General features: G+C 71.0%; 56 protein-coding genes and 2 pseudogenes. 30 read left to right on the plus strand and 28 right to left on the minus strand.

The window, feature by feature from the left end:
- Positions 1-128, minus strand: a pseudogene (locus ACIG5F_RS46600) (inositol-3-phosphate synthase); the annotation flags it as partial.
- Positions 129-485: 357 nt separating this feature from the next.
- On the opposite strand from ACIG5F_RS46600, the gene ACIG5F_RS46605 reads away from it, so the two are divergent.
- The 4 genes from ACIG5F_RS46605 to asnB are packed head-to-tail and all read left to right on the plus strand — an operon-like array spanning position 486 to position 3,438.
- Complete coding sequence (locus ACIG5F_RS46605) at positions 486-638, plus strand: hypothetical protein (RefSeq protein WP_396526736.1); 153 nt, start codon at positions 486-488, stop codon at positions 636-638.
- Positions 635-1,411: an SDR family NAD(P)-dependent oxidoreductase gene (locus ACIG5F_RS46610; protein ID WP_396526738.1), complete on the plus strand. Its 777-nt coding sequence runs from the start codon at positions 635-637 to the stop codon at positions 1,409-1,411. Before ACIG5F_RS46605 ends, ACIG5F_RS46610 begins: the two co-directional genes overlap by 4 nt.
- A gap of 9 nt (positions 1,412-1,420) precedes the next feature.
- Positions 1,421-1,717, plus strand: a complete 297-nt coding sequence (locus tag ACIG5F_RS46615; RefSeq protein WP_396526739.1) for a hypothetical protein — start codon at positions 1,421-1,423, stop codon at positions 1,715-1,717.
- Positions 1,717-3,438 (plus strand): asparagine synthase (glutamine-hydrolyzing), encoded by a 1,722-nt coding sequence (asnB, locus tag ACIG5F_RS46620; RefSeq protein WP_396526741.1) that lies wholly within the window; start codon positions 1,717-1,719, stop codon positions 3,436-3,438. Before ACIG5F_RS46615 ends, asnB begins: the two co-directional genes overlap by 1 nt.
- Before the next feature lie 313 nt (positions 3,439-3,751).
- Here asnB and ACIG5F_RS46625 read toward each other — a convergent pair whose 3' ends face one another.
- From ACIG5F_RS46625 to ACIG5F_RS46635, 3 genes are read right to left on the minus strand one after another with little or no spacing between them, the layout of a single operon-like run.
- On the minus strand, positions 3,752-4,294 hold the full coding sequence (locus tag ACIG5F_RS46625) for a hypothetical protein (protein WP_396526743.1): 543 nt from the start codon (positions 4,292-4,294) through the stop codon (positions 3,752-3,754).
- A gap of 11 nt (positions 4,295-4,305) precedes the next feature.
- The gene (locus ACIG5F_RS46630) at positions 4,306-5,343 is read right to left on the minus strand and encodes a hypothetical protein (protein WP_396526745.1); all 1,038 of its coding nucleotides are present in this window, start codon (positions 5,341-5,343) and stop codon (positions 4,306-4,308) included.
- Entirely contained in the window at positions 5,340-6,569 is a 1,230-nt protein-coding gene (locus ACIG5F_RS46635) for a methionine adenosyltransferase (protein WP_396526746.1), read from the minus strand. Before ACIG5F_RS46635 ends, ACIG5F_RS46630 begins: the two co-directional genes overlap by 4 nt.
- Before the next feature lie 14 nt (positions 6,570-6,583).
- Between ACIG5F_RS46635 and ACIG5F_RS46640 the strand changes: the two are divergent.
- Positions 6,584-6,835 (plus strand): annotated as a pseudogene (locus ACIG5F_RS46640) (LuxR C-terminal-related transcriptional regulator); the annotation flags it as partial.
- Between the two features lie 66 nt (positions 6,836-6,901).
- Here ACIG5F_RS46640 and ACIG5F_RS46645 read toward each other — a convergent pair.
- Positions 6,902-7,696, minus strand: a complete 795-nt coding sequence (locus ACIG5F_RS46645) for a histidinol-phosphatase (RefSeq protein ID WP_396526826.1) — start codon at positions 7,694-7,696, stop codon at positions 6,902-6,904.
- Positions 7,697-7,794: 98 nt separating this feature from the next.
- Here ACIG5F_RS46645 and ACIG5F_RS46650 point away from each other — a divergent pair, with 98 nt between their 5' ends.
- Entirely contained in the window at positions 7,795-8,517 is a 723-nt protein-coding gene (locus tag ACIG5F_RS46650; RefSeq protein WP_396526747.1) for an SDR family NAD(P)-dependent oxidoreductase, read from the plus strand.
- Here ACIG5F_RS46650 and ACIG5F_RS46655 read toward each other — a convergent pair.
- The 3 genes from ACIG5F_RS46655 to ACIG5F_RS46665 form a co-directional block, all read right to left on the minus strand.
- Positions 8,502-9,266: an FkbM family methyltransferase gene (locus ACIG5F_RS46655; RefSeq protein ID WP_396526749.1), complete on the minus strand. Its 765-nt coding sequence runs from the start codon at positions 9,264-9,266 to the stop codon at positions 8,502-8,504. The genes ACIG5F_RS46650 and ACIG5F_RS46655 overlap by 16 nt on opposite strands.
- Positions 9,267-9,438: 172 nt before the next feature.
- Complete coding sequence (locus ACIG5F_RS46660) at positions 9,439-10,353, minus strand: hypothetical protein (RefSeq protein ID WP_396526751.1); 915 nt, start codon at positions 10,351-10,353, stop codon at positions 9,439-9,441.
- A gap of 73 nt (positions 10,354-10,426) precedes the next feature.
- Positions 10,427-10,987 carry a TetR/AcrR family transcriptional regulator gene (locus ACIG5F_RS46665; RefSeq protein WP_396526753.1) on the minus strand — a complete coding sequence of 187 codons (561 nt, stop codon included), beginning with the start codon at positions 10,985-10,987 and terminating at the stop codon, positions 10,427-10,429.
- A gap of 81 nt (positions 10,988-11,068) precedes the next feature.
- Between ACIG5F_RS46665 and ACIG5F_RS46670 the strand changes: the two genes are divergently transcribed.
- Positions 11,069-11,803, plus strand: coding sequence for a dienelactone hydrolase family protein (locus tag ACIG5F_RS46670; protein WP_396526755.1), 735 nt, complete (start codon positions 11,069-11,071; stop codon positions 11,801-11,803).
- Entirely contained in the window at positions 11,793-12,572 is a 780-nt protein-coding gene (locus ACIG5F_RS46675) for an aldo/keto reductase (protein ID WP_396526756.1), read from the plus strand. The genes ACIG5F_RS46670 and ACIG5F_RS46675 overlap by 11 nt, the downstream gene beginning before the upstream one ends.
- Here ACIG5F_RS46675 and ACIG5F_RS46680 read toward each other — a convergent pair.
- Entirely contained in the window at positions 12,569-13,396 is an 828-nt protein-coding gene (locus ACIG5F_RS46680; RefSeq protein ID WP_396526757.1) for a GNAT family N-acetyltransferase, read from the minus strand. The genes ACIG5F_RS46675 and ACIG5F_RS46680 overlap by 4 nt on opposite strands.
- A 76-nt stretch (positions 13,397-13,472) precedes the next feature.
- Here ACIG5F_RS46680 and ACIG5F_RS46685 point away from each other — a divergent pair, with 76 nt between their 5' ends.
- Together ACIG5F_RS46685 and ACIG5F_RS46690 are read left to right on the plus strand one after the other, a co-directional pair.
- A complete protein-coding gene (locus ACIG5F_RS46685; protein WP_396526759.1) occupies positions 13,473-14,042 on the plus strand; it encodes a superoxide dismutase family protein in 570 nt (189 codons plus the stop codon).
- A gap of 205 nt (positions 14,043-14,247) precedes the next feature.
- Complete coding sequence (locus ACIG5F_RS46690; protein ID WP_396526760.1) at positions 14,248-15,264, plus strand: alcohol dehydrogenase catalytic domain-containing protein; 1,017 nt, start codon at positions 14,248-14,250, stop codon at positions 15,262-15,264.
- Between the two features lie 5 nt (positions 15,265-15,269).
- Here ACIG5F_RS46690 and ACIG5F_RS46695 read toward each other — a convergent pair whose 3' ends face one another.
- From ACIG5F_RS46695 to ACIG5F_RS46705, 3 genes are all read right to left on the minus strand, one after another.
- On the minus strand, positions 15,270-16,160 hold the full coding sequence (locus ACIG5F_RS46695; protein WP_396526762.1) for an SGNH/GDSL hydrolase family protein: 891 nt from the start codon (positions 16,158-16,160) through the stop codon (positions 15,270-15,272).
- Positions 16,161-16,245: 85 nt separating this feature from the next.
- Positions 16,246-16,995 carry a class I SAM-dependent methyltransferase gene (locus ACIG5F_RS46700; RefSeq protein ID WP_396526764.1) on the minus strand — a complete coding sequence of 250 codons (750 nt, stop codon included), beginning with the start codon at positions 16,993-16,995 and terminating at the stop codon, positions 16,246-16,248.
- Positions 16,985-17,902, minus strand: coding sequence for an LLM class flavin-dependent oxidoreductase (locus tag ACIG5F_RS46705; RefSeq protein ID WP_396526765.1), 918 nt, complete (start codon positions 17,900-17,902; stop codon positions 16,985-16,987). The genes ACIG5F_RS46700 and ACIG5F_RS46705 overlap by 11 nt, the downstream gene beginning before the upstream one ends.
- Before the next feature lie 361 nt (positions 17,903-18,263).
- On the opposite strand from ACIG5F_RS46705, the gene ACIG5F_RS46710 reads away from it, so the two are divergent.
- Positions 18,264-19,508, plus strand: a complete 1,245-nt coding sequence (locus ACIG5F_RS46710; RefSeq protein WP_396526767.1) for a LuxR C-terminal-related transcriptional regulator — start codon at positions 18,264-18,266, stop codon at positions 19,506-19,508.
- Here ACIG5F_RS46710 and ACIG5F_RS46715 read toward each other — a convergent pair.
- Both ACIG5F_RS46715 and ACIG5F_RS46720 read right to left on the minus strand, forming a co-directional pair.
- Positions 19,505-20,098, minus strand: a complete 594-nt coding sequence (locus tag ACIG5F_RS46715) for a hypothetical protein (RefSeq protein WP_396526769.1) — start codon at positions 20,096-20,098, stop codon at positions 19,505-19,507. The two genes, ACIG5F_RS46710 and ACIG5F_RS46715, sit on opposite strands and share 4 nt — an antisense overlap.
- A 35-nt stretch (positions 20,099-20,133) precedes the next feature.
- A complete protein-coding gene (locus ACIG5F_RS46720; RefSeq protein ID WP_396526770.1) occupies positions 20,134-21,063 on the minus strand; it encodes a GlxA family transcriptional regulator in 930 nt (309 codons plus the stop codon).
- A 70-nt stretch (positions 21,064-21,133) separates the two neighbouring features.
- On the opposite strand from ACIG5F_RS46720, the gene ACIG5F_RS46725 reads away from it, so the two are divergent.
- The 6 genes from ACIG5F_RS46725 (at position 21,134) to ACIG5F_RS46750 (ending at position 27,224) form a co-directional block, all read left to right on the plus strand.
- Positions 21,134-21,808 (plus strand): DJ-1/PfpI family protein, encoded by a 675-nt coding sequence (locus tag ACIG5F_RS46725; RefSeq protein WP_396526771.1) that lies wholly within the window; start codon positions 21,134-21,136, stop codon positions 21,806-21,808.
- Positions 21,795-22,736 (plus strand): pyridoxal-phosphate dependent enzyme, encoded by a 942-nt coding sequence (locus ACIG5F_RS46730; protein WP_396526772.1) that lies wholly within the window; start codon positions 21,795-21,797, stop codon positions 22,734-22,736. Before ACIG5F_RS46725 ends, ACIG5F_RS46730 begins: the two co-directional genes overlap by 14 nt.
- A 349-nt stretch (positions 22,737-23,085) precedes the next feature.
- A complete protein-coding gene (locus ACIG5F_RS46735; RefSeq protein ID WP_396526774.1) occupies positions 23,086-25,437 on the plus strand; it encodes a glycosyl hydrolase family 95 catalytic domain-containing protein in 2,352 nt (783 codons plus the stop codon).
- Positions 25,438-25,676: 239 nt separating this feature from the next.
- Positions 25,677-25,919, plus strand: coding sequence for a helix-turn-helix domain-containing protein (locus ACIG5F_RS46740; protein WP_396526776.1), 243 nt, complete (start codon positions 25,677-25,679; stop codon positions 25,917-25,919).
- A 1-nt stretch (position 25,920) separates the two neighbouring features.
- Positions 25,921-26,457, plus strand: coding sequence for a Clp protease N-terminal domain-containing protein (locus tag ACIG5F_RS46745; RefSeq protein ID WP_396526778.1), 537 nt, complete (start codon positions 25,921-25,923; stop codon positions 26,455-26,457).
- 53 nt (positions 26,458-26,510) lie between these two features.
- Positions 26,511-27,224, plus strand: coding sequence for a DsbA family protein (locus ACIG5F_RS46750; protein WP_396526780.1), 714 nt, complete (start codon positions 26,511-26,513; stop codon positions 27,222-27,224).
- A 66-nt stretch (positions 27,225-27,290) separates the two neighbouring features.
- On the opposite strand, the gene ACIG5F_RS46755 is transcribed toward ACIG5F_RS46750, so the two are convergent.
- Both ACIG5F_RS46755 and ACIG5F_RS46760 read right to left on the minus strand, forming a co-directional pair.
- Positions 27,291-29,402, minus strand: a complete 2,112-nt coding sequence (locus tag ACIG5F_RS46755; RefSeq protein WP_396526782.1) for a LuxR C-terminal-related transcriptional regulator — start codon at positions 29,400-29,402, stop codon at positions 27,291-27,293.
- A 175-nt stretch (positions 29,403-29,577) separates the two neighbouring features.
- Positions 29,578-31,416, minus strand: a complete 1,839-nt coding sequence (locus tag ACIG5F_RS46760) for a glycoside hydrolase family 9 protein (RefSeq protein ID WP_396526783.1) — start codon at positions 31,414-31,416, stop codon at positions 29,578-29,580.
- A gap of 137 nt (positions 31,417-31,553) precedes the next feature.
- Between ACIG5F_RS46760 and ACIG5F_RS46765 the strand changes: the two genes are divergently transcribed.
- The 5 genes from ACIG5F_RS46765 to ACIG5F_RS46785 are packed head-to-tail and all read left to right on the plus strand — an operon-like array spanning position 31,554 to position 34,408.
- The gene (locus ACIG5F_RS46765; RefSeq protein WP_396526785.1) at positions 31,554-31,742 is read left to right on the plus strand and encodes a hypothetical protein; all 189 of its coding nucleotides are present in this window, start codon (positions 31,554-31,556) and stop codon (positions 31,740-31,742) included.
- Positions 31,739-32,623 carry an FAD:protein FMN transferase gene (locus tag ACIG5F_RS46770; protein ID WP_396526787.1) on the plus strand — a complete coding sequence of 295 codons (885 nt, stop codon included), beginning with the start codon at positions 31,739-31,741 and terminating at the stop codon, positions 32,621-32,623. Before ACIG5F_RS46765 ends, ACIG5F_RS46770 begins: the two co-directional genes overlap by 4 nt.
- Positions 32,620-33,126 (plus strand): ferric reductase-like transmembrane domain-containing protein, encoded by a 507-nt coding sequence (locus tag ACIG5F_RS46775; RefSeq protein WP_396526788.1) that lies wholly within the window; start codon positions 32,620-32,622, stop codon positions 33,124-33,126. The genes ACIG5F_RS46770 and ACIG5F_RS46775 overlap by 4 nt, the downstream gene beginning before the upstream one ends.
- Positions 33,123-34,136 (plus strand): NADH-ubiquinone oxidoreductase-F iron-sulfur binding region domain-containing protein, encoded by a 1,014-nt coding sequence (locus ACIG5F_RS46780; RefSeq protein WP_396526789.1) that lies wholly within the window; start codon positions 33,123-33,125, stop codon positions 34,134-34,136. Before ACIG5F_RS46775 ends, ACIG5F_RS46780 begins: the two co-directional genes overlap by 4 nt.
- On the plus strand, positions 34,133-34,408 hold the full coding sequence (locus ACIG5F_RS46785; protein ID WP_396526790.1) for a ferredoxin: 276 nt from the start codon (positions 34,133-34,135) through the stop codon (positions 34,406-34,408). The genes ACIG5F_RS46780 and ACIG5F_RS46785 overlap by 4 nt, the downstream gene beginning before the upstream one ends.
- Here ACIG5F_RS46785 and ACIG5F_RS46790 read toward each other — a convergent pair.
- Positions 34,332-35,615 carry a cytochrome P450 gene (locus tag ACIG5F_RS46790; protein WP_396526792.1) on the minus strand — a complete coding sequence of 428 codons (1,284 nt, stop codon included), beginning with the start codon at positions 35,613-35,615 and terminating at the stop codon, positions 34,332-34,334. The genes ACIG5F_RS46785 and ACIG5F_RS46790 overlap by 77 nt on opposite strands.
- A 75-nt stretch (positions 35,616-35,690) precedes the next feature.
- Complete coding sequence (locus ACIG5F_RS46795) at positions 35,691-37,184, minus strand: alpha/beta fold hydrolase (protein WP_396526793.1); 1,494 nt, start codon at positions 37,182-37,184, stop codon at positions 35,691-35,693.
- A 229-nt stretch (positions 37,185-37,413) separates the two neighbouring features.
- On the opposite strand from ACIG5F_RS46795, the gene ACIG5F_RS46800 reads away from it, so the two are divergent.
- The 3 genes from ACIG5F_RS46800 (at position 37,414) to ACIG5F_RS46810 (ending at position 40,269) form a co-directional block, all read left to right on the plus strand.
- Positions 37,414-37,929 (plus strand): hypothetical protein, encoded by a 516-nt coding sequence (locus tag ACIG5F_RS46800; protein ID WP_396526795.1) that lies wholly within the window; start codon positions 37,414-37,416, stop codon positions 37,927-37,929.
- A gap of 366 nt (positions 37,930-38,295) precedes the next feature.
- Positions 38,296-39,105 (plus strand): M48 family metalloprotease, encoded by an 810-nt coding sequence (locus ACIG5F_RS46805; protein ID WP_396526797.1) that lies wholly within the window; start codon positions 38,296-38,298, stop codon positions 39,103-39,105.
- A gap of 129 nt (positions 39,106-39,234) precedes the next feature.
- Complete coding sequence (locus ACIG5F_RS46810; protein ID WP_396526798.1) at positions 39,235-40,269, plus strand: saccharopine dehydrogenase family protein; 1,035 nt, start codon at positions 39,235-39,237, stop codon at positions 40,267-40,269.
- Between the two features lie 75 nt (positions 40,270-40,344).
- Here ACIG5F_RS46810 and lipA read toward each other — a convergent pair whose 3' ends face one another.
- The gene (gene lipA / locus ACIG5F_RS46815; protein ID WP_396526828.1) at positions 40,345-41,343 is read right to left on the minus strand and encodes a lipoyl synthase; all 999 of its coding nucleotides are present in this window, start codon (positions 41,341-41,343) and stop codon (positions 40,345-40,347) included.
- 45 nt (positions 41,344-41,388) lie between these two features.
- Positions 41,389-41,829: a hypothetical protein gene (locus ACIG5F_RS46820; RefSeq protein WP_396526800.1), complete on the minus strand. Its 441-nt coding sequence runs from the start codon at positions 41,827-41,829 to the stop codon at positions 41,389-41,391.
- Positions 41,830-41,933: 104 nt separating this feature from the next.
- Here ACIG5F_RS46820 and ACIG5F_RS46825 point away from each other — a divergent pair, with 104 nt between their 5' ends.
- The gene (locus tag ACIG5F_RS46825) at positions 41,934-42,587 is read left to right on the plus strand and encodes a TetR/AcrR family transcriptional regulator (protein WP_396526830.1); all 654 of its coding nucleotides are present in this window, start codon (positions 41,934-41,936) and stop codon (positions 42,585-42,587) included.
- On the opposite strand, the gene ACIG5F_RS46830 is transcribed toward ACIG5F_RS46825, so the two are convergent.
- Positions 42,502-43,431, minus strand: a complete 930-nt coding sequence (locus ACIG5F_RS46830) for a LysR family transcriptional regulator (RefSeq protein ID WP_396526802.1) — start codon at positions 43,429-43,431, stop codon at positions 42,502-42,504. The genes ACIG5F_RS46825 and ACIG5F_RS46830 overlap by 86 nt on opposite strands.
- A 152-nt stretch (positions 43,432-43,583) precedes the next feature.
- On the opposite strand from ACIG5F_RS46830, the gene ACIG5F_RS46835 reads away from it, so the two are divergent.
- Together ACIG5F_RS46835 and ACIG5F_RS46840 are read left to right on the plus strand one after the other, a co-directional pair.
- Entirely contained in the window at positions 43,584-44,522 is a 939-nt protein-coding gene (locus tag ACIG5F_RS46835; RefSeq protein WP_396526804.1) for an LLM class F420-dependent oxidoreductase, read from the plus strand.
- Positions 44,519-45,304, plus strand: coding sequence for an alpha/beta fold hydrolase (locus ACIG5F_RS46840; protein WP_396526806.1), 786 nt, complete (start codon positions 44,519-44,521; stop codon positions 45,302-45,304). Before ACIG5F_RS46835 ends, ACIG5F_RS46840 begins: the two co-directional genes overlap by 4 nt.
- A 1-nt stretch (position 45,305) precedes the next feature.
- Here the strand turns inward: ACIG5F_RS46840 and ACIG5F_RS46845 are convergent, their stop codons facing one another.
- From ACIG5F_RS46845 to lpdA, 6 genes are all read right to left on the minus strand, one after another.
- The gene (locus ACIG5F_RS46845; RefSeq protein ID WP_396526808.1) at positions 45,306-45,764 is read right to left on the minus strand and encodes an ArsR/SmtB family transcription factor; all 459 of its coding nucleotides are present in this window, start codon (positions 45,762-45,764) and stop codon (positions 45,306-45,308) included.
- Between the two features lie 5 nt (positions 45,765-45,769).
- Complete coding sequence (locus tag ACIG5F_RS46850) at positions 45,770-46,807, minus strand: serine hydrolase (RefSeq protein ID WP_396526810.1); 1,038 nt, start codon at positions 46,805-46,807, stop codon at positions 45,770-45,772.
- A gap of 58 nt (positions 46,808-46,865) precedes the next feature.
- Positions 46,866-47,597, minus strand: coding sequence for a lipoyl(octanoyl) transferase LipB (gene lipB / locus ACIG5F_RS46855; protein ID WP_396526812.1), 732 nt, complete (start codon positions 47,595-47,597; stop codon positions 46,866-46,868).
- A 9-nt stretch (positions 47,598-47,606) separates the two neighbouring features.
- Positions 47,607-48,503: a TIGR01777 family oxidoreductase gene (locus ACIG5F_RS46860; RefSeq protein WP_396526814.1), complete on the minus strand. Its 897-nt coding sequence runs from the start codon at positions 48,501-48,503 to the stop codon at positions 47,607-47,609.
- Positions 48,504-48,653: 150 nt separating this feature from the next.
- Positions 48,654-50,390 carry a 2-oxoglutarate dehydrogenase, E2 component, dihydrolipoamide succinyltransferase gene (sucB, locus tag ACIG5F_RS46865; RefSeq protein ID WP_396526816.1) on the minus strand — a complete coding sequence of 579 codons (1,737 nt, stop codon included), beginning with the start codon at positions 50,388-50,390 and terminating at the stop codon, positions 48,654-48,656.
- 54 nt (positions 50,391-50,444) lie between these two features.
- A complete protein-coding gene (gene lpdA / locus ACIG5F_RS46870; RefSeq protein WP_396526818.1) occupies positions 50,445-51,815 on the minus strand; it encodes a dihydrolipoyl dehydrogenase in 1,371 nt (456 codons plus the stop codon).
- 200 nt (positions 51,816-52,015) lie between these two features.
- On the opposite strand from lpdA, the gene ACIG5F_RS46875 reads away from it, so the two are divergent.
- On the plus strand, positions 52,016-52,354 hold the full coding sequence (locus ACIG5F_RS46875; RefSeq protein WP_396526820.1) for an oxidoreductase: 339 nt from the start codon (positions 52,016-52,018) through the stop codon (positions 52,352-52,354).
- Here the strand turns inward: ACIG5F_RS46875 and ACIG5F_RS46880 are convergent.
- Positions 52,339-52,788 carry an OsmC family protein gene (locus tag ACIG5F_RS46880; protein ID WP_396526822.1) on the minus strand — a complete coding sequence of 150 codons (450 nt, stop codon included), beginning with the start codon at positions 52,786-52,788 and terminating at the stop codon, positions 52,339-52,341. The genes ACIG5F_RS46875 and ACIG5F_RS46880 overlap by 16 nt on opposite strands.
- Before the next feature lie 66 nt (positions 52,789-52,854).
- Between ACIG5F_RS46880 and ACIG5F_RS46885 the strand changes: the two genes are divergently transcribed.
- Positions 52,855-53,403, plus strand: coding sequence for a GNAT family N-acetyltransferase (locus ACIG5F_RS46885; RefSeq protein WP_396526824.1), 549 nt, complete (start codon positions 52,855-52,857; stop codon positions 53,401-53,403).
- The last annotated feature ends 130 nt before the right edge of the window (positions 53,404-53,533 follow it).

Consider the following 53,533-nt stretch of genomic DNA (forward strand, 5'->3'; position numbering starts at 1 on the left):
TGCATCAGGCCGGGCACCCGGGTCCCCGGTTCGGCGTCCCGGTAGTAGTGCACCCCCTGCACCAGGGACGCCGCGCAGTTGCCGACACCCACGATCGCCACCCGCACCTTGCGACCAGGTCCGCTCATCACAACTCCTCGTTTCGACCGGAAATGCCGTGCGCGCAAGGAAAACGCGCCTGTAGCGTCCGGACGCTACGGACGGCGGCGCGGCGCCGGCAACGGTGGTTTCGTCCCGCGGAACAAGGCAGATTATGGTTCGCAGGGCGAGACCCGGCCGGACAGCTGGGCGCCGCCGCCGCAGACTCTCGTCATGACGGACGTGAGGAACCCTCCCGCGCGGCCCTCCGTGCCTCAACGACAGGAGGACGCCACGCCATGAACAGGTCTCTTCGAGTCGCCATCGCAGCGGCGCGCGCTGTCCGCCGCCGGCATCGACGCCAGCACGGTCGCCGCCGGTCCCAACGGCTACGTGCTGAGGTAGGCGTGCCGAACGCGGCGTTCGCCGCCGATCACAACATCGTGGACGAGTCGGGGGACCTGGTGTCCCCGCACGGCCCGACCGAGGACCTCGGTCGGGACGAGGTTGTCGACCTGCTGCGGCGGTGGACGGCCGTGAAGGAAGGCGGTGACGCGTGACCGGGCTGCTGGGCCGGACCGCCGTGGTGACCGGCGGCGCCCAAGGCATCGGCGCGGCGGTGGTCGAGCGGCTGTGCGCCGACGGCTGCCGAGTGCTGATCTTCGACAAGAGCGCCGAGCACGGTCGGGCCACGCTCGATCTGTTGCACAGCAAGGGGTTTGCCGTCACTCTGGCGGTAGGCGACGTGATCGACCCGGCGGCGGTGCGCGCCGCGTTCGCCTCGGTGCCCTCGGACTGGCCGACGCCGACGCTGCTGGTCAACTGCGCCGCCGGCTTCGTCTTCGAGGGACTGGCCGCGACACCGGAGCAGTGGCACGCCGTCCTTGAGCCGACCGTTGTCGGCCTCTCCCTTGTCACGCAGGCGTTCGCGGGCGGGCTGCCGGCGCGCGACGCTGACGCCGCCGTCGTCAACATCGCCTCGATCTCCGCGCACATCGCGCAGGACGGCTACCTGACGTACAACACGAGCAAGGCGGCCGTGCTCGGGTTCACCCGCTGCGTGGCCCAGGAGTTGGCGCCACGCGGCGTCCGCGTGAACTCGGTCAGCCCCGGCACGGTGTGGAACGCCAACAACGAGCGCTACCACCGCGAGGTGCTCGGCGTGGACCGGGCGACCGCCGAGGCTGATCCGGACAACGGCGGCAAGTTCCTGCTCAAGCGCTTCGCCGAGCCGGCCGAGGTGGCGGGACCGGTGGCGTTCCTGCTCTCACCCGACGCGAGCTTCATCACCGGTGCGGACCTCCCGGTGGACGGCGGCTACCTAGCAGTCTGAGGAGAACCGATGGACATCAACCAGTTCACCGTGTCGAACGGCGTCACGACGCGTCGGCTGCGGCTGCGCGACCTATCGGTCGAGGTCGTCCCCGCCTCGGCCGGCGCCGCGGCGCTGCTCGACGAGACCTTCTACCCGCCGGGCATGCTCAACGTGCGGACTGGGACCAGGGCCACGGCGAGGACAAGCTCAAGCTCAGCTCGCGGGAGGTCAACCGCCACCTGGAGGTCGACGTGGTGGCGGAGTCGGACCGCGCAGGCCGTCAAGGACGTGCTGGCCGCCGTCGAGAACGACAAGTCCGCCTGATGTGCCGGATCTACGGGTACGCGGGCCGCGCGTTCGACGTGGCGCTGCTGGAGGCCGCCCGGGACGCGCAGCTTCCCGGCGGTCCGGACCGCCAGAGCCACGTCGTCGGGGACGACTGGGGCCTCGGCTGCAACCGACTGTCCATTCAGGACCCGACCAGCGGGTCCCAGCCGTTCGCCAGTGCCGACGGCTCGGTGCACCTGGTGTTCAACGGTGAGATCTACAACTTCCGGGCGATCCGGCAGGAGCTGGCACGGCACGGCGTGCCCGTGGACGGCGACTCCGACGGCTCGGTGCTGCTCCCGTACTACCAGCTGCACGGGGACAGCTTCGTCGACCGGCTGGAGGGCATGTACGCCATCGCCGTGATGGACCGCCGCCGGCTGAAACTGTGGTGCGATCCGTTGGCGGTCAAGAGCCTCTACTACGCCGTCACCGATGGCGGCCTGGCCTTTGCCTCCGAGCCGCGCGGCCTGGCGGCGCTGGTGAAACGGCCGCTGGACGTGGACCCGCTGGCCGTGGACCACTACTTCAACTGGCAGTGCATGCCGACCGGAAGCTCGCTGCACCAAGGGGTTCGCTCGCTTCGGGCCGGCGAGCGGCTGGTCTACGACGGCACGACCGTGGTCGTACGGGGACCGGCGGCGGACGTCCACTCGCCGGATCCGCACACGCCTGGTCGACTGCGGGCGTTGCTGCGGCACGAGGTGGGGCAGATGTCCCTGCCGTCGACGCCGATCGCCGTGCAGGTGTCGGGCGGACTCGATTCCGCCATTCTCGCCACGCTGCTGCGCGAACGCCGGGACGACGTCACCGGGTTCCACGTCCGCCACGAGGGCGACTACCCCAGCGACGAGGTCGAGTACGCCCGTGCCGCCGCCGAGCACGCCGGCATTCCGCTGCGGGTGGTGGAGGTTCGCACGCGCGAGCTGCCAGAGCTGGTGCCGGCCATGGTGACCGCCCTGGGCGCGCCGAACGCGACGCCGCATGCCCTCAGCGCATACCTGCTGTTCCGGGAGATCTCGGCCAGCGGCTTCCGGGTGTGCTTCATCGGCGACGGCGCGGACGAGCAGTTCGGCGGTTATCGCCGCTACAGCACCGCGCTGGCCGCCGGCGACGACTGGCCGCGGCGGTACCTCGACCGGCTGTCGCTGGTGCCGGAGCAGGAGTACCGGCAGCTCTACACCGCGGAGTACCGCGACTTGGTCGACGCCGGCGGCAGCAGCCGTGAGCAGCAGTTGGCGGTGTTGCGCCGGCCGGCGCGGTCCCGGCTGGAGCAGATCCTCGACTTCGACCGGCTGCACAAGCTGCCCAGCCTGAACCTGCGCAAGCTCGACCACCTGTCCATGGCCAACTCGGTGGAGGGTCGGGTGCCCTACTGCCAGCCGGCCGTCACCCGCTTCGCCCGGCAGACCGACGACGCGCTCAAGGTCGCCGGCTCGGCCCGCAAGCAGATCCTCTGGGACGCCGGCGCCGACCTGATTCCGCCGGCGGTGCGGTCGAGGGCCAAGCAGCCGTTCACCTTCCCGGTCGGCGCGTACCTCGCCGCCGGCGGGCCGCTGTGGGACTTCGTCCGTGACGTGCTCGCCCGGCCGCGCCTGGTGACCTCGGGTTATCTGGCCGGGCCGGCGGTGCGGCGGCTGATCGCCGAGCACGCCAAGGGCCATGACCACGCCCGGCTGCTGTGGGGGTTGATGGTCCTCGAGCTGTCCCTACCCTGAGTCCGCTTCGGCGAGCACGTCGAGGTTCGCGGGCAGTCGGGACCAGAACCGGGACACCCACCCGAGGTACCACGCCACCAGGGGCACGTCCCGCTGCGCCAGCAGCGTGACGTGCCCCTGGTGGCGGCACGAACCACAGCGCCGCGTCGACGAGCCGGATCCGAGTGGCCGTGAGCGCCGTCGACGTGGCCGGATGACGGACCTTCACCGAGACCCGGCCGACGGGGTAGGAGGAGTTCACGCCGCGCCCGTCGAACATCTCGGCGTCGCCGCGCGAGATGGCGGCCACAACGCCGGCCACGGAGGTCATGACTCAGCGGAGCCAGTCCTGGACGGCGGCGAGCAGCGAAGACACCAGTGTGGCGCTGTCCAGCCGCAGCACCGGGCAGGACAGCCCGGCCAGCCACCGCTCGTGCTCGACCAGGCTGCGGCCGGTGAAGTCGGCCTCGTCGTAGCCGCGGGCCCAGTCCATGAACTCCTGGTGGGCCTGCTCGTTGAACCCGCCCACTTTGATGGTGTCGCCGTACCTGAGTTCCTCTCGGTTGTGCAGCCGACCCATTCGCACGCCCGGGTCGACGGTCAGGAACACGACGCCGTCGAACGTCTCGATCAGGCTGTCGCCCCAGCCCATCACCGAACCGGACAGCACCCAGGCGTCCCGCGGCAGGAACAGCTCGCCCATCAGGGCCAGTCGGGCCGCCGGGTCCCGCTTGCGCAGGTACGGCGGCGAGGTCGGCACCCAGAAGTAGTCGTCGGCGTCGGCGTGCGGGATCGCCAGCGACGTGGCCAGCTCGCGGCCGAGGGTGGTGGTCCCGGACCCGCTGGCCCCGGTGATCAGCAGTCGGCACGTGCGCACAGCGATATCCCTCATCCGGTCGACAGCGACGCGGCCGGCCGGAGCCGGGCCGACAGGTAGTCCGCGAGCCCGTCGACATGGCGGCGGACGTCCCGGAAATCGTATCGGAGCCGGAAGGCCGGCAGTGCCGCCAATGCCGCGCGGGTGCGGTCCGGCGCGCCGGCGGCCGGTTCATGCCCGAAGATGTTCAGGTGCTTGTTCGCCTCGGCGAGCATCCGCGCGGCCAGCAACTCCTCGTTGGCCGGCGGCGCGACGGGGGAGAGGTCCACTTCGGACGGATCGTCGGCCAGGCTGAGATGCACCACCGCGTCCACCCGCGCCGACCGGCCGATCGTGGTGCCGAGCAGATCGGCGTACTCCTCCGGGTAGAGCAGCGCCGTGCCGTGCGGCTCCGCGCCGGATTCCTTGAGGCTCAACAGGGTCTGGTTGGCCGGATGCGACAGCGACGCCCGGATCCGGGTCGCCGCGCCGGCGCCGAACAGCAGGTCGAAGGTGTCCAGCCGGACGGAGATGGACCGCGGCCAGCCGATGCCGACGACTTCGTCGTGCTCGGCCAGCAGGCTCACGTCGTCGTTGCAGACCATCACGCCCGCTCCGGACAGCGCGGTCGCCATGATGAACGAGGTTTTGCCGGCCCGGCTCCCGCCCACCAGCGCCACTCCGATGCCACCCAGGTCCACCACGCCGGCGTGCAGGAACACCGCGCCCTGGCGGCTCGCCGCCGAACGGTGGATCGCGCGAGTGGCCCGCAGCACGGACTGCGTCACCCACGCCGGCCCGCGCGGTGCGAGGTGGAACAGCATCTTGGCGTCGTGGTCGACTGCGTAGTCGACGGACACTTCGCCTTGCGCTGTCACGGATTCTGGCACCGCGGCCGACGTCGGCTGGCCGTCGGCGACGACCTGCCACTCACCGCGCTCGGCAGCGCCCGGGGTGATGGACAGGTACGGCGCGGTGAGGCGGCCGATCTGCTCGGCCACCTCCGCCACGCAGACCAGGCCGGTCCGGGCGAACCGGGAGCCGACCACGTACTGGCGGACCTCGGTCACCACATCACGATCCCGGTGCTGACCAACTCCTTGGTGATGCCCGAGACATCGGCCAGCGACCGGGCCACGATCTCGTGGATGCGCTCCTGCGTCTCAGGCGCGGGCTCGCCGCCGGCCACCCGCACGATGACCTCGTCGGGCGCGCCCAGCGGGGCCTCCTTCGAGGTGAACACGTGCGTCTCCACCGCCAGCCCGGTCTCCCGGCTGATCTCGGCGGCCAGGTCGCGGGCCAGCACGCCGTACAGCTTGCCGGTGTGGTCCAACGGGTTCTTGCCGGCCGGCGCCTCGATGCTCATCGAGCGCATCGGCGTGATCAGGCCGTTGATCCGGTTGCCCCGGCCGACCACGCCCACGTCGCCGGTGTCGGCGACCGAGCCCAGCGCGGTCAGGTACGGCTTGCCGTTGCGGTCGGTCGGGTTGACCAGCAGCTCCGGCCGCGCGCCCAGCAGCTGCTGGCAGAACGCGGCGATCTGCTGCTCGCACTCCCGTTTGCGCTCGAAGTACTGCTCCAGCGAGTAGATCCGGGAGGCCAGGAACGGCATGTTCACGATCAGCTTGAACCGGTCCTCGCTGCGGCTGCCGAACACCTTGACGTCCCAGCCGGTGTCCGGGTTGACCCGCTTGAACTCGGGGCCGTTGATGTGCTGCTCCACGCCGAGCACCAGCCGCTCCAGCCGGCTCAGCGGCGCGTAGCCGTGCAACAGGTTGCAGTCGTTGGAGACCAGCCGCGGGTCGCCGATCTCGATCAGGTCGTCCAGCACCTTGGGCTGGTAGCGGGAGTGGCCCCGGCCGGCGCCCTGGTGGTCCACGACCGCGCACTCCACCACCAGGTGGCGCTTCGGGTCGAAGCCGGTGGTCACCTCGGCCAGCACCTCGGCGGCCGCGTCGAACAGGATCCGCCGCAGCGGGATCTCCCGGTCGCCGAAGCGGTACGCGCCCTTGCCGGCGAACAGCACCGTGTAGGGCTTGGTCATCTCGCCGCGCCCGTAGTCGATGTCGGCCTCGCCACCGTAGATCATCACCTTGTCGAACCAGTGGTGCGCGACGCGCCCGAACTCGGTGAGGCAGTACTCCGAGTAGCGTCGGGACGCCCGCTCGGCGATGGCGTCGCACATGGTGTCCGGATGTCCGACACCCTTGCGCTCGACCAGCTCGTAGGGCAGCTCCTCGATATCGGCGGTGCTGCCGGGCAGAACACGGATGGTGCTGGCGTGTACGGCGGTCATGCCGTCCTCACTTCTTGTCGGGCGCCGGGCGGAGAAAGGCGATTTCGACCGACACTACGACCGCCGGAATTGGCCCGTCATCGAGAGAATCGCACCATGGAACAGGTGTTGCCCGCCTGCGCGGCCGGTGGGTACGTTCCCGACGTCATCGCAACGATCGGCTCACCCACCGGCAGATCGGCACGCGCATGGGGCTGACCGAGCAGGCCGTGAACACCTACCTCAAGCGGATCCGGGCCAAGCTCGGCGTGCACGACAGGGCCTTGCTCACCCGCCGCGCGATCGAGCGGGGCCACCTGGCCTGGCAAGCGAAAGGAAGTCCGTCGGTGTGTCTACAGTGGACGTTGCTCGCGATTGCGCGCGCGGAACAGGTGCCAGTGCCGGTAGCCGAGATCACGCAGGTGCCGGCGGACCGCCTCGAAGTCCTCGCCGACCCGGTCCGGCCGGTGCGCGTCCGAGCCGAAGGTCACCTTCACCCCGTAGAAGGCCGCCCGCGCCAACACATCCGGCGACGGGTACCAGCCGCCGACCGGCTTCGTGCCGCCCGAGGTGTTGACCTCCATCACGACATCGGCCTGCGCGATGTCGCGCAGCATCCGGTCCACCGCCGGCGTGGCGATGTCCGCGATCTCCGGGCGGTTGCCCTTGATGGCGTCCACGTGGCCGAGGATGTCGAACGCCCCGCAGCGGGCCGACCGACCCACCGCGGCGCAGTACTTCTCCTTCTCCGCCACCAGGTCCGCGCCCTCCCAGCGGGCGGGGTCGAAGATGTCGGTGTCGCCGAGCACGTGCACCGAGCCGATGATGTAGTCCAGCGGGTAGTCCCGGAAGATCCGGCGGTACAGCTCCACGTGCTCGTCGAAGAAGTCGGACTCCACACCCACCAGCACGGTGATCCGGTCGCGGAACTCCTCCCGCAACGCGAGCGCCTCGGCGATGTAGTTCGGGAACTCCGACTTGGCCATCGCCACCCACGGCTTGAAGTGGTCGACCGGCTCGGCGAAGAACGGGGAGTGGTCAGAAACGCCGATGGTGTCCAGGCCGGCGTCGACCGCCGCCTCGATCATCTGCCGCAGACTGCCGACGGCATGGCCGCACCGGTCGTGATGGGTGTGCAGGTCGAACATGTGCACCGCCTTTCCCTTCCACCACAAGGATCCGGTGTCGCGGGCGCGGCGTCGACGTCCCAGTTCCGGGACGGGCTCACGTCTTGCGGTGAGCGTCGATGACGCTCACCGCGGTGGTGACTGGCGTGTCGCGCGGGCTCGGCCGCTGCATCTGCCGGTCCCTCAAGGACTCCGGCTATCAGGTGCTGGGTGTGGGCGCGGCAGCCACGCCGGGGCACGACGCGCTGGACGACTACCGGTCGGTGGACCTGAGCGCGCCGCTGCCACCGGATCTGTTCGCCGGCAAGGAAATCGACGTGCTGGTCAACAACGCCGGCCTGTACCTGGACGATCCGCGCCGCGGCTACGGCGACCTGTTCGGGTTGAGCCTGGACGACCTTCGTAGCACGTTCGAGGTCAACCTGTTCGGGGCGGTGCAGATGGCCCAGCGTTATGTGCCGGACATGATCGCGCGGGGCCGGGGTCGGCTGGTGTGCGTGTCGTCCGGCATGGGCCGGCTGCAGGATGCCGACGGGGCGTCGTTCGCGTACCGGTCGTCCAAGCTCGCTGTCAATTCGCTGGCTTTGGCCGTGTCACGCCATTTCACCCCGCCGGGCGTGGACCTGTCCGCGTTCTCCTACTGTCCCGGGTGGATCCGCACCGGGATGGGCACCCCGTCCGCGCCACACGAGCCCGCCCTCGCGGCCGCGGACCTGGCGCGCCTGCTCGGCGCACCCGCCACGGTGACCAACGGACGGTTCTTCCGCGGCCGCGACGAGTTGGGCTGGGACACGCACGACCCGTTCGGCGCCCGGGTCGTCACACCTCAGCGGTGGGCGTAGACCAGGTGCAGGTCCAGCGCCGCCGGCACCATCGACGGTCGGCCGACCGTGGTGGTGTACCCCTTGGCCCGCAACAGTTCGACGATGTCGTCCAGCCGGGTTCCGACCTGCTGCACCTCGACCACCAGTTGCGCGATGCGCGTCCAGTCCGTCTCGGCGATGCCGTTGAGCACCTCGAGTTCCGCGCCCTCGACGTCGATCTTGACCAGGTCGATCCGCTCGACCAGCGGCCAGTGCGCGAGCACGTCGGACAGCCGGCGCACGGTCACCTCCTCGACGTGCGAGCGCATCGTGACCTCGGTGACCTCGGCGCCGCGGTCGTCCCGCATCAGTTCCCGCAGGGACTGCTTTTCCTCCGGGTAACGCGTCGAATTCGCCGGCAGTCCCGGGAAGTGGTGGAACGTGGCCGTTTCCGCCACCGAACCGAGGGCGCACCCGTAGACGTGGCAGTCGGCCAGCTCGTGCAGCTCGATGTTGCGGGTCAGCACCTCCCGGGTGTCGGCCATCGGCTCCACCGCCAGCACCGTGGCATCCGGCGCCTGGGTCTTGACGAACAGCGAGAACAGCCCGATGTTCGCCCCCGCGTCCACCACGAAGGCGTTGCGCGGCAGCGTGATGCCGTGCCGCAGGTACTCGTGCCGCTCGAAGATCTCCCGGTAGAGGAACCTCGCGTCGTCCGCCGCGTCCGTGCTGGCCGCCGCGTAGCACTCCAGCGTCGGATTCAACCTGACCAGGGACAGCTTTCCCATGCTTTCCTCCTGCGCGCCATGAGGCTGGTGATGGGCTTCGGACGCTACCCACGGCGTTCGGCAGGAGCCACGGCTGTTTCACAGCGCGAAACCGCGTGGTGTCGGGCTACTGCCCAGTCCGCCACACGATCCCTGACCGCTCACGACCACTGACCAGTCGGGACCAACTCGTCTAGCGCCAGGTGACCTTGCCGTTCACCTCCCGCAGCACGTCGGCGATCCGTTCCGATGCCTTGCGCAGTTGGCGCTTGCTCCGGGCGCGGACGTCCGCAAGGTCATCCCGGCCGGTCAGGGTCGCGGCGAGAGCCCGCAGGAAGGCGAAGGCCCAGGTGGTCGGATCGTGCGGGTCGGCCAGCTGATCGCGCGGGTCGGCCAGCCGGATGTCCACGGACATCTGTGGCTCGCAGTTCGGCGGGTCCACCGGCCACCACGAGGCCTGCCGCATCTCGTCCGTGCCGTCCGCGCGGATGTAGGCCAGCAACTCCTCCGGGCTCTGGAACAGCACCACCTCGCCGGAGTCGCCGAGGAACGCCTGAGACTCAGGTTCGCGGTACCCGGGCGCGATCGGCACGCACAGCGTGACACCGGCGCCGGACGGCAGCGTCAGCCTCACCGGCTTCGCGATCTGGTAGATCCAGTAGTCGGCGTCCGCGTAGGCCGGCTGCTCGAAGTCGTCGCGCAGCTTCGCCAGCGCGGCCACCTGCACCGCCGCCGCCTCGACCGTCGCCGGCTCGGCGATGCCGCAGGCGTCCACGATCAGCAGGCAGACCATCCATATGGCGGCGGCCATCTCCTCGTTCATGTCGTCCGTGTCGCGCAGAAGCACGAAGTTCGCCCCGAACCTCAGATCCGCGGTCACGGCGTCGAAGCCGTCCAGGCGCCCCTGGAGGCTGTGCCACTCGCCCGACGCCAGGAAGTCCGCCATGCCCCGCCGGGTCGGGAACAGGTAGACGCCGCGGCCGGGTCCGAGCGCCCGCACCGAGTTGTCCTCCCCGACCTCCACGACGGTGAGGCCGGCCATGTCGTCCAGCTTCACGCGCACCAACCACAGTCCGGGCTTCAGGCCCGGATCCCCCTCGACCGCCATGACGTGATGCTATGCCCCGGAGAGCGGTCACCTATGACCATTGCAGCGCCATGTCCCCAATGTCACCGCGCCGTCACTGGAGGACGAGCTCGCGCAGGTTGTGCAGGGCCTCGGTGAGCAGGGCGTCGAAGTCGGCGTCGGGGTCGGTCATCCAGCGTTGCAGGACCTGGCCGAAGGCGGCCATGCCGACCTGGGCGGCGAGCACGGCCTGGCGGGGCGGGATTCCCCGGGCGGCCAATGACTCGGCGGCGATCTGCTGGAACGAGGCGAACTTGGCGAGTTCCCGTTCGCGCAGGCCGGGATTGGACGCGATGATCTCGGCGCGGGGCTGCGCGAAGGGGCGGTTGAGGGCCAGCACGGGCTGCATGGCGCGGAAGGCCTGCACGAGCACGGCCAGCGGTGCGGTCGATTCGGGCGCCTCGGCGATGGCGCGGGCCAGCGCCGCGCGGTTGCCGTCCTGCCCGGCGAACAGCACCTCGCGCTTGTCCGGGAAGTGCCGGAAGAAGGTGCGCTCGGTGACGCCGGCCTCGGCGGCGATCTCCGCGGCGGTGACGGCCTCGTAGCCGTGCGCGCGGAACAGGACCAGCGCCGCCTCCTGTAGGCGTCGGCGCACGTCTTCTCCGCTTCGGGGCATCCACCCAGTCTACCGGGGGAAACGTCAGTGGCTGACGCTTCGTGGTAGTGTCAGTGACTGACGCAACGGGTGGAGGCGCTGATGGCCGAGGTGACGATCGAGACCGACCGCGGCGGCATGCCGGGCTATCTGGCGGTGCCGGACACGCCGGGGCCGTGGCCGGCGGTGGTGGTGATCCACGACGTGCTCGGGTTCAGCTCGGACGTCAAGGCGCAGGCCGACTGGCTGGCCGGCGCCGGATTCCTGGCCCTGGCGCCCGACCTCATGCACTGGGGCGGCCGGGTGGCCTGCATGCGGTCGATCTTCCGCGACCTGCGGGGCCGGCGCGGCCGTTCGTTCGACGAGGTGGAGTCGGCCCGGCAGTGGCTGGCCGCCCGCGAGGACTGCACGGGCCGGATCGGCGTGATCGGCTACTGCATGGGCGGGGCCTTCTCGCTGTTGTTGGCTCCGGGACACGGTTTCGAGGCGGCGAGCGTCAACTACGGCACCGTGCCCAAGGACGCCGAGAGCTTCCTCGACGGGGCCTGCCCGATCGTGGGCAGCTTCGGCGGCAAGGACCGCCAGCTCCGCGGGGCGGCGGCCAGGCTGGACTCGGCACTGGCCCGCAACGGCGTCGCCCGCGACGTGCGGGAGTATCCCGAGGCCGGGCACGGGTTCCTGAACAACCACGAGCCCAGCGAGACGCCGCGGATCTTCGTGGTGGTGAGCAAGCTGATGGGCGTCGGCTACCACGAGGAGTCCGCGAGGCACGCCCGTGAGCGCATCGTCGGTTTCTTCGACGAGCACCTGAAGGTGGCGGCACAGCATGGCAACTGACGCGACAGCCGCGGGAACGATCTCCATCGCCGGCCGGACCGTGCCGCGCATGGGTTTCGGCGCGATGCGGCTGCCCGGCTCGAAGGACCCCGCGGCGGTGCTGCGGCGGTCGGTCGAGCTCGGTGTCCGGGTGATCGACACGGCGTGGTTCTACGGCGGCGGTGTCGTCAACCAGTACATCGCCGAGGCCCTGCGGCCCTATCCGGCCGATCTCGTGCTGGCGACCAAGACCGGCGCCAGCACGACCCACGTCGGCCAAGGGATCAAGCCGGACTACAGCGCCGAGCAGCTCCGGGCCGGCATCGACCGCGACCGCAGCGTGCTGGGCCTGGACACCGTCCCGCTCACCCACCTGCGCTGGATGGGCGACGGGGACGAGGTCGACGGCGTCACGTTCGACCAGGCCTTCGAGACGATGCTGGAAATACAGGCTGAGGGCCGGATCGAGCACATCGGACTGTCCAACGTCACGTTCGATCAGCTCCGCCGGGCGCATGCGCGCGGCCCGGTGGCCAGCGTGTCGAACCTGTTCGGCTACGGCGCCCAGGACGACGCCCCGACGCTGGATTTCTGCACGGAGAACGGGATTCCCTACCTGGCGTTCGGACCGCACGGCTACGGCGTGACCGACACCCCACCCCTCGAGCCGGGGCAGACCGCCGCCCAGGCGCGGCTCAAGTGGCTGCTGGCCCGCTCGCCGGTGACGGTCGTGATCGCCGGCACCGGCAGCGTCGAGCACCTGGAGGAGAACATCGCGGCCGCGGGTTAGGCGGCGCGCCAGACCCAGGAAGTCCGGGTGTAGAGCGGACGGAACCCTTGGCGCTGCATGTTGTGCAGCGACGTGTTGTGGGCGCCGGGGGACTCGGCGCCGGTCTCGGCCACGAGGTAGCGGCAGCCGGCGGCCTTGGCGGCGCGGGCCCGGGCCACCAGCAGCGCGGACTGGGCGCCGAGGCGGCGGAAGTCGGGATGGGTGGCGCCGCCGAACATGTTGGCGTACTCGCCGTTGACGAAGAGGCTGCCGGTGGCGATCACACGGTCGCCCGACCACGCGCCGAAGGTGCGCCACGGCGGCCGGCCGACGAAGTCGGCGGCCACGGGGATCATGGCTTCGGGCAGCTCGAAGGTTGTGATCATGGTGGTGGCCCAGTCGACGGCCTGGGCGGCGTCGACCGGGCCGACCCGCACCGAATCGTCGGTCGGCGCGTCGGCGACGACGTCGTCGACGGCGCAGCCCAGCTTCACGTAGCGAGCGCCCTCGGTGAGCGCCAGCTCGGCGGCGATCTCGGGCCACGAGTCGGGCAGCTCGGACGGGGCGATCATGATCGAGCCGACGGCGACCCCGGCGGCGCGGAAGAAGTCGCAGACGGCGGCCACCCGGTCCTGGGTGACGGGCGTGTCGCCGCCGAAACCGCCGGCCCGGTTGAGGAATCCGCTCGAATCGGCGTCGACGGCCAGGGCCCGGGCCGAGCCGACGGTCAGCTCGCGGACCCCCAGCCGGTCGCGCAGGTCGGCGGGCGCGCCGCCGGCGAAGTCGGCGTAGGCGCCGATCTCGGTTCGTTCGGCCAGCACGGTGGACAGCTCCATGGCTGCCATCTAACCCCACCGGCCAGGGCACTCGACCTGGTGAAAATGCTGGCGTGCGGAAGTGGGGTGCGTTAAGGAAGACCACATGGGACGTCGAATCGCGGTGGTGGCGCTGGGCATGGCCATGGTGATGTCGGGGACGGCGGGCAACGCGTCGGCCGCCCCGGAGAAGAGCATCCGCGGCGAAGGGGTGTTCGCGGCGTACACGCCCGGGGCTGTGGCCGTGGACTACGACAGCACCCACGTTCCGGTCGGCGCGTGGGCCCAGATGCGGGGCTGGACCTACGGGCCCCAACCCAAGGCCACCACGATGGTGCTGACGGTGCGAGGACTGCTGCCCAACCACGCGTACGGGGCGCACGTCCACATGAAACCCTGCGGCGCCACCGCGGACACCTCCGGCTCGCACTACCAGAACGTGCCGGATCCCAAGCAGCCCTCGGTCGATCCGCAGTATGCCAACCCGCGCAACGAGATGTGGCTCGACTTCACGACCGACCGCAACGGCGTCGCCTACGCCGAGACCACTGTGGACTGGGTCCCGCGGGCCGGGCAGGCCAACGCGGTGGTCATCCACGCCAACCACACCAGCATGGAGCCCGGCCAGTCCGGCACGGCCGGCGCCCGACTGGCCTGCCTCACCGTCGCGTTCTGACCTGGCGTGGGTGAGCCGGCAGTCCTCCGTGATCTCGCCGGCGCCGCGGCCAAGGCCGGACTTCGTGGCCGCCCGCGACGTCACCCCGCTGGACTGACCGCCGCGCCGCCAACCGTGACCGCGGTCACGGTTGGCGGACGGGTGCGGGATGGTGCATAGTCGATGGTGAGACGACCGGTCATTTTCAACCGAGGAGGAGCTGGCCGTGAGCGCGTATCGGGCGTACGAGGTGACCGGGGTGCGGGATTTCCGGTTGGTGGAGCGGGAACTGGTGGCCCCGGCGGCGGGGCAGGTGCGGATCAGGGTGGAGGCCAACGGCGTCTGCCACTCGGACGCGGTGACGGCCGAGGGTCAGCGGCCGAACCCCGACGTGCCGGTGGTGCCGGGCCACGAGCTGGTCGGCGTGATCGACGCCATCGGTGACGGCGTCCAGGTGTGGCAGGTCGGCGACCGCGTCGGCGTCGGCTTCCTCGGCGGGCACTGCGGGGTGTGCGACTTCTGCCGCCGCGGCGACTTCGTGAACTGCGCCGACCAGCCGTGGACCGGGTACAGCACCGACGGTGGCTACGCGGAAGTGGCCTACGCCAAGGCCAGCGGCCTGGTCCGGGTGCCGGACGGGCTGAGCGCGGTGGAGGCGGCGCCGCTGGTGTGCGCCGGCATCACCGTCTTCACGGCCATCCGCGAGATCAACGCCCGGCCCGGCGCGCTGGTCGCGATCCAGGGCATCGGCGGCCTCGGGCACCTGGGCATCCAACAGGCCAACAAGCTGGGCTACCAGGTGGCGGCGATCGCCCGGGGCACGGACAAGGCGGAGCTGGCCAAGCGGCTCGGCGCGCACCACTACATCGACAGCACCAGCGAGGACCCGGCGGCCGCGCTGAAGCGGCTCGGCGGCGCCGCCGGCATCGTGGCCACGGCGTCGAACGTGGCCTCGATGTCCCCGCTGGTGGCCGGTCTCGCCCCGCGCGGCCAGCTGCTGGTCGTCGGCGCGTCGCCGGACCCGCTGTCGGTGCAGGGCCTGGACCTGGTGTTCGGCACGCGCACGGTCAAGGGCAGCCTCACCGGCACGTCCATCGAGAACGAGGACAACCTGAACTTCGCGGCGGCGCAGGGCATTCGGCCCATGGTCGAGGTGCTGCCGCTGTCGCAGGCCCCGAAGGCCTACGAGCACATGATGTCCGGGGCGGCCCGGTTCCGGGTGGTGCTCGACACCACCCGGTGACCCGGTCAGACCTGGCTCAGCACCAGGTCGGCCAGCGCGGCGTGGCCGTCCTTGTTCAGGTGCAGCACGGCGTCCGGCCCCTCTTGGCCCGGGGCCAGCGCGTCGAAGCCGCGGTAGAACGGCGTGCCGGCCTGGCACAGCGAATGCCCGGCGAACACGGCGTTGAGATGCGTCGAGTCGGCGGTGTACTCGCTGACGAACGCGGTGTCGATGCCGGCGTAGCGGGCCTGGGAAGTGGTGTCCCGCAACGTCTTGTCCAGCTGGCTGGCCAGGGCGTTGCCCTGGGTCCGCTCCTGCGGGCTGAACACGCCGTCGTCGCAGATCGGATCCAGCTTGCCGTCGGCGTTCGCGCCGGCGGTGAGCTGGCTGCCGTAGGCCGACAGCACGATCCGGGCGTGTGGGCTGCGGGCGTGGATGTCCTTGAACAGCTGGGCCAGGTTCTTGGCCATGTCCGGCAGTTTGGCCGCGACGGCCTGGGTCGGCGCGCCCGAGCAGTCGGCCTGCACGCACAGCCCGCCGTAGGCCGCGTAGCCGATGTCGTTGGTGCCGATGGTCAGCAGCACGATGTTGGTGTCCACCTGGAGCGCGTCCAGCTGCGAGGCCTCGCCCAGGAACTCCTTGTACAGATCGGAAGTCGCCGCGCCGCTGCACGAGACGTTGGTGAACTGCACGCTCGTGCCCCGGGCCCGCACCCGCGCCACGATCTGCTCCGAGTAGGAGTTGACGCTGCGCCAACAATTTCCCTCGGTGCCAGGCTCGTAGTCGCCGGCGCCGGTGCCCGAGGCGTACGAGTCGCCCATGGCGACCACGTGCAGCGGGCCGATGGTGGCGTTGGCCGCCGGCGCCGTGGCCAGGACGGCAAATGTGGCGGTGACTGCGACAAGAAGTCTCTTCAACTTCACTCCCCGTGTTCGTGCGTGATCGTCACCGTACCCGGGGAAACCGGGCGGCACCGGCGAAATGGGCGAAATCGCCCCCGGGTCAGCCGCGGCGGGCCCACACCAGCCGGCTCGGCCCGCGCGCCGAACCGGCCAGTGCGGCCGTGCCGAGGAGCCGGAAGCCGCTGATCGCCAACAGCAGCTCCAGTTCCCGGCGCAGGAAGAAGCGCACCTGATGGCGCTCCTCCGCGTGCTCGACCACGCTGCCGCCGCGCAGCAGCCACAGCCGCACCCGGCAGTCGACGGCCTGCTCCCCGGCGAGCAGGCTGCAGGTGCTGGCCCGCAGCAGCTGGTGGTCGAGATCGTCCACGATGCCCACATCGTCTCGTGAATGCCTGCGCAGCAACGCGATCGCGTCGAGCACGTCGAACAGGAACAGCCCGCCCGGCCGCAGCGCGCGGTGCACCAGCGCCAGCGCGGCCAGCAGGGAGCCGTTGTCCACCTGGTAGCCGAGCACCGAGAACATCATCAGCGCCGCGTCGAACGGGGCGTCCAGCTCGATGTCGTGCAGGTCGGCCTCGATGATCGCGGCCCGCTCGCGATAGCGGGCCAGCCGGGCCCGGGCCTGTTCGGCCATGCCCGGCGAGCGGTCCACGCCGAGCACCGTGTGGCCGGCCTCGGCCAGCAGCTCCAGGTGCTGCCCGGTGCCGCAGCCCAGGTCCAGCAGGCGGTGCGCCGGGCCCTCCAGCGTCAAAATCTGGCGCAGCTGGGCGACTTCCGCCGGATAGTCCTTGTCGGCGTGCCACCGGTCGTACCAGCTGGCGTGCAGCCGGCCGTACTGCTCATTGTCCACTGTGGTCAACCACCCGGGGCAGAACCTCCTGGCAGAACACGGTCATCCCGTCGCCGTGGAACACGAACTGGGTGACGCCGACGTCCCGGTAGTCCCGGATCGCGGCGGCCAGCTCGCGGGGCGTGCCGACCAGGGCCACGGAAAGCGGCCCCAGAAAAGGGGTTGCGCCGGTCCACAGGTACGGCCGCGGCCAGTGGTCGGCGTTCTCGTCGGGCAGCGGGCACCAGCCGCCGGCGAAGGCCACCGACTCGGCGGTCAGCAGCCGGAAGCGTTCCCGCACCGCGTAGGCGTTCTCGCCGGCGATCTCGGTCAGCGCGAGCGCGGCGTCCACCGCCTCGGCCCGGGTTTGCCGGCATACCAAGGAGAACAGCAGTCCGATCTCACGGCCGGCGGCCCGCACCCGCCGCGCGCAGGCGTCCACCGACGCGGGCGCGGCGCCGAGCAGCACCAGCGCGTCGCCGTGCCGTATCGCGAGATCGGAGGCAGAGCCCGGGCTTCCGCTGAAGTAGAGCTCGGGTCGGTCGTGGCCCAGCTGTCCCCACAACGCGTCGCACACCGTCCAGAACTCGTCGTGGGCCCGGAAATCGCAGTCGTACGGGCAGGCCCCGAGCACACTCACCCGGCCGCCGGTCACCGCCGACACCGTGTTCACCTGGCGCACCAGATGGTTCGGCGACTGCATGTCGGTGCGCGGGCACACCATGAACCCGATCTCCTTGGTGGCGGCGGCCAGATGCGGGGCCAGCGCGACCGGATCGGGCCGGTGGAACGCCGCCGGCAGCAGCACCTGGTCGATGCCGCCCTCCTCGGCCGTTCGGCAGAACTCCACGTGATCGGCCTCGGCGGGCGGGATCCAGTGGAACCGCATGCGCATCGGCACCCCCGGCAGGAGTTCGGGTGTGCGCATGCTAGATCGACCCCGGCCGGCGCCGGTATGGCGTGTTTTTCCTAGGTGTTCGCGTCCGTGATTTACCTAGGTATTCGGCCGCCGATTTGTTGCCGGTGGCACGCATCGCTGCGATAATCCGGCTGTCGAGTGGGTTCTCGTTGACCGCCAACCAACGTGCCACATGATGAGCTTTCGTCTTGGCGAATGCGGTTGGGTCATGGCCGAGGGGTCGATGCAATCGATTTCATCACATGACTCGGGATGTTGTTGCTGGTCTGGACGTCAGCGTCGCGTGGTGCTTTTGGTCGTATTGACCGGCCGGGCACCGGGGTGTTTTCTGCGGATACCTCGTCCGGGGGCGGCGGAGGGAGAATCGACAATGCTCGCACAGCCTCGGCTCAACGTCGTCCTCCAGCACCAGAACCGGCTGGTGCGGGAACTCATGGCGACGCACCTGACGAGGGAGCCCGGCATCACGCTGGCCGGCACCGTGGCCTCGGCCCCGGAGCTGGTGCAGCTGTGCCGGCTGTGCCGGCCCGAGGTGGCCGTCTTCCAGGCCGACACGCCCCGATGGAGCAACGACCGGCTGGTGTCGCTGCTGCTGGAGCCGGGTCGGCGGCTGCGTATGGTCGGCGTGCACGAGGTGCTGCCCGCCGCCTACGTGATCCGCGCCTACGAGGCCGGCATCAGCGCGCTGGTGTCGTCCAACCGCGGCCTGGACGCGCTGGTGGAAGCGATCAAGGTGCCGTCGGCGGCGGTCGAGATCACGCGGCTGGACAAGGGAAGACGGCAGGCGCTGACCACTCGCGAGCTGGAGGTGCTGTACCTGATCAGCGCCGGCTACGCGCCGCGCCAGGTCGCCACCGAGCTCGGCATCAGCCTGCACACCGTGGAACACCACAAGCAGCGCATCTTCGCCAAGCTGGACGTGCACAACCAGGCCCACGCCGCGGCGAGCGCCACTCGGCTGGGCCTGATGGCCTCAGTGATCGAGCTGCCCCGCCAGGACCGCGGCCAGGACCTGCTGCGGGTGTGCGTGCTCAGCCGCAACGAGGGCTGCCTGCTGGCCGACCGGCTGCGGCGAATACTGGCCGAGCACGACATTCCCCTGGTCGCGGCGGACGAGCCGGGCGTGGCCGTGGTGCTGGTCGACCCGGAACCCGAGGACTGGCAAGCGGTTTCCCAGGGCCGCTCGACGCCGGTCGTGGTGGCCAGCCGGCAACTTCCGTTGCAGCACGGGCTGGAGGCGTTGGCCGCGGGCATCACCGTGCTGCCGGCGGCCGGCGTGGACGGGCTGATCGTGCCGGCACTGCAGGCGGCCGGCCGAGGTTACCTGATGGTCAACGCGGTGAACTCCCGGGCCATGCTGGGCACCGCCCGCGGCGCGGACCGAACCTGGTGGCGCTGGCAGCTTTCGTTGACGCGGCGGGAACAGGAGATCATCGCCTCCATCGGCCGCGGCCACTCGGCCAAGCAGACGGCCCGGCTGCTCGGGATCTCCGTGCGCACCGTGGAAAACCTCCAGAGCAGCCTGTTCCGCAAACTCGGCGTGCACAGCAAGGCGGCGGCGCTGGCCGCGGCCCAGGACCTCGGGCTGCTGGAGGAATCCGACGGCGTCAGCTAGCCCATCCTGAACGAGGCCAGCTGGCAGTCGTGGTCGACCTGTTGCTGCTGCTGTTCGCTGAGCCGCTGGGTCACACCGTCGTCGTAGGTCCAGCCGGAACCGAACGGATCGATCGCGTGCACCGCGACGCCGCGACCGGTCAGGCAGGTCAGGTAGGCGTGATACTGGTCCAGGTAGTGAGGATTCCTCGACTGATCCAACTCCGGCGGCTGTAGCGGGAGTTTGTCGCGGCAGGCCTTCTTGGCGTTGACCGACGCCGGGCTCTCGTCCTGCATGTCCGGGGTGTTGCCGTCGGTGCCGCCGCCGGGACTGGCCGGCCCGGCGTGCCGGTCGGTGCCGTCGCCGCGCAACATCACGTGCCCGTTGGTCTTCAGGCAAGCGTAGTAGCCGGCCCAGGCCGCGTTGATGTCCTCTTTGGAGCTGTCCATGCGCAGCTGCGGCCGGCTCGAATCGTCCGGAGTGGACGGTGTGCTGGTGGCGGCGCCGTCGGCGGTGGTCAACGACGCGACCTGCGGCGGCTGGGCCTGAGCGCCGCAGGCGGCGAGTGTCAGGGCCGAGAGCGCCGCGCCGGCGTGGAGCGTGAACCTCATGCCGGCCACGATGACAGGCGATTGTGAGGAACCTGTCAGCGAATTGTGCTGCCGCGGAAAGCGGTCCGGTACGCCGACGGTGTGGTCGCCGCCTCCCGGGCCAGGTGCAGCCGGAGATTGGCGGCGGTGCCCAGGCCGCAGCGGCGGGCGATCTCGTCGATGCTGTGCTCGGTCGCCTCCAGCAGCCGGCGGGCCTCCAGCAGCCGCTGCGCGGTCAGCCAGCGCAGCGGCGTCATGCCGGTCTCGGCCCGGAAGTGACGGGCGAAAGTCCTTGGCGCGTAACCGGAATGCCGGGACATGTCGTCCACGGTCAGCGGCTCGGCCAGCCGTCGCACCGCCCAGGCGCAGGTGTCGGCCAGCCGGGTGGCCTCGGGCAGCGGCCGGTCCACGAACTGGGCCTGGCCGCCCGCGCGGTGCGGGGCGACGACCATGCGGCGGGCGACCGTGGCCGCCCGCTCGGCCCCGTGATCGGCGCGGTAGACGTAGAGGCAGAGGTCGAGGGCGGCGGCGATGCCGGCGCTGGTCAGGACCGAACCCTCGTCGACGTACAGCACATCGGGGCGGACTTCGATCTTCGGGAACCGGGCGGCCAGGTCGTCGGTGTGCTTCCAGTGCGTGGTGGCGGCTCGGCCGTCCAACCGGCCCGCCGCCGCGAGCGCGAACGCGCCCGTGCAGACCGAGATCAGCCGGGCCTTGGTGTCGCGCAGCGCCGCCAGCACCGGCTCGGGCGGAGCGTCCAGCGGATAGAAGCCCGGCACGACCACGGTGTCCGCGCCGGCCAGGGCCTCCAGGCCGGCGGTGGCCTCGATGGCGAAGCCGGTGGTCGTCGGCACCCGGCCGGGCCGCTGCGCGCACACCGTGAACTCGTAGCGGCTCCGCTCGTCGCGGTGCCCGAAGATCTGGGCCGGCGCCGACAGGTCGAAGGCGACCACGTCGGGCAGGGCCAGGGCGACGATCCGATGCATGGCAGGATCCTAGCGAAGTGGGGCAGTCCTGCCACTCGTTTCGGGGTGGTCTCGGGGCCAGGATCGGGGCATGGAAATCGGCTCGCTCGTCTTCGACGGCATGGACCAGCTCGACTTCACCGGCCCGTTCGAGGTGCTCGTCCGCCTGCCCGGCTCGACATATCGCAGCTACAGCCCCACCGGCGCGGCGGTCCGGGACGCTCGCGGCCTGACCATCGTGCCGGACGCGGCCATCGCCGACGCGCCCGCGCTGGACGTGCTGCACGTGCCCGGCGGCGGTGGCGTGGACGCGCTGATGGAGAACCCGGAAGTCCTTGCCTGGCTTCGAAAGCAGTCCGGCGGCTTCGTGCTTTCGGTCTGCACCGGCGCTTTGCTGCTCGGCGCCGCCGGGTTGCTTCGCGGCCGCCGCGCGACCACGCACTGGGCGTCCGTGCACCTGCTTCCGGAGTTCGGCGCGGAGTTCGTCGACGAGCGGGTTGTCGTGGACGGGGACTGGTTCTTCGCCGCCGGCGTGACCTCCGGCATCGACGGCGCCCTGCTGCTGGTCGCTCGCCTGCACGGAGACGCTGTGGCACAACGGATCCAGCTCTACATGCAGTACGCGCCCGAGCCGCCGTTCAACGCCGGCACCCCGGCCACCGCGCCGGCCGCCGTGCTGGCCGCCGCCCGGGCCGATATGGCGGAGGTCACGCGCCGCCGGCTGGAGACCGTTCGCCGGATAGTGTCGGCCCATGCTCACTCTTGACGACGTCCAGGACGCGGCCGCTCGGTTGAAGGGAGTCGCGTTCCGCACGCCGGTGCTGCGCTCCCGCACGGTGGACGGGCGGGCCGGGGCCGAGGTCTTTCTCAAGGCTGAGAACTTCCAGCGCGTCGGGGCGTTCAAGTTCCGGGGCGCGTACAACGCCGTGTCCCGGCTGACGCCGGAGCAGCTCGAGCGCGGCATCGCCGCGTACTCCTCGGGCAATCACGCCCAGGCCGTCGCGCTGGCCGCCCGGGAATTCGGCAGCAGCGCGGTGATCCTGATGCCCGAGGACACTCCTCAGTCCAAAGTGGACGCCACGCGCGGCTACGGGGCCGAGGTCGTCACCTACGACCGTTACACCGGCGACCGGGTGGCCATCGGCAACGCACTGGCTTCGGACCGGGGTTTGACGCTGATCCCGCCGTACGAGCACCTGCATGTGATGGCCGGGCAGGGGACTTCCGCACTGGAGTTGGTTGAGGAGGTCGGTCCGCTCGGCACCCTGGTCGTGCCCATCGGCGGGGGCGGGCTCATCGCCGGCAGCGCCACCGCGGCCAAGGGGCTCGACCGCCGGATCCGCGTTGTCGGTGTGGAACCCGAGCTCGGCAACGACACCAAGCTCTCCCTGGCCGCCGGGCGCAGGGTCTCGATTCCCGTGCCCCGCACCATCGCCGACGGCCAGGCCGCCGACATTCCCGGCGAGCTCACCTTTTCCGTCAACCAGCGGCTGGTCGACGAGGTCGTCCTGGTCACCGACGACCAGATCCGCGCCGCCATGCGCTTCGCCTTCGAGCGCCTCAAGATCGTCCTCGAGCCCAGCGGCGCGACCTCCCTGGCCGCAGTGCTTCAGGGCGGCTTTTCCGGACGGGTCGGCGTGATCCTCTCCGGCGGCAACGTCAGCCCCGACCGCTTCGCCGAGCTGCTGGCCTAGATCGTCCACAGTGGACTCCGGCGGCCGGCACCCGACCGGGCGCGGTGGCCGGGTGCCGCCGCGCCCGACGCTACGCCGAACGCGCCGCCCCTGCGCCCGAACGCCGACCGCCCGACACCCCGCCCCTGCCTGAACAGCCGCCCCTTCCCTCACCTAAGCCACTCACGTGCCCCTGGGGGCCACCTGAGTGGCTCAGGTGGCCCCTGGAGCCAATTGAGCCACTCACGTGCCGACCGCCGCACGCGCTCGCCTCTGCTCCTAAATTACGAAATTTCCAACCGCCGTATTGACATTCATCGGATGTTTGACCAGGGTGCGGGCTAAACCGGTTCGCTTCAGGAGGTCGACGATGACCGAATTGGCTGGTCGTTCCCGGCGGGACGCGCTGCGGCTGGGCGGCGCGTTGGGGATGGCGGCGGCGATGACGGGCCTGCGGCCGTTCGCGGCGCAGGCCGATCCGGCCCGGCCGGCCGACACGGCGGCGGTGGTGTCTGACGCGGCGGCGACGGCCCTGTGGTATCCGGCGCCGGCCGAGGAAGGTCGGATCATCGAGCAGGGCCTGCCAGTCGGCAACGGCCGCCTCGGCGGCCTGGTCGGCGGCGACCCGGGCAGCGACTTCGTCTACGTCAACGACATCACGCTCTGGGCCGGCGACGTCAACGACGTGATCCAGGACGACGGCCAGCTCAACTACGACTCGGTGCACTTCGGCAGCTACAACCAGCTGGCCAGAGTCGGGGTCGACGTGCCGGCGCACGCCCTGGCCGGCGTGCGGGACTACCAGCGGCGCCTCGATCTCAGCAACGGCGTCGTGACCGCGAGCTACACGTACAAGGGCGTGCACTACCGGCGCGAGGTCTACACCAGCCATCCCGACGACGTGCTGGTGATCCGGCTGACCCAGTCCGGCGGCGGCAGCTACACCGGCTCGGTGTCGCTGGCCGGCACCCACGGCGAGACCATCGCCGGCGACTCGGGGGCCATCTCCTTCGCTGGCACGCTCGGCAACGGTCTCAAGTACGCCACCGCCGTCACCGCGAAGTCCAAGGGCGGCAACGTTTCCGTGCAGGGCGGCAAGGTCGTCTTCGCCGGCTGCGGCGAGGTGGTGATCGTCGTGTGCGGCGGCACCAACTACACCGCCGACCCGGCGGCCGCCTTCAAGGCCGCCTCGGTCGACCCGCTGGCCGTCGCCCGGCAGAAGGCCGTGAAGGCCGCCGGCGTGGCCGGTGACGTCCTGCTGGCCACGCATGTCGCCGACTACCAGAAGCTCTACAACCGGATGACTGTTGACTTAGGACGGTCGTCGGCCAGGCAGCGGTCCATGGACACCTGGGCGCGGCTGTGGGAACGGGCCGCCCCGCACGCCGATCCCGACCCGGAACTGGAGGCCTCGTACCTCCAGTTCGGACGGTACCTGGTGATCTGCGGCTCCCGTGACAGCCTGCCGCTGAACCTGCAGGGCCTGTGGGTGTCGAACAACAACCCGGACTGGTACGCCGACTACCACACCGACATCAACGTGCAGATGAACTACTGGCTGCCCGACCGGGCCGGGCTTTCCCAGTGCTTCAACGCCTTCGCCGACTACTGCGTGTCCCAGCTGTCCTCGTGGACCGCCACCACGCTGAAGGGCTTCAACGACCCCCGCAACCGTTTCCGCAACACCAGCGGCAAGATCGCCGGCTGGGCCGTGGCCTTCTCCACCAACCCCTACGGCGGCAGCGGCTGGTGGTGGCACCCGTCCGGCAACGCCTGGCTGTGCAACAACCTGTGGCAGCACTACGAGTTCACGCAGGACAAGGCGTACCTGAGCAAGATCTACCCGCTGCTCAAGGGGGCCGTGCAGTTCTGGGAGGCGCGGCTGGTCGAGCGGGACGGCAAGCTCTACGACGACCACGACTGGTCGCCCGAGCACGGGCCGCAGGACGGGATCGGCAACACCTACTCGCAGGAGCTGGCGTGGGACCTGTTCACCCACTACCGGTCCGCGTGTGATGTCCTTGGCCAGGACCAGGACTACGCCAAGACGATCACCGCCATGCGGGACAGGCTGTACCTGCCCGTGGTCAGCCCCAAGACCGGCTGGCTGGAGGAGTGGATGTCGCCCGACAACCTCGGCGAGACCACCCACCGCCACCTGTCGCCGCTGATCGGCTTCTTCCCCGGCGACCGCATCCGCGTCGACAGCAGTCCCCAGGAGCTCATAGACGGCGTGCGGAACCTGTTGACCGCACGGGGAACCCAGAGCTTCGGCTGGGCCTGCGCGTGGCGATCCGCCTGCTGGGCCCACCTTCGCGACGCCGACAAGGCCTACCGGATGCTGCTCACCGTCATGACGCCGTCGGTCAACTTCGGCAACGGCAGCGCCGCCAACCTGTTCGACATGTACAGCTTCGGCGAGCGCACCATCTTCCAGATCGACGCCAACTTCGGCGCCCCCACCGCCACGCTGGAGATGATCGTCCAGTCCCGCCCCGGCCAGGTCGACCTGCTGCCCGCCCTGCCCGCCGCGTGGTCCCGCTCCGGCCGCGTCACCGGCATCGGCGTCCGCGGCGGCTTCACCCTCGACCTGGAATGGCGTGACGGCAAGGTTTCCGCCCTCACCCTGCACAGCGTCGGCGGCGCCACCACCGTCCTGAAGTCCGCCACCTGGCAGAAGACCGTCACCATGGCCGCCAACACCACCCAGAAGATCATCTGATCCTCGGCGGCAGGTCGGAGCGAGTGGGCTCGGCTCCGACCTGCCCGCTCAGGCCAGCCGGCCGCCGCCGTCCACGTGCGGGGTGGCGCCGGTGACGAAGGGGTTGGCCAGGGCGGTGATGGCCGCCGCCGAGACGTCGGAGGGGTGGCCGATGCGGCGGGCGGGGTTCTTGGCGGCGGCCCTGAGCCGCGATGTCAGGGTACCTTGACAACGGTCGGTGTCAGGCTAGCCTGACAACCATGAGCGAGCCGAGCACGCCGGCCGAGCTGGCCGGCCAGATCACCGACAAGGACCCGGCCGTCGGGCTACGGGCGGTCGTGGCCCTGCGCCGGCTGCTGGAGGAACTGGAGCGGCTGCACGTGGACAGCGCCCGCGACCAGGGCTGGTCCTGGCAGGAGATCGCCGCGGCGCTGGCGGTCAGCCGGCAGTCCGTGCACGAGAAACACGCCAACCGCCGCAAAGCGGCCAACAAGGAGGCCTGAGATGTTCGAGAAGTTCACCGACCGGGCCAAGCGAGTGCTGGTGCTGGCCCAGGACGAGGCCATGGGGCAGGGGCACGACTACATCGGCACCGAGCACGTGCTCGTCGGCCTGGCCGGCGTTCGCGGCACTGTCGCCGGGGAAGTGTTGCACGACAAGGGAGTCACGCCACATTCCCTGCGAACCGAGGTCGCCCGTGTGCGGGAGGCCGAGGGGGTGCGGTCGCAAGGCCCGCAGGCGGCCGTCGACGCGCTGGCCGCCATCGGCATCGACGTCGAGGAGATCCGGCGCCGGGCCGACGAGACGTTCGGGCCGGGCAGGTTCCACTTCCCGCGGCCGCCGTTCTCACGCCGGGCCAAGCGGGTCCTCGAGCACACCCTGCGGTCCTCGGTCGAGCTGGGCAGCGCCACCATCGGCACCGAGCACATCCTGCTCGGCCTGCTGGCCGAGGGGGAGGGCCACGCCGTCACCGTGCTGCACAATCTCGACGTCGACGTCGACTCGATCAAGCCCGCCGTGCTGGAGCGCCTCGGCCGTTGAACCGAACCGGGCTCCCGGCCGTCGTGGTGGGCGGACAGGGAGGAGCTTTTCCGGTGGGCGCAACCAGGACCAGCAACGCTGTCGCGGCGGCTCGCGGCGCCGCCAACGGCCGGCGGAACCTGATTTTCATCGCCGCGGTGGCGGTCATCGCCGCCGCCGTGCTCGGGGGCGTCGTCTACAGCCACGCCCTGGCCGATCAACCCCAGGCCGGTGGCGCCTACACCGCCACCGTGCAGTCCGACGGCACGGTTGTCGCCGGCGGCGCGAGCGCCAAGGCCACGCTCGACGTGTACGAGGACTTCCTGTGCCCGTACTGCAAGCACAATCTGGAAGACCCCTACGGCAAGGACATCACCAAGGCCATCGCCGCCGGCTCACTGCGGGTCAACTACCACGTGCTCGACCTGCTGGACAACGAGACCACCCCGGCCGGCTACTCGCTGCGCGCCGGCAACGCCGCCCTCGCCGCGGCCAAGGCCGGCCGCTTCGCCGAGTTCCACGCCGCGCTCTACGACGCCCAGCCGACCGAGGGCCAGACCGGCTACACCAACGACCAGCTGATCGACATCGGCCGCAAGGCCGGCATCACCGGCCAGCAGTTCGCCGACCAGGTCCGCGACGGGACCTTCGACACCGAGATCCGGTCCCAGACCGACAAGGCCCGCGACTCGGTGAACTTCAAGGGCACGCCCACGGTGCTCAAGGGCGACACCCAGGTGGACATCGCCAAGACGGGCTGGCTCACCCAGCTCACCGGCGCCGCCTGAGCAAGATCAAGGGACCGATCCTCGCGTTGAACGTCAGTAAGGGGCCCTTCATGACGTTGGGGGGTGTCAGGGGGCGATGCGGGCTAGGTCTACGCGGGACTGGATGGCGAGTTTGCGGTAGATCTGGCGCAGGTGGAAGCCGACGGTGTGGGGGGAGACGAAGAGCTCGGCGGCGACCTGGCGGTTGGTCAGGCCGTGGGCGACGAGGCGGGCGACCTTCTCCTCGGTGCCGGTGAGGCTGGCCCAGCCGGTGGTGGGCCGAGGGGTGCAATGCCAGTGCCGGCGACGGATGCCGAGGCGGCGCAGCCGGCTGCGGACACGGGCGGAATCCCAGGCGGAGCCAAGGGAATCGTAGGACTCCATGGCCCGGTCGAAAGCGGTGACGGCGGCCTCGCGGTCCTGGGCGCACAGCAGGGTGCCGAGGTCCTCGGCGGCGGAGGCCTGGGCCCAACGGTCGCAGTAGCGGACGGCGGCGAGGGCGGCGGCGTCCCGGTGGTAGAGGGCCGAAGCGTGGGCCCCGAGGCCGAGATCGGCGGCTGTGGCGGCACAAAGCCGGGCGAAGACCTTGTCGCCGGCGGCCAGGCCGGTGCGAACGCACCACGCGGCGGCGGAAGGGTCCTCCAGGAGCAGTTCACGTCGCCGGGCGGCATCGGTGCGGACGTCGGTGAGCACGGCCAGGGCGGCCTCGGGCCCGCGGGAGGCGGCGGTGACCTGGGCGGTGACCCAGGTGCGCATGGCGGAAGACGGTAGGGAGTCGAAGAACTGGAGGCGTTCGACGGCGGTGGCGACATCCCCGCGCCGCAGCGAACACAGCACCAGCACGGCCCGTAGATGGGGCTCGTACAAGGGAATCTGGGTGGCGGCGACGAGCCCGACGCCGGCCAGGGCCTCGGCTTCGGCCTCGGCGATGGAGCCGCCGGCGAAGGCCAGCCACGAGCGCAGCGCGGCGGGAATGCTGGCCAGCACCTTGGTTCCGGTCAGACCGTCCTCAATGGACTGAATGGTCTTCGCCGCATCGGGCAGGCGGCGCAGGCGGATCTGCATCCACGCGAGCGTCCACTGTGGATCAAAGTGCCACGGGGACTCGTGGGTGGCGGCCTTGCGCACGGTGGCCAGGGCGTCCTCGACCCGGCCGGAACGCCACATCGAGTCGGCTCGCGTGGTCAGTGACACGCCGTCCCAGCCGACGAGCGAGGGACCCAACAGGGAGAGCATTGGCCGGGGCACGGTGTCCAGCACGGCCCGCCACAGCGGCTCGCGGCGGAACTCGAACGAATCGGCCAGCGGCTCCACGAAGCCGGCGTTCATGGCTTCCTGCAACGGCTTGAGCAGCGTCGCCGGCGGCACGGCGAGCATGGCGGCGAGGTCGGCGGGGGAGAACCGACGGCCCAGCACGGCGGCCACCTGCACCGCCTGGTGGGTCGTAGGGTCCAGCTGGCCCAGCCGCACCCGCATCGCGGCCAGAAACCGTTGCGGCAGGGACAAAAGGGGCAGCTGGGTGGCGCCGTCGTCGATCAGGCCGCGGACCAGGTCGACGATCGCGCGCGGGTTGCCGCCCATGCACTCGCACAGCGACAACAAGGCGTCCGGGGCGTCGTCGAGCAGATCGGCCACCAGCTCGGCGACGACGTCGTCGGGCAGCGGATCGAGCGGGGCGAGCCACTCCGTGCGGGCGTCGGCGGCCATCTCGCCGAGCAGCAAACCGTTGGGGGAGTCCAGGTGCTCGGCCCGCATGGCGAAGATCCACACCACCGGCCGGCCGTCCAGCCGCATCATCAGGTCACGCAGCACGGTGGCGGTCAGCGGATCGGTCCAGTGCAGATTGTCCACGGTGACCAGAACGGGCCCCAGTCGCAGCAACGCCGCCAGGCGCCGCTCCAGCCGCGCGGTGAGCCAGCTGGACGGATCGGCGTGCGGGGCCAGGGCCGGCGGCAGGCTCAGCGCCGTCACCTCGGGACCGTCCACAACGGTGAAACCGTGGGAAAAAGCCATGGTGGCGGCCTCGTGCAGCAGCCGCGTCTTGCCCGAGCCGACCGGCGCCGCCAGCAGCAGCGTCCGGCGGTCGCGGGCGGCCATGGCGGCGGAGCTCATGGCGGCGGCGATCTGGTCGAGCTGGCCGTTCCGGCCGCGCAGCGGCCGGTCGTTCAGTGGCGAACGTTCGAGAACCTGCGGCTGCATGGTCTCCCCCGGTCGGCTCGACGAAAGCGATTGAGCGGGGACGACTGCGGCGGACGGTGGTGGGATTGAGTCCCCCAGGAGGCCCAGTCAAACGACCTCCCGGGGACACTGTCAACTCACACTGGCAAATCACTAGAATCGCGGCGGGCCGCGTATCTCGCGACGGCCGGCCCCATCATCCGATCGCTGTGGCGTACAGGAACCACGTCGAGTGCGGCAGCCACTGCTCCAGCCACCGCCAGTCGGTGTTGGGGCCGGTGAACGCCGTGCCGGGATCCCAGGCGATGCCGCGGCCGTCGTCGGACTTGCCAGTGATGCCGTTGACGATGCCGCCGGCCGACCGCAGCCAGCGCCACGAGCCGACCGTCTGCCCGTCGGCGTACTCCAGGTAGAGCGGCTGGTCGCGGCCGGCGCCCTCCAGCATGCACACGTCGAACGGGTTCGCGCCGACGATCCAGTTCAGCTGGTCCTGGGCGTAGGCCCGCAGGTCCGAACTGAACTTGCCGGTATAGAAGCCGGCGGCCAGCCGGGCCGCCGAGGCCAGCGAGGCCAGGCGGGCGTTCTCGCCCTGCCACCAGGCGTCGTCGGTGCGCGGGGTGACGTTGTGCGGGAAGAAGTAGCCGCTGTACCGGGCGCCCTTGTTGTCCTGCACCAGCTGCCGCGCGTAGCCGAACGGGTTGGGCACCTCGCCGGTCACGTTCAGCTCGAACTGGAGCGAGCGCCGCACCACGTCGAGCACCGTGGCCCTGGTCGCGGCGGGCGCGATGTCCAGGTACGTCAACAGGCTGACGACCGGCAGGCCCGCGTCGGAGGGGTGGAAGAACGGGCGGTCGGCGTCGTCGGCACGCCAGTAGTCGCGATAGCCGTGCCAGGAGACCAGCCGTGCGCACAGATTCGCCGCCCGCGTGTCGGCGGCGGCACGATAGGCGTCCTTCTTGGTGGCCTTGAACAATTCGGTCGCGGCCAGCAGCGCGTTGAAGTCGTCGAGAATGTTCTCCTTGCCGTCATTGAGAAGTGAGATGTTGTTGGCGAGCAGATAAGCGAACGCGTCCTCGGCCGCGGCCAGGTATTCGGCCGACGAGTAGTCGCCGGACACCGGATACGTGCTGGCGCGGGCCAGCGCCGCGATGGCCAGGCCGCCGCCCTCGCGGAAGTCGACCTGCCGGGTGCTCAGGCTGCGCTGGGTCGGATCGGCGCCGAGGTCGTCGGCCTCGGGCTGGCCGACCGAGCTGTAGAAGGAGCGGCCCTTGACGTGCACGCGGGTCAGGTAGTCCGCGCCGAACAGGGCCTCGTCCAGCAGCCAGCCCTGGGCCGCGACCAGATCGGTGTTGCCGCGCTTGGCGATCTGGTCGTGGGCGGCGGCCAGGACCCAGGCGGTGAGCGGGATCGACAGCGTGTTGAAGTACGAGAGGTCGGACAGCTGGGTGAAGTGCTTGCCCCAGTCGGCCGCCGCGTCGTACCAGCCGCCGCTGGCGTCGAAGGCGCCGCCGGTCTTCAGCGGCAGCTTGCGGTCGGCCTTGTCGTACTGGCCCGAGCTGCGGGAATCCTTGAAGTAGTGCACCAGATGCGAGAGTGTGCGCCGCTCCAGCACGTTCGGCTCGATCCAGAACGGCTGCGAGCTGCCGCCGTCCACGGTGACCACGTACTGGCCGGTGCGGGTGAACGCGGTCAGGTCGGCGACCCAGTAGTAGCTGGGCACGGGCGGCACCTGGTCGGCCGCCCAGTCCTGGACCGGGCCCACGTATTTGGCCAGGCCCCGGGACACGGTCTGCCCGGTGGCGTTGTCGATCAGCTGGTACGCCTTGGGCCCGGCGCCCGGCTTGGCCGCGGCGATCACCACGCGCTTGGCCGCGCCCGGCTCGAAGCCGACGTTGTTGGTGAGCACCAAGGGTTTCGTGCGCACCGGGCTCGCTGTGTCGGCCGCCGCGACCGGGGCCGGCAGCGCGGCCGCGCCGGCGACGGCGGCGGTGCCGAGGAGGAAGCGGCGGCGGGTGGGTGACTGCTCCGAAGACATTATTTGTAAACCTCCTTAACTATTGGTCACCCTAGGTGGCGGCCTGGTGACGGTCAAGGCGACGGCGGGGGTGGCCCAGGGAAAGGCCACAGGCGGGGCTCAGCTGGGTCACAGGTCCGCGGCGCACGCTGGACCGTATGAACGCCCGGGAGCAGGGGATTCGGAGCGCGGCGGTGATCACGGCGGCGCTGGCGCTGGTGAGTGTGGGCGGCGCGGTGGCGGTGGCGGCGGTGGTGAGCCAGTCGGACACCGCCACCACGAGCACCAGCCCGTCGACCGAGTTGTCGACGGGGACGGAGCCGATGGCGCGGACGGGGGGATCATGATCGCGGAGGAATGGTCGGTCTGGAGCACCACGGCCAGGGTCGTGGTCACGGACGCCAAGCGGATGCCGGCGGCCAGGGCGCTGGTGGAGATGATGTTGGGGGAGATCGACCAGGCCGCCAGCCGGTTCAGGCCGGACTCGGAGCTGATGGCGGCCGGCCGGAGCAGCGGACCGGTGCAGGTCAGCCCGTTGCTGGCGACGCTGGTGGAGGTGGCGCTGCGCGCGGCGCAGGAGAGCGACGGGGCGGTGGATCCCACGGTCGGGGGTGCGCTGTGCACGCTCGGCTACGACCGCGATATCTCCATTGTGGACGTTGACGGTCTTGAGATCGCGTTGGCGGTGAAGGAAGCGCCGGGGTGGCGGAGTGTGAAGCTGACCGGGACCACACTGACCATCCCCGACGGCGTCGTGCTGGACTTGGGGGCGACGGCCAAGGCGTTCGCGGCGGACTGCAGTGCGAGGCTGGTGGCCGACGCCCTGGACACGGGCGTGCTGGTGAGCCTCGGCGGCGACATCGCGACGGCGGGCCCGGCGCCGGCCCAGGGCTGGCAGGTTCTGGTGCAGGACAAGGAAGACGACCCGTCCTGCGTGGTGAGGATGCCGGCGGGCAAGGCGATCGCCACCTCCAGCACCCGAAGCCGCCAATGGCTGCGGGGCGGCCTGATGCTGCACCACATCCTCGACCCCCGGACCAGCCTGCCGGCCCCGCGAACCTGGCGCAGCGCAACGGTTGTGGCCGATCACTGCACGGACGCCAACACGCTGACCACCGCCGCCCTCGTGTTGGGCGGCGACGCGCTGGACATGCTGCGGGAACACGACGTGCCGGCCCGGCTGGTGGCAGCCGACGGCACCGTGAGAACGCTGGGCGGCTGGCCGTGATCTGGTACATCGCCCGCGGCGCGGGGGTGATGGCCCTACTCATGCTCACGGTCACGGTGGTGCTCGGAATCGCCACGAGGCAAGGAAAACCGCTGGCCGGCCTACCCCGGTTCGCGATCGCCACGGTGCACCGCAACGCTTCTCTGCTCGGACTGGGCCTGGTCGTCGCGCACGTCTTGACCCTGCTGTTCGACTCCTACGCCAAGCTTACCCCGATTGACGTGCTCATCCCGTTCGTCGGCGCCTACCGGCCGCTCTGGCTCGGCTTCGGCACGCTCGCGTTCGACCTGCTCCTGCTGGTGTTGATCACCAGCCTGAACCGCGCCCGGCTCGGGCTGCGCGCCTGGCGGGCCATCCACTGGATCTCCTACGCCATCTGGCCGATCGCCCTCGCGCACGCCCTGGGCACCGGCACCGACGCTTCGCAGGTGTGGATGGGCGTCATCGCCGTCGGCTGCGCCACGGCCGTGGCCACCACCGCGACCTGGAGGTTCGTGACATGAGGCCGCTGCTGGACGCCGCCGCGCGATCCGAGGACGAGCACATCGACCGCAACGGCCCGCTGCCCTGGCCGAGTGCCCCCGGCGTGCTGATCGGGGCCGTGCAGGAGGCGGGGCTGACCGGCCGTGGCGGGGCCAACTTCCCGACCTGGCGCAAGCTGGCCCGCGCGGCGGTCACCGACCGGCCGGTGGTGATCGCCAACGCCGCCGAGGGGGAACCGGCCAGCAGCAAGGACAAAGTGCTGCTGAGCCACTGCCCGCACCTCGTGCTCGACGGCCTGCAACTGGCCGCCGAGGCGGTCGGCGCGAGCAGGGTCTACCTGTACGGGCCGAAGGGAACCGTTGTCCCGAAACGGAAATCCGACCGGTACCCGATCGTCCACGTGCAAGCCCCCGACACGTTCACCGCGGGGGAGTCCTCGGCGGTGATGGCGGCGGTCGCCGGCCGCCCGGCGCGGCCCACCGACCGCAGCCGCGAGGACATGCTGGTGCAGAACGTCGAAACGCTGGCCCGGATCGCCCAGATCGCCCGCTACGGCCCGAGATGGTTCCGCCAGCACGACAGCTTCCTGGCCACGGTTTCCGGTGCGGTCAAACGGCCCGGCGTCTACGAGGTGCCGAAAAACCCGGAGGTGCGGCAACTTCTGGACCTGGCCGACGCCATCGAGCCGACGAAGGCGGTGCTGGTCGGCGGCTACCACGGCACCTGGCTGCGGCCGCACGACATCGTCGACGACCCCGGCGCGGGCGTGGCGATCGCCTTGCACACCAACGAAAGCGGCCTCACGAAGACGACGGAGATCGTCCGCTACCTGGCGTCGCAGAGCACAAGACAGTGCGGGCCCTGCCGGTTCGGGCTGCCGGCGCTGGCCGAGGCCATGACCAGACGCCAATGGCCCCAGGTGCGCCGCCTGGTCGAGTTGGTCGACGGACGCGGCGCCTGCCACCACCCGGACGGCACGGCCCGGCTGGTCCGCAGCGCGCTGGCGGCATTCGGGGAGGAGCGGAGATGACCGAGCTGCACATCGACTGGACGGCCTGCGACGCGCGCGGACTGTGCGCGGAGTTGTTGCCGGAACTGGTTTCCACCGATCCCTGGGGCTATCCGCTCATCGCCGACGAGACCGTGCCGGCCCGGCTGGAAGAACACGCGAGGCGGGCGGCACGCCTGTGCCCCCGCCTCGCGATCAGCCTGCGTGACAGGGAAATCAGTCCACCAGCACCGGAAGCTCGTCCACACCGTACACAATGGACACCTGCCGGTAGGCCAGCTCCTCGGGGCTGACCGCCAGCCGCAGCTTCGGGAACCGGCGCACCAGCGCCGGATAGGCGATGCGCAGCTCCATCTTGGCCAGCTCGGCCCCGATGCAGCGGTGGATGCCGTGCCCGAAGGCCAGGTGCGAGGACGAGGTCGGCCGGTCCGGGTCGAAGCCCTCCATGTCCGGCCCCAGCGCCGCGTCCCGGTTGGCCCCGGACAGCGACACGATCACCACGTCGCCGGCCTTGATCTCCTGCCCGCCCAGGACCATGTCCTTCTTGGCGAAGCGCGGGAACGCCACCTGCACCACGGTCAGCAGCCGCAGCAGCTCCTCGACGAAGGCGTTGATCGCCTCGTCGTCGGTGCGCAGCCGCTCGAACGCCTCCGGGTCCTGCAACAGCACGATCGCGCCCAGCGCCAGCATCGAGGTGGTGGTCTCGAAGCCGCCGGTGAGCAGGCCGTCGGCGATGCTGGCCAGCTCCTCGTCGTCGATGGTGTCGCCGTGCTCCTTGATGATCTGCCCGAGCAGGTCGTCGCCCGGGTTCTTGCGCTGCTTGGCCACCACGCCCCGCAGGTACACCAGCGACTCGGAGATCGCGCCCAGCGACGCGCTGGCCCCGCCGAACAGGTCGAACCGGGCCGCGCCCAGGCGCTGGAAGTCGTCGCGGTCCTCGTAGTCCACGCCCAGCAGCTCGCAGATCGTCAGGCACGGGATCGGCAGCGCGAACGCCTGCATCAGGTCGACCGGGCCGTGCACGGCCGCGGCCTCGATGGTGTCCAGCGTGTCGGCCACGATGCGCTCGATGCGCGGCGTCAGCCGGCTCAGCCGGCGCACCGTGAATTCCGGCGTGAGCACCTTACGGAGCTTCGTGTGCAGCGGCGGGTCGGAGAAACCGAGGCCGCCCGGATTCTGCTCGGCGGTGATGCCGAAATTGCCGGCGAGATTGCTGAAGTCGTTGCTGAAGTCGGTCGCCGAGCCGAGCACGGCCCGGGCGTCGTCGTAGCCGGTGACCAGCCAGGCCCGGAAGCCCAGTGGCAGCTTCAGCCTGGTGACCGGCTCGGACTCGCGCAGCTGTCGCATGTCCGCCACCGGGTGCACGCCCTCGCGCGCCAGCGGCATGAGCGCGGAATCGGGAATGAAGGGGATACGTGACAGATTGAATCCGTCCTGCCCCGTCTTCGCGATCTGCCTGCGCACGAACCACGAAGTAATGCGCGAAGCGAGCTTCATCATGAATTCAAGATACCTCATGCCGGTGACCGGCCGTGCCGGCATTCGACCAACCGACACACACCGGTCACCAGGTCGTCACGGGGTCGGCCGGGGCAGCGGCCGGCAGGTCAGGTCGGGCCCGTCGCCCGGCCGCCGGGGCGGCAGCGCGCCGGTGGCCAGGTAGGACGAGATCTTGTTGTCGACGCAAGCATTGCCGCGCGGGGTGACGGCATGCGAGGTGCCGCCGGGCTCGGCGATCAGTGACGCCCCGGGATAGCGCCGCCGCACCTCAAGGCTGCCGCTGAACGGGGTGGCCCCGTCCAGGGTCTCGTCGATCATCAGCACGCCGCCGACGCCCCGCCCGTCCACCGGCACCGGCGTGCCCGCCCTGGCCGGCCAGAACAGGCACGGGGCGTTGAACCACGCGTTGCCCCAGGCGAAGTACGGCGCCCGGGCGAACGTGCGCCAGGCGTCGGACTGCCACCGCTGCCAGCTCGTCGGCCACTGCACGTCGGTGCACTGCACGGCCAGGTAGGCGGCGTAGCCGTTGTCGTCGCCGACGCCGTCGATCCGCGTGAACAGCGACTTCATCGTCGCGGTGTCGCCCTGGTTGACGAACTTGGCCAGCGCGTTGCCCAGTGTCAGCCAGCTGAGCTGGTAGTACGCCGCCTGCTGCACCACGTCCATCAGCTCGTCCGGCCCGATCACCCCGCCGGCCGGCGCCTGGGCCACGGTCAGCAGCTGCCGGTTGAAAACCTTCTCCACGGCCGATTCCGTGCGTCCGAGGTGATAAACGTCATCGTGCTCGGCCAGCCAGCCGAACCAGAGCCGCAGGTTGCGGTCCAGGGCCACGTCCTGGTCGAGATTGTCGCGGTAGAAGACGCCGCTGGGGTCGACCGTGCTGTCCAACACCATGCGCCGCACCCGTTGCGGGAACAGCGAGCTGTAGACCTGCGCCAGGTAGGTGCCGTAGGAGAAGCCGTACAGGCTCGTCTGCGGCGCGTTCAGGGCCGCGCGGATGCTGTCCATGTCCCGTGCGGTGTCGGCAGTTCTCATGTGCGGCAGCAACGCCGGATTGGCCACCGCGCACGCGGCAGCGTAGTTGCTGGCCCGGTTGAGCCAGGTCTGGGTCTGCACGTCGTTGAGCGGCAGGTAGCCGGGCCGGTTGAAATCCATGTAGTCGGCCTGACACGTGAGTTTCGGCACGCTGGAGCCGACTCCGCGCGGATCGAAACCGATCCAGTCGTAGGCGTCGCCGGCGTGGTCGGGCAGCTGTGTCCCGGTCGCGGCCAGATCCAGCCCGGAGCCGCCCGGCCCGCCGGGCTCGGTGATGAGCACGCCTTGGTACTGCGCGTCGGGCACCTTGTGCGGCACCCGGGACAGCGCGAGCTGGATGGTCGGGCCGCCGGGATCGTCGTGGTCCAGCGGCACGGACAGCAGGCCGCACTGGGCGCCCGCGACGACGAGGATGAAGCTGTGGCACGGTCCCCAGGCGATCTCGGCGGCCGGCGCGGCCTCGGCCGCCGGGGTGACGGAGATCGCGGCCAGCAGCGCGGCCGCGGCGACGGCGAAGCGGGATGTTGCCTGCACTCTCGAACCGTAGGGGCGCTGTGACGGTTGTCGCGTCCGCTGAACGTCGTGAGCACGTTGCCCGGTTCGGCGTCACGTGGTGTTATCTGATCGCGTCCGTTTCCGGCCCCATCGGGCAGTTCCGAGCATCGCTCACTTCCACTGTGGATCTGCCAATCGGGTCAAGGGGGTTGAGCCGATCAAGGTTCCGAATTAGCCTCTGCGCACTCGATCGGTCAAGGGGGTTCGGATGAGTGGCGACGGCCGAACGGCGGGACCCGGAAGTCGGCCGCCCTGGTACGTGTTCGTGCTCGCGGCGCTGGGAGTGCTGCTGGTGCTGACCGCGATCATCGGCATCGGTCCGCGCGCCTCGACGCTGTTCCCCTTCACGGAACCGGTCCCGCAGCCCTATCGCACCGACGGTCCCGTGCCCACCTCCGCGATCGGCGACCCGACTTCGGTGACCACCACCACGTCCTCGGACCGCCAGGCGGTCGCCGCGCCGCCGGCCGCCGGCGCCCCGACCGCCAGCAGTCCCACCGCCGGCAGTTCGACCCCTGGTAGCACCGGGACGGCCTCCACCACGGCCCCCACCACGACCGCGTCGCCGCCGACCAGCACGACCGCACGCTCCACCGTCACCATCGTCCTGCCGGAGCCCGGCGGAAGCGGTGGCGGCGGTTACTGCTGCCAGTCCGGCGGCGGCTCGGGCGGTGGCGGGTACGACGGTGGCGGCGGTGGGGGTGGCGGTGGCCATCACCATTGACGCATGCTTTGGTACTCTCGGTGACCGATGGTCGCCGAGGAGGCCGCCGATGCGAGTGCTCCGCCCGGCGTCCGCCGCCGGGCCCGGGTTCGGACCGGCGACGCCGGTCGCGGGCCGGGTGGCGGCGCCGAGTCGTGCCGTCCGACCGGCCATTGTGGACGGTGAGGCGAAAACCGTTGCCGGGTCGGCGAAACGGACAGCGCTGTCCATTGTGGACACCAGGGCGGTGACCATTGCCGGCAACGGTCGCCGGCCGTTGTCGCTTTTGTGTGGTCGAGGCGGATAGCTCACGCTCCGTCGCGAATCGACTTCATAACGTCTGTCGTCGGAGGTCCGCTGTGGACCGAACGGAAGTACGCTGCGCACGTGTCTTCGGTGGAGGGGCAGCCGGTTCCGGCTGACGAACAGGTGGTCGGCTCCGTGCTGCCCAGGGACCGAGACCTCGTCCGCTGGCTGGCCTGGGTCAGCGGCTGCTACGTCGTCGCCGGGCTGGCGCTGGTGCTGGTCGCGGGCGAGGACGCCTTGCGGGTGCTGGGATATGTCGTGGACGTCCCGATGGCGGTGCTGGCCGCCGCGGTGCTGGTCCGCGTCGGCCGGTTACGTCAGATGCAGCGCCGGACCCGGTTGCGGCCGGCCCTGCTGGCCCCGCAGCTGGCCGCCGGGATAGCGCTTGCCGGGGTGCCGGACGTCCGGGTCCGGGTCGGCTCGCGATCGGTCGGCCGTTCCTACCGGGCCGGCCGGCACGGGGTCGTGCTGCTGAACGACACGCTGCTGGACCGGGTCCCCATCGCCACCACCTTCGTCGTCGCCCACGAGCTCGCGCACCTGGCCCGGCACGAGACCCTGCGCAAGACCGTGGTCGCCGTGTACCTGCTCACCCTGTGCGCGCTCTCGCTGTGGGTGCTGCCGTGGCAGATGGCCGCCGTGGTGCTCGTGGGCGCGGTCGTGCTGGCCGTGACGTACACCTGGACGCGTGAGCTGGACTGCGATCGGATCGCCGCCCGTTGCGCCGGACAGCGCTCGGGAGTCGCCGCGATGGACGCGTTCGCCAAATGGCGCAGCCGAAACCCGCTGGTACGCCTGTGGGGCGTGTTCGGCCAGCCGCCGTTGTCCTTGCGCCGCAACGCGGTGCTCGACCCGGAGCGGATGACCGGCTGGTTCGGCCCCAAGGATTGACCTATCTCCTGGACGGCGTGCCCCGTCGATCCTGGTGACCGCGTTGCCACGCTGCCACTGTTGAACCGCGGGCCGCCGTTGTTGTGGTGGGAGCAGCAACGGCGGCGCCGGCTCGTCATACTCGAACGCATGTGGATGGTCTACGGCGCCAACGGCTACACCGGTCGGCTCATCGCACAGGCGGCGGGGCGGCGCGGCGAGCGCCCCGTGCTCGCCGGGCGGTCGGCCGAAAAACTCGAGTCGCTCGCCCGGGAACTCGGGCTGGAACACCGGGTGGTGGACCTGGACGACCAGGACCGCCTGTGCGAGGCCCTGGCCGATGTGGACGCCGTCGTGCACTGCGCCGGGCCGTTCTCGGTCACCTCCGAGCCGATGGTCGACGCCTGCCTGGCCACCGGCAGCCACTACGTCGACATCACCGGCGAGATCGACGTGTTCGAGCGGATCTTCGCCCGCGACGGCGAGGCTCGTCGTGCCGGCGTCACCCTGCTGCCCGGGGCCGGCTTCGACGTCGTGCCCACCGACGGCATCGCCGCCCGGCTGGCCCGGGAACTGCCCGACGCCGTCGAACTGGAGCTGGCCTTCGTGGTCGGCGGCGGCATGAGCCCCGGCACCATGAAGACCACCGTCGAGGGCATGACCACCGGCGGCCGGGCCCGGGTCGACGGCGAGCTGGTCACCGTGCCGGTCGGGCACCGCAGCCGGGTCGTCGAGTTCCCCTCACGTCCCCGCCGCGTCGGCTCCGTGCCGTGGGGCGATCTCAGCACCGCCTTCCGCACCACCGGCATCCCCACCATCACCACCTACACCGTGGTGCCCGAGTTCGCCGGCACCGCGCAGAGCCTGCTGGCCCCGGTGTTCCGGTCCGCCGTCGCCCAGGACATCGCCAAGCGCCTCATCGGCCTGCTGCCCGGCCCCAGCGAGCGGACCCGGGACGGCAGCCGCTGCGAGGTGTGGGGCCAGGTCCGCAACGCCGCCGGCCGCCAGCTGTCCATGACCCTGACCGGCCCCAACGCCTACCGGCTCACCGCCGACGCCGCACTGCGGGCAGTGCTGAAGCTCATCGCCGGCAAGGCCACTCCCGGCTCCCACACCCCGGCCACCGCCTTCGGCCCCGACTTCGTCGCCGAACTCGACGACGTCACCCTCTCCCCCATCGCCTAAACGCCAGGAAGGGGACCTTCCTCCACTCCGAGTGGAGGAAGGCCCCCTTCCGAGCACCGCGGGGTGGGCGGGGGACTAGCGCGGGGCGAGGAGGCTGCTGGCCTCCTGGGCGGCGGTGCCGGCCTGGAGCAGGTGCTCCAGGTTGGCCGGCAGCTGCTCGCCACGCTTGTGCACGGCCTGGGCGTACAGGCGGCCGGCACGGTAGGAGGAGCGCACCAGGGGACCGGCCATGACGCCGGAGAAGCCCATCTTCTCGGCGTCGGCGGAGTGGGCGACGAACTCCTCCGGCTTGACCCAGCGCTCGATCGGGTGGTGCCGCACGCTGGGGCGCAGGTACTGGGTGATGGTCACGATCTCGCAGCCGGCCTCGTGCAGGTCGTGCAGCGCCTCGGTGACCTCCTCGGGGGTCTCGCCCATGCCGAGGATGAGGTTGGACTTGGTGACCAGCCCGGCCGCCCGGGCCTCGGTGATCACCTGCAGCGAGCGCTCGTACCGGAACGCCGGCCGGATCCGCTTGAAGATGCGGGGCACGGTCTCCAGGTTGTGGGCCAGCACCTCGGGCCGCGAGCCGAACACCTCGGCCAGCTGGTCGGGCTCGGCGTTGAAGTCGGGGATCAGCAGCTCGACGCCGGTGCCCGGGTTGAGGGCGTGGATCTGGCGCACGGTCTCGGCGTACAGCCAAGCCCCGCCGTCGGGCAGGTCGTCGCGGGCGACACCGGTGACGGTGGAGTAGCGCAGGCCCATGGCCTGCACCGACTCGGCGACCTTGCGCGGCTCCTCACGGTCGAACTCGGCGGGCTTGCCGGTGTCGATCTGGCAGAAGTCGCAGCGGCGGGTGCACTGGTCACCGCCGATGAGGAAGGTCGCCTCGCGGTCCTCCCAGCACTCGTAGATGTTGGGACAGCCGGCTTCCTCGCACACCGTGTGCAGGCCCTCGCGGCGGACCAGCCCCTTGAGCTCCTGGTACTCGGGGCCCATGCGAGCCTTCGTCTTGATCCAGGACGGCTTCTTCTCGATGGGGGTCTGGCTGTTGCGCACCTCGAGGCGCAGCAACTTCCGACCCTCGGGAACCACGTCTGTCACACGCCTACCTTACGCTTCGACCCCACGTGGCCGGGGTCACGCGGCGGCCGGCACCCGGCCCCTGAGCAGCGCGGCGAACGCGCCGCCGACCCGCTCCAGCACGTCGTTGGGCTCGGTGAACTCGGCCAGGCCGGCGGCCAGGGCCAGCATGCGGTGCTCACGGGCGGTGGCGTCGGCCAGCACACCGGTCGCGTTCTCGTCCAGCAGTCGGCGCAGCGCGGGGTTCTCGGCCACGGCCCGGCGCCACGCGGCCGACACGGCGTCGACCCGGTCGCCCTCGGTGTCCGACAGCGCGAGCCCGATGCGGGCGGTCAGCGCGCGGGTCCACTTGTGGTCCAGGGCCAGCAGCAGCTCGTCGGTGTCGGCGAACACGGCGGCCGCGTCGGGGACCTGGGTGAAGGCCTCCTCGATCGGGCCGGCGGTGGCCAGTACGGCGTCGATGACGTCCCGGCGACGGTAGTAGTCGTTCCAGCTCATCGTCGTACCTCCGGTCTTCGGCATACTCGCGGTATGTCCGACACGGCGACCATACCATGGGTACGTACCGACGGTATGGCGATAGGGTTGTGAGCGTGGCGACAGTGCGGTCGAGACGGCTCGAATACTCGGAATCCACCAGGGACGCCCTGGTGGACAGCGCTGTGGAGCTGTTCACCAAGCGCGGCTACGCGGGCACCTCGCTGGACGAGGTGGCCAAGCGGGCGCGCGTCACCAAGGGCGCGCTCTACCACCACTTCAGCGGCAAGCAGGCCCTGTTCGAGGCGGCCTTCGACACCGTGGAGACCAAGGCGATGCGCCGGCTCGGCGAGATCGTCAGCAGCCCCGGCCACCCCTGGGAGACGGCCATGGCCGGCCTGCGGGCCTACGTGCGGGTCTGCCTCGACCCGGCGTTCCAGCGCATCGTGGTGCACGAGGGCCCGGTGGTGATGGGCTGGGCCCGCTGGCGCGAGGCCGAGGAGCACTTCAGCTTCGGCATCATCCGCTCCTCGGTGGCCGCCCTGGTCGAGTCGGGCGAGATCGAGGAGATGCCGGTCGAGGTGATGTCCCGTCTGCTCTACGGGGCGCTGTCGGCCGGCGCCAGCATGATCGCCGGCGCCGCCGACCCGCGCAAGGCCAGCGAGGAGGTGGCCTGGTCGATCACCCGAGTGGTCAGCGGCCTGCGCCGACCGGCAGCAGCAGGTGCGGACGGGCCACCGGAGCCGGCCGATCCGTCGTCCCGGCGTCGTCGCCGCTAGCCAGCAGCGCGGCCAGCAGGGCCCCGGCGGCGGCGTTGGACCGCTCCGGGTGCGCCAGCATCAGCTCCCACTGCGGCGGTTCGCCCTGCAACTCGACGAACCGCACTCCCGCACGACCTCGGGCGGTGCTGCGCGGCAGCACCGCGACGGCCAGGCCGGCCGCCACCACGTCCAGCATCGTGTGCACGTCGTCGGCGTGGAACGCGACCTTGCCGCCGAACTCGTTGCCGCCGCCGGGAAAGTCGACGAGCGTCTCGGCCCGCAGCTCACCCAGGCCCACGGCGTTGCGCTGGGCGAACCGGTGCTCGGGCCCGCAGGCCACCACCGCCCGCTCCGGCCGCAACGGCGTGACCGTCACCCCTTCGCCGCCGGTGGCGGTCCCGGCCAGGCGCGAGGCCGGCATCAGCAGCAGGGCCAGGTCCAGCCGCCCGTCCCGGACCTGGTCGAGCAGCCGGGACGAGCCGTCATGGCCCAACACCACCTCCACGTCCGGGTGCGCCCGGTGGAACCGGCCGAGCGCGGACATCAGGGCACCATGGTCGACAGCCCGGGCCAGACCGACGCTGACCCGGCCGCGTAGGCCGCCCTGCACCGCCGCGACCGCCTCCCGGGCGGCCGTCACCGTGCTCAGGGCCCGGCGGGCCTCCACCAGCAGCGCCCGGCCGGCGTCGGTCAGCCGGACCTGGCGCTTGTCCCGGACGAACAGCTGGGCCCCCAACTCCCGTTCGAGCGTCTGGATCGAGGCGGACAGGCTGGACTGGGCGATGTGCAGCCTCCGGGCCGCCCTGGTGAAGTGGCATTCCTCCGCTACGGCGACAAAATGCGACAACTGGCGCAACTCCATGCTGATCACCTGTGTTCTTGGCGGTATTTGGCTGGCAACAGCACGCGGCGTCACCACTGACCTTAGGTCTGTGACCGGTCGGCGGGCAGTAGCTGATCGATTCATTTAGTGCCGAACGGACGGCCCGGCGCGAAGTGGCTAGGTTGGTGCCCGTGGACTTCCGGATCTTCACCGAGCCCCAGCAGGGGGCCACCTACGACGACCTGCTCCGAGTGGCCCGCGCCGCCGAGGACGCCGGGTACGACGCCTTCTTCCGTTCCGACCACTACCTGAAGATGGGGTCCTCGGACGGGCTGCCCGGATCCACCGACGCCTGGATCACCCTCGCGGGCCTGGCTCGGGAGACCTCCCGGCTGCGGCTGGGCACCCTGGTGAGCCCGATCACCTTCCGCCACCCCGGCCCGCTGGCGATCTCCGTCGCCCAGGTCGACCAGATGTCCGGCGGCCGGGTCGAACTGGGCATCGGCAGCGGCTGGTACGAGGCCGAGCACACCGCCTACGGCATCCCGTTCCCGGCGCTGGGCGAGCGCTTCGACCAGTACGAGGAGCAGGTCGAGATCATCGCCGGCCTGTGGGGCACGCCGGTCGGCCAGACGTACTCGTTCGCCGGCAAGCACTACCAGCTCACCGACTCGCCGGCGCTGCCCAAGCCGGCGCAGAGCCCGCGCCCGCCGATCCTCATCGGCGGCGGCGGGGCCAAGCGCACGCCGCGGCTGGCCGCCCGCTTCGCCGACGAGTTCAACATCGGCTTCACCTCGATCGAGAACGCCGCGGCCCAGTTCGCCCGGGTCAAGGCGGCGTGCGAGGCGATCGGCCGCGAGCCGTCGTCGATCATCCTGTCGGTCGCCCACCCGGTGGTCGTCGGCCGCGACGACGCCGAGGTGGCCCGCCGGGCCGCCGCCATCGGCCGCGACCTCGACGAGCTCAAGCAGCACAGCTTCGCCGGCACCGCCGCCGAGGTCCTGGACCGGATCGGGGCCTGGCACGAGGGCACCGGCGCCAACCGGATCTACCTCCAGCTGCTGGACCTGACCGACCTGGACCACGTGGACTTCTTCGCGGCCGAGGTCGCCGCCAAGTGGGCCAAGTGACCGTCCTGCTGCTGCACGGGCTCGGCGGCGACCACCGTGGTCTGCGGGAACTGGCCGACGCGCTCGACGGGGTCGACGTCGTCGTGCCGGACCTGCCCGGCTACGGCGAGTCCCCGCCGCTGACCGTGCCGCACACCCTGGAGAACTACGCCGCCGAGATCGAGCGGCTGCGGCTGTCCCTGGGGCTGGACCGGTTCGTGCTGGCCGGCCACTCGCTGGGGGCGTCCATCTCGCTGGTCTACGCCGCCCGGTACGGGGCCGCGCTGGACGGGCTGTGCCTGTTCAACCCGGTGTCCGAGGCGACCGGGGCGACCGCGTGGCTGGGCAAGCTCTACTACCGGATCGGCTCCTGGCTGCCGGCCCGGGCGGGCCGCATCTGGCTGTGCAGCAAGCCGGCGGTGTACCTGGCCGACGCGTTTGTCATCGTCACCAAGGACAAGGCGCGGCGGCGGTGGATCCTCGACATGGACTACGAGAACTACCGCAACGCCAGCGTGCGGGCGATGACCGAGGCGTTCCTCAGCTACTTCGACACCAGCTTCGCCGGGCTGGCGGCCTCGGTCGACGTGCCGACCCTGGTCGTCACCGGCACCCGTGACGGCATCGCCCCCGTCGACGCCGTGACGGCGTTGCAGCGGCGGATCTCCGACTCGGAGCTGGTCGTGGAACCGGGTGCCGGACACCTCTTCCCCGCCGAGGACCCGGCACGGGCGGCCGAGCTGCTCACTGACTTCCTTCGGCGAGTCCCGCTGTCCGGCACACCGAATGTCGATTTCGGGTAGCTCACCGCAGCTGGCCCGCCACGTCCGCGGCGGCCGTGAGGATCACCAGCAGTGGGATGACGGCCGTCGGCGGCACCCGGTAGCTGCCGCGGCTGTCCTGCTCCACCGCCTTGGCCGTGACCAGGGCCTTCAGGTGGTGGTAGAGCTGGCCGGTGGAGCGCAGCCCGGCCGCCTCCGACAAGGCGGGGGCGGGCTGCGCACCGTGGGCGATCAGGTGCCGGACGATCGCCGCCCGCACCGGGTGGCCCAGCGCGGCCAGCAGGTCCACCCGCGGGCCGTCCGGCAGCGTGAGCGTCGCGTCCACGCCGAACCGGATCTGCCACGACAGGTCGCCGTTGAGCCGGACATCGCCCTGGTAGCCGACGATGCCCGCCTCCAACCCCTCGGGCGCGGCGGCGACTCCCTCCAGCGCCGCCACGCGTCGTTCGAGGTCAGCCAGCCGTTCGTCGTAGTCAGACACGGTCGTCAAGCATGCACGAGCTCCCGGGAGACCCGCTGCCAGGTCGCCGGGTCGCGCAGGAGGCCCAGCCCGATCTGCACCGAGTAGTCGCCGACGCCCGCGTTCATGGCCAGCCAGTCGGACCACGACAGCTCGGACACCATGATGGTGGCCGTGACCACGGTGCCGTCGGCGCGGCGCAGGTAGAGGGCCATGTCGATCACCCCGGGGTGCGACCCGCCCTTGTAGCCGATGCCCAGTTCGCCCGGCAGCGTGCCGCCCTGCGTGGGCAGTTCCAGGTAGTGCTGCCCAGGGACGCGGCCGGTGGCGATGGACCGGAACAGCGAGGCCAGATCCCTCGGCGTGGCGCGGTTGGTGGTCTTCGTCCAGGCCAGCATCGCGTCCGTGGTCGGCACGTCGCTGAGCTCGGCCAACGCCCGCGTGCGGAACGTGGCGTCGGCCAGGAACCGGGCTGCCAGCTCGTCGTTGGCGCCTGGCCACCACAACCGCAGCATCTGACCGAGCTCCGGGGCCACCTCGGCGTTCGGCCAGCCGCCACACGCGGCCGTCCGGCGCAGCGCCGGCACGCCGAGCCGGTCGCGCAGGTAGTCGGCGGCCGCGTTGTCGCTCTGGACGATCATCGCCTGCACCACCCAGTCCAGCGGGATCAGCTGGTCCGGGTCGGCGGCGTACTTGCCGTTGGCCGGGATGCCGAGCATGGCCAGCGAGTTCGGGTGCGCGTCGCCGTCCATGCCGGGCAGGAAGTACGCCTCCCAGTCCCGGATCCTGATCCGCCGCTGCGGGTTGATGCCGCTGCCGGCGAACGTCGCCGCGTGGATGGACTTGTAGGTGGACGCCGTCGGCACCCGGCGATCGGCCTGCCACGCCAGCCGATGGCCGCGGTCGTCGTCGGCGTACAGGCTGACGTGCTCGCGGCGCTGCGCCAGCCACTGGATCCAGTCGGTGGCCGGCGGCGTGGGCGTGTCAGCCACCGCGTGACCGGCCAGCAGCGGGACCGCCGCGACCGCCGCCGCACCGGCCAACAGGTGTCGTCGAGACAGCATGGAACCCCCTCTTCCGTTTTTCCGTAGTTACGGAATATCAGAGAAGGGGGGGTGGGTGTCAGGAGGACAGCGAGAAGGTCACCCCGGCGGCGGTCGGCTGGTCACGCTCGATGTCGCGGACGGTGACCGGCAGCGTGCCCTCGATCGCGGCCAGCACGGCCGCCTGGACCAGCGGCTGGACCTCGGCCACGGTGACGTCCCGGCCGAGCTCGGCGCTCAGCGAGGTGACGCCGGCGTCGCGGATGCCGCACGGGATGATCTTGCCGAAGGCGTCCAGGTCGGCATTGCAGTTGATCTCCAGGCCGTGCATGGTGACGCCGCGCTGGACCCGGATGCCGATGGCGGCGATCTTGCGCTCCGGACGGTCGCCGTCGGCGGCCAGCCACACCCCGCTGCGGCCCTCGACCCGGCCGGTGGCCAGGCCGAACGAGTCGCACACGTGGATCAGGGCCTGCTCGATGCGCCGCACGTAGTCGACCACGTCCACCGGGTCGGACAGCTTGACGATCGGGTAGCCGACCAACTGCCCGGGACCGTGCCAGGTGATCTTGCCGCCGCGGTCCACGTCGATCACCGGCGTGCCGTCCTGCGGCCGGTCCTCGGGCTCGGTGCGCTTGCCGGCGGTGTAGACCGACGGGTGCTCCAGCAGCAGCAGGGTGTCCGGACCCGCGCCGTCGGCCCGGGCGTTGAGCAGCTCCCGCTGCAACTCCCAGGCCTGCGCGTAGTCGATGGTGCCCAGCGGCCGCACCTGCACGGGATCGGCCGTGGCACGGCAGGAAGAGGTCGTCACATACCGACTTTACGCCCGCGCCCCGAGCACGTCCCCGAGCGCGGTGGCCAGCGTCTCGTGCTGGAACTGGAAGCCGTGGGCCAGCAGCGCCGCCGGGGTCGCCCGCTGGCCGATCAGGATGCCCTCGTCGGCGAACTCGCCCAGCACGGCCCGGATCGCGAAGCCCGGCACGGTCCACGGGGTCGGTCGGCCCAGCGCCTCGCCCAGCTCCCGGGTCAGCTGGGCGTTGGTCAGCTGCTCCGGCGCGCACAGGTTCACCGGGCCGGCGATGTCGTCGTGCTCCAGCACGAAGCGGATCGCCGCCAGCTCGTCGTCCAGGGAGATCCACGGCCAGAACTGCCGGCCGTCGCCCAGCTTGCCGCCCAGCATCAGCGACACCAGCGGCCGCAGCTTGCCCAGCAGGCCGCCGGACTCGGCCAGCACCAGGCCGGTGCGCAGCAGCACCACCCGGGCCCCGGCGTCCTTGGCCGGCCGGGTCGCCGACTCCCATTCGTGCACCAGGTCGGCCAGGAAGCCCCGGCCCTTCGCCCCGGACTCGTCGACCTCACGATCGCCGGTGTCGCCGTAGAAGCCGACCGCCGAGGCGTTCACCAGCACCGGCACCTTGTGCTCGGCGACCGCCGCCGCCAGCACCTCCGTCGGCTCCACCCGGGAGTCCAGCAGCGTCTGCTTGCGGGCCTGGCTCCACCGCTTGTCGCCGATGCCCGCCCCGCACAGGTTGAGCACCGCGTCCACGCCGTCCAGCGTGCCGTCCTGGATCCGGCCCGCCGGCGGGTCCCACGTCCGCTCGTCCCGGGCCGCCGCCGGCCGGCGCACCAGGCGCAGCACCTCGTGACCGCCGTGCCGCAACACCGGCAGCAGGGCGGAACCGATCAAGCCGGACGAGCCGGCCACCACCACGCGCATACCCAGATCGTCCCTCGCGAACCTGTGCGCCGCAGCACCGGGGTCCCCGGCGAGTCGCGCTCCGGAACACACCGAAACACGGATTCGGGCAGATCCTGGACTGGGTCCACGATCTGCCCGAAACCTCCATTCGCCAGGGACTCGCGGGAGTCAGAGGCCGAGGTCGGCCTCGAAGGCGCCTTCCTCCAGGCGGTGCTTGATCGTGGTGAGGAAGCGGGCCGCGTCCGCGCCGTCCACCAGACGGTGGTCGTAGGACAGGGCCAGGTACACCATGGACCGGATGGCGATGGTGTCGCCGCCGGCCTCGTCGGCCACCACGACCGGGCGCTTCACCACGGCGCCGGTGCCGAGCATGCCGACCTGGGGCTGGTTCAGGATCGGCGTGTCGAACAGGGCGCCCCGGCTGCCGGTGTTGGTCAGCGTGAAGGTGCCGCCGGCCAGCTCGTCCGGCTTGATCTTGTTGTTGCGGGTCCGCTCGGCCAGGTCGGCGATCTTGCGGGCCAGGCCGGCGATGTTGAGGTCGCCGGCGTTGTGGATCACCGGCACCATCAGGCCCTTGGGCGAGTCCACCGCGATGCTCAGGTGCTCGGCCCCGTGGTAGGTCACCTCCATCGTCTGGTCGTTGATGGAGGCGTTGACCTGCGGGTGCTGCTTGAGCGCCTCGACCGCGGCCTTGGCGAAGAAGGGCAGGAAGGACAGCTTCACGCCCTCGCGAGCCTCGAAGCCGCGCTTGGCGCGGTCCCGCAGCCGGGCGATCCGGGTGATGTCCACCTCGATCACGGTGGTGAGCTGCGCGGAGACCTGAAGCGACTCGACCATGCGCTTGGCGATGGTCTGCCGGATCCGGGTCATCTTCTGCGTGGTGCCCCGCAGCGCCGCCGCCTCGGGCGACGGAGCGGCGGACGCGGCGGCCGGAGCCGACGCGGCGGGGGCGGCGGCAGCGGGGGCGGCCGGAGCCGGGGCGGGGGCCTTCTTGGCCTCCACGGCGGCCAGCACGTCCTGCTTGCGGATCCGACCGCCGACACCGGTGCCCTGAAGCGAGTTCAGGTCGATGCCGTTCTCCGACGCCAGCTTGCGGACCAGCGGCGTCACGTACGGAGCGCCGTTGGCGTCGTCCGAAGCAGCCGGGGCCGAAGCGGGCGCGGCGGCGGCCGGCGCGGGGGCCGGGGCGGCCGGAGCCGGGGCAGCGGCCACGGGGGCCGGGGCCGGAGCGGCCGGAGCCGGGGCGGGAGCAGGCGCGGGGGCCGGTGCCGGAGCCGGGGCGGGGGCCGGGGAGCCGGAGCCGATGACGGCCAGCTTGCCGCCGACCTCGACGGTGGCGTCCTCGCCGGCCGAGATCTCCAGCAGCGTGCCGGCGACCGGCGACGGGATCTCGGTGTCGACCTTGTCGGTGGACACCTCCAGCAGCGGCTCGTCCACGTCGACGTGGTCGCCGACCTGCTTGAGCCAGCGGGTGACCGTGCCCTCGGTGACGCTCTCGCCCAGCGCCGGCATGGTGATCTCGGTGCCCTCGGCGGGACCGGCCGACGGGGCCGGGGCCGACGGGGCCGCCGCCGGAGCCGGAGCGGCCGGGGCCTCGGCGGCCGGAGCGGGGGCCGGGGCCGGCGCGGCGGCGGGCTCGGGGGCCGGCGCCGGGGCGGGGGCCGACGCGCCGTCGCCGATCACGGCGAGCTCGGCGCCGACCTCGACGGTCTCGTCCTCCTTGACGAGGATGCTCTGCAGCACCCCGGCGGCCGGCGACGGGATCTCCGTGTCGACCTTGTCGGTGGAGACCTCCAGCAAGGGCTCGTCGACCTCGACGCGCTCACCTTCCTGCTTGAGCCAGCGGGTGACGGTGCCCTCCGTGACACTCTCGCCGAGTGCCGGCATCTGGACGGAGAAGGCCATGGGTTAGTGACTCCTCGTGCTCGTTGCTCGCGTGGCTGACTGTGTGCCGACGGGTCAGCCGTGCACGTGCAGCGGCTTGCCGGCCAGGGCGAGGAACGCCTCGCCGAGGGCTTCTGTCTGGGTGGGGTGGGCGTGGATCAGCGGGGCGACGTCCTCGGGGAACGCCTCCCAGTTGTAGATCAGCTGGGCCTCGCCGATGAGCTCGCCGACGCGCTCGCCGACGAGGGTGACGCCGACGACCGGGCCGTCAGGCGCCTTGACCAGCTTCACGCCGCCGCTGGTCTTGAGGATCTGGCTCTTGCCGTTGCCGGCCAGGCTGTAGAGGTAGGTCGTGGCCGAGCCGTACTTCTCCTTGGCCGCGGCCTCGGTCAGGCCGACCGAGGCGACCTCCGGGTTGCAGTAGGTCACGCGCGGGATGCCGGCCTCGTCGATGACCCGCGGGTTCTGCCCGGCGATGTCCTCGGCCACGAAGATGCCCTGCTGGAAGCCGCGGTGGGCCAGCTGGAGGCCGGGCACGATGTCGCCGACGGCGTACACGCCGGGCAGGTTGGTGCGCAGCCGCTCGTCGGTGATGACGAAGCCGCGCTCCATCCGGACGCCGGCCTCCTCGTAGCCGTGGCCGGCGGTGTTCGGGCCACGGCCGACGGCCACCAGGAGCAGGTCGGCGTCGAGCACGTCGCCGTTCTCCAGGCTCACCGACACGCCGGTGTCGCTCTGGGTGGCGCCGGTGAACTTCACGCCGGTCTTGAACTTGATGCCGCGCTTGCGGAAGGCGCGTTCCAGCTGCTTGGAGGCCCACTCGTCCTCGGCCGGGACCAGTCGGGGCAGCGCCTCGACGATGGTCACGTCGGCGCCGAAGGAGCTCCACACGCTGGCGAACTCGACGCCGATGACGCCGCCGCCGAGCACGACGACCTTCTCCGGGACCCAGTCCAGGTTCAGGGCCTGGTCGCTGGTGATGACCCGGCCGGTGATCTCCAGGCCGGGCAGGCTGCGGGCGTAGGAGCCGGTGGCCAGCACGACGTTCCTGCCGGTGTAGCGGTTGCCGTCGACGACGACCGTGTTGGGGCCCTGGAAGGTGCCGGCGCCCTCGACGAGCGTGACCTTGTTGGCCTTCACCAGGCCCTGCAGGCCCTTGTAGAGGCCGGAGATCACGCCGTCCTTGTACGAGTTCACGCCCGGCATGTCGATGCCCTCGAGCGAGCTCTTGACGCCGAACTTGTCACCCTCGCGGGCCGCGTCGGCGACCTCCGCCGCGTGCAGCAGGGCCTTGGTCGGGATGCAGCCGCGGTGCAGGCAGGTGCCCCCCAGCTTGTCCTTCTCGACCAGGATGACGGACAGGCCGAGCTCGGCCGCGCGGAAGGCGCAGGCGTAGCCGCCCGAGCCGCCGCCCAGGATCACAAGGTCGGCGGAGGTGTCGGTCACGGGATCTCCTCGACTGGCAACAGTGGCAATTCGTGGTCTGCGGGTCGCTCGCGCGTGTACGCGCGCGTCAACTGTGGCCATCTTGTCACTTCGCCGTCGCGGCTGCCCTGACCGGGGGAGGGATCGAGTGCGTTTCACACTCTTCGAGCCCCGCTGCTGGCACGATTGACTTGAGACGTCCGATATGGGAGGAGGCGCCGGTGGGCCTGTTCGATCGTTTTCGCAGGACGGGGCGTCCAGGCGTGACCCGGGGCGCGACCTCGCACGACACCTCTCACCTGGAGGCATGGGCGGGATCGCACCGCGGGGTGGAGGCCTTCGTCGAGCCGCGGACCACGGTGACGGAGACCACTGTGGTGTTGGTCGCTCATGACGGCGAGTGGACCCGCCGCCGCATCGGCGACGAGCAGGCGGCGTTCCGGCTCGGCCGCAAACTGGGGATCCCGGTCTACGAGGTGAGCAAGGTCGGCTACCCCCGGCGCATGCGCGAGTACACCGCCCGGCTGCGCACCCAGACCCGCCGTCAGGCCGCCGACTGAGCGGTCTCGACGGTCACGGGGAAGTTCACCGAGTTGGCGATGAAGCACAGGTGATGGGCCTTCTCGTGCAGCTCGGGCAGCCGCTCGTGACCACTGTGGACGGTCACTTCCGGCCGTAGCGTCACGCTGGTGAACCGGCCGCCGCCGTTCGCCTGCTCGACCATCGTGCCGGTCGCGCGGTCCCGGTAGGCCGTGACCACGATGCCCGCCTCGGCGGCCAGGCCCAGGAACCACAGCATGTGGCACTGGGCCAGCGAAGCCACCAGCAGCTCCTCGGGGTTGTAGCGATCCCGGTCGCCCCGGAAGGCCGGGTCGGAGGAGCCGGGCAGCGCCGGCTTGCCCTCGACGCTCACCTCGTGGGCCCGCGAGTAGTCCCGGATCCCGGTCGTCTCACCCGTCCAGGTGACGTTCACCTCATACCCGTGTTCACGCATACATTTTGTATACACGCAACCGGCGCGGGGTGGAGGCGTCTTTCGGACACGAAGATCGGGGGACCCATGGCGCTTTCCGCCGTCCGCATCGAGTCCGACCGCCTCGTGCTGCGCAAGTCGCGCGAGTCCGACCGGGAGCGGCTCATCGAGCTGCGGACCGATCCCGAGGTGGGCGCTCACATCGGCGGGCACAGCACCCGGGAGGCCGTCGAGCGGCGCATCGCCGAGATCGGCATGGCCAACCTGACCGCGGCCGCCGGCCTCTACGTCATCGCCGACAAGGAGTCGGACGTCTTTCTCGGCACCGTGCAGCTCATGCGGCCGCCCGCCGACCAGCCCGGCCATCTCACCGAGGGCGCCGAGGAAATCGAGCCCGGCTATCTGCTGCACCGCTCGGCCTGGGGCCGTGGCTACGCCTTCGAGGCCACCACGGCGGTGCTTCGCGCCGGCGCCGCCGAGCTCCCCGAGCAGCCTGTCATCCTGCGCACCCAGGCCGCCAACACCCGGTCCCGCCGCCTCGCCGAACGCCTCGGCTTCCGCCTGGTCCGGACCTTCGTGGCCTGGGACGCCGAGCAGCTCCTGTACGCGGCCGACCTGCACTCCTTCAAGGCCTGACGGCCCCGCCCGACCGGCCGGGCGGGGCCGCATGGGCGCTTGGAAGGGGGCTTTCCTCCACTCCGAGTGGAGGAAAGCCCCCTTCCAAGCTCAGGAGTGGGTGCGGAGGGTGATGGTGAAGGAGTGGGCG

Source organism: Kutzneria sp. NPDC052558 (assembly GCF_044547355.1).
Classification (GTDB): Bacteria; Actinomycetota; Actinomycetes; order Mycobacteriales; family Pseudonocardiaceae; genus Kutzneria.

What these genes read in the sequence shown, in the direction of transcription:
- asnB (WP_396526741.1), top strand. Translation starts at nt 1,717, where the DNA reads ATGTGCCGGATCTACGGGTACGCGGGCCGCGCGTTCGACGTGGCGCTG.
- ACIG5F_RS46730 (WP_396526772.1), top strand. Translation starts at nt 21,795, where the DNA reads ATGCTCACTCTTGACGACGTCCAGGACGCGGCCGCTCGGTTGAAGGGA.
- ACIG5F_RS46615 (WP_396526739.1), top strand. Translation starts at nt 1,421, where the DNA reads ATGGACATCAACCAGTTCACCGTGTCGAACGGCGTCACGACGCGTCGG.
- ACIG5F_RS46655 (WP_396526749.1), bottom strand. Translation starts at nt 9,266, where the DNA reads ATGGGAAAGCTGTCCCTGGTCAGGTTGAATCCGACGCTGGAGTGCTAC.
- ACIG5F_RS46645 (WP_396526826.1), bottom strand. Translation starts at nt 7,696, where the DNA reads ATGTTCGACCTGCACACCCATCACGACCGGTGCGGCCATGCCGTCGGC.
- ACIG5F_RS46670 (WP_396526755.1), top strand. Translation starts at nt 11,069, where the DNA reads ATGGCCGAGGTGACGATCGAGACCGACCGCGGCGGCATGCCGGGCTAT.
- ACIG5F_RS46705 (WP_396526765.1), bottom strand. Translation starts at nt 17,902, where the DNA reads ATGCGCACACCCGAACTCCTGCCGGGGGTGCCGATGCGCATGCGGTTC.
- ACIG5F_RS46650 (WP_396526747.1), top strand. Translation starts at nt 7,795, where the DNA reads ATGACGCTCACCGCGGTGGTGACTGGCGTGTCGCGCGGGCTCGGCCGC.
- ACIG5F_RS46780 (WP_396526789.1), top strand. Translation starts at nt 33,123, where the DNA reads ATGAGGCCGCTGCTGGACGCCGCCGCGCGATCCGAGGACGAGCACATC.
- ACIG5F_RS46880 (WP_396526822.1), bottom strand. Translation starts at nt 52,788, where the DNA reads ATGCGTGAACACGGGTATGAGGTGAACGTCACCTGGACGGGTGAGACG.
- ACIG5F_RS46735 (WP_396526774.1), top strand. Translation starts at nt 23,086, where the DNA reads ATGACCGAATTGGCTGGTCGTTCCCGGCGGGACGCGCTGCGGCTGGGC.
- ACIG5F_RS46765 (WP_396526785.1), top strand. Translation starts at nt 31,554, where the DNA reads ATGAACGCCCGGGAGCAGGGGATTCGGAGCGCGGCGGTGATCACGGCG.
- ACIG5F_RS46725 (WP_396526771.1), top strand. Translation starts at nt 21,134, where the DNA reads ATGGAAATCGGCTCGCTCGTCTTCGACGGCATGGACCAGCTCGACTTC.
- ACIG5F_RS46710 (WP_396526767.1), top strand. Translation starts at nt 18,264, where the DNA reads ATGCTCGCACAGCCTCGGCTCAACGTCGTCCTCCAGCACCAGAACCGG.
- ACIG5F_RS46885 (WP_396526824.1), top strand. Translation starts at nt 52,855, where the DNA reads ATGGCGCTTTCCGCCGTCCGCATCGAGTCCGACCGCCTCGTGCTGCGC.
- ACIG5F_RS46715 (WP_396526769.1), bottom strand. Translation starts at nt 20,098, where the DNA reads ATGAGGTTCACGCTCCACGCCGGCGCGGCGCTCTCGGCCCTGACACTC.
- ACIG5F_RS46860 (WP_396526814.1), bottom strand. Translation starts at nt 48,503, where the DNA reads ATGCGCGTGGTGGTGGCCGGCTCGTCCGGCTTGATCGGTTCCGCCCTG.
- ACIG5F_RS46665 (WP_396526753.1), bottom strand. Translation starts at nt 10,987, where the DNA reads ATGCCCCGAAGCGGAGAAGACGTGCGCCGACGCCTACAGGAGGCGGCG.
- ACIG5F_RS46770 (WP_396526787.1), top strand. Translation starts at nt 31,739, where the DNA reads ATGATCGCGGAGGAATGGTCGGTCTGGAGCACCACGGCCAGGGTCGTG.
- ACIG5F_RS46830 (WP_396526802.1), bottom strand. Translation starts at nt 43,431, where the DNA reads ATGGAGTTGCGCCAGTTGTCGCATTTTGTCGCCGTAGCGGAGGAATGC.
- ACIG5F_RS46740 (WP_396526776.1), top strand. Translation starts at nt 25,677, where the DNA reads ATGAGCGAGCCGAGCACGCCGGCCGAGCTGGCCGGCCAGATCACCGAC.
- ACIG5F_RS46800 (WP_396526795.1), top strand. Translation starts at nt 37,414, where the DNA reads ATGAGTGGCGACGGCCGAACGGCGGGACCCGGAAGTCGGCCGCCCTGG.
- ACIG5F_RS46635 (WP_396526746.1), bottom strand. Translation starts at nt 6,569, where the DNA reads ATGACCGCCGTACACGCCAGCACCATCCGTGTTCTGCCCGGCAGCACC.
- ACIG5F_RS46720 (WP_396526770.1), bottom strand. Translation starts at nt 21,063, where the DNA reads ATGCATCGGATCGTCGCCCTGGCCCTGCCCGACGTGGTCGCCTTCGAC.
- ACIG5F_RS46760 (WP_396526783.1), bottom strand. Translation starts at nt 31,416, where the DNA reads ATGTCTTCGGAGCAGTCACCCACCCGCCGCCGCTTCCTCCTCGGCACC.
- ACIG5F_RS46790 (WP_396526792.1), bottom strand. Translation starts at nt 35,615, where the DNA reads ATGATGAAGCTCGCTTCGCGCATTACTTCGTGGTTCGTGCGCAGGCAG.
- ACIG5F_RS46685 (WP_396526759.1), top strand. Translation starts at nt 13,473, where the DNA reads ATGGGACGTCGAATCGCGGTGGTGGCGCTGGGCATGGCCATGGTGATG.
- ACIG5F_RS46745 (WP_396526778.1), top strand. Translation starts at nt 25,921, where the DNA reads ATGTTCGAGAAGTTCACCGACCGGGCCAAGCGAGTGCTGGTGCTGGCC.
- ACIG5F_RS46680 (WP_396526757.1), bottom strand. Translation starts at nt 13,396, where the DNA reads ATGGCAGCCATGGAGCTGTCCACCGTGCTGGCCGAACGAACCGAGATC.
- ACIG5F_RS46660 (WP_396526751.1), bottom strand. Translation starts at nt 10,353, where the DNA reads ATGGCGGTCGAGGGGGATCCGGGCCTGAAGCCCGGACTGTGGTTGGTG.
- ACIG5F_RS46755 (WP_396526782.1), bottom strand. Translation starts at nt 29,402, where the DNA reads ATGCAGCCGCAGGTTCTCGAACGTTCGCCACTGAACGACCGGCCGCTG.
- ACIG5F_RS46675 (WP_396526756.1), top strand. Translation starts at nt 11,793, where the DNA reads ATGGCAACTGACGCGACAGCCGCGGGAACGATCTCCATCGCCGGCCGG.
- ACIG5F_RS46785 (WP_396526790.1), top strand. Translation starts at nt 34,133, where the DNA reads ATGACCGAGCTGCACATCGACTGGACGGCCTGCGACGCGCGCGGACTG.
- ACIG5F_RS46810 (WP_396526798.1), top strand. Translation starts at nt 39,235, where the DNA reads ATGTGGATGGTCTACGGCGCCAACGGCTACACCGGTCGGCTCATCGCA.
- ACIG5F_RS46850 (WP_396526810.1), bottom strand. Translation starts at nt 46,807, where the DNA reads ATGCTGTCTCGACGACACCTGTTGGCCGGTGCGGCGGCGGTCGCGGCG.
- ACIG5F_RS46820 (WP_396526800.1), bottom strand. Translation starts at nt 41,829, where the DNA reads ATGAGCTGGAACGACTACTACCGTCGCCGGGACGTCATCGACGCCGTA.
- sucB (WP_396526816.1), bottom strand. Translation starts at nt 50,390, where the DNA reads ATGGCCTTCTCCGTCCAGATGCCGGCACTCGGCGAGAGTGTCACGGAG.